The 54125-nt window shown below is 64.7% G+C and carries 60 protein-coding genes and 1 riboswitch (2 of these 61 running past the window's edge); of the genes, 44 read left to right on the top strand and 16 right to left on the bottom strand.

What is annotated here, in order from left to right; genetic code table 11:
- Positions 1–72, bottom strand: partial view of a DNA-J related domain-containing protein gene (locus tag QYS36_RS13070; RefSeq protein WP_308839887.1) — the start only. Its footprint begins 507 nt before the window's first position; the window shows 72 of its 579 coding nt (coding positions 1–72); it begins with the start codon at positions 70–72; its stop codon lies beyond the left edge, outside the window.
- A 121-nt stretch (positions 73–193) separates the two neighbouring features.
- Here QYS36_RS13070 and ttcA point away from each other — a divergent pair, with 121 nt between their 5' ends.
- The 15 genes from ttcA to QYS36_RS12995 all read left to right on the top strand — a co-directional run bounded on the left by ttcA (position 194) and on the right by QYS36_RS12995 (position 13163).
- Positions 194–1018: a tRNA 2-thiocytidine(32) synthetase TtcA gene (gene ttcA, locus QYS36_RS13065; RefSeq protein ID WP_192425498.1), complete on the top strand. Its 825-nt coding sequence runs from the start codon at positions 194–196 to the stop codon at positions 1016–1018.
- A 22-nt stretch (positions 1019–1040) separates the two neighbouring features.
- Entirely contained in the window at positions 1041–1760 is a 720-nt protein-coding gene (locus tag QYS36_RS13060; RefSeq protein WP_308839886.1) for a DNA-3-methyladenine glycosylase I, read from the top strand.
- A complete protein-coding gene (locus QYS36_RS13055) occupies positions 1760–2539 on the top strand; it encodes an NAD-dependent deacylase (protein WP_308839885.1) in 780 nt (259 codons plus the stop codon). The genes QYS36_RS13060 and QYS36_RS13055 overlap by 1 nt, the downstream gene beginning before the upstream one ends.
- 54 nt (positions 2540–2593) lie before the next feature.
- On the top strand, positions 2594–3229 hold the full coding sequence (locus QYS36_RS13050) for an NlpC/P60 family protein (RefSeq protein ID WP_308839884.1): 636 nt from the start codon (positions 2594–2596) through the stop codon (positions 3227–3229).
- Positions 3230–3364: 135 nt separating this feature from the next.
- Positions 3365–3892: a C40 family peptidase gene (locus tag QYS36_RS13045; RefSeq protein ID WP_308839883.1), complete on the top strand. Its 528-nt coding sequence runs from the start codon at positions 3365–3367 to the stop codon at positions 3890–3892.
- A gap of 53 nt (positions 3893–3945) precedes the next feature.
- Positions 3946–4171: riboswitch (cobalamin riboswitch) on the top strand.
- Between the two features lie 135 nt (positions 4172–4306).
- Positions 4307–4942 carry a cob(I)yrinic acid a,c-diamide adenosyltransferase gene (gene cobO, locus QYS36_RS13040; protein ID WP_308839882.1) on the top strand — a complete coding sequence of 212 codons (636 nt, stop codon included), beginning with the start codon at positions 4307–4309 and terminating at the stop codon, positions 4940–4942.
- A gap of 14 nt (positions 4943–4956) precedes the next feature.
- A complete protein-coding gene (locus QYS36_RS13035) occupies positions 4957–6264 on the top strand; it encodes a cobyrinate a,c-diamide synthase (protein ID WP_308839968.1) in 1308 nt (435 codons plus the stop codon).
- Positions 6261–6911 (top strand): 5,6-dimethylbenzimidazole synthase, encoded by a 651-nt coding sequence (gene bluB, locus QYS36_RS13030; protein ID WP_308839881.1) that lies wholly within the window; start codon positions 6261–6263, stop codon positions 6909–6911. The genes QYS36_RS13035 and bluB overlap by 4 nt, the downstream gene beginning before the upstream one ends.
- Before the next feature lie 12 nt (positions 6912–6923).
- Entirely contained in the window at positions 6924–7832 is a 909-nt protein-coding gene (gene cbiB, locus QYS36_RS13025) for an adenosylcobinamide-phosphate synthase CbiB (protein ID WP_308839880.1), read from the top strand.
- Entirely contained in the window at positions 7825–8817 is a 993-nt protein-coding gene (gene cobD, locus QYS36_RS13020) for a threonine-phosphate decarboxylase CobD (protein WP_308839879.1), read from the top strand. Before cbiB ends, cobD begins: the two co-directional genes overlap by 8 nt.
- Entirely contained in the window at positions 8814–10298 is a 1485-nt protein-coding gene (locus QYS36_RS13015) for a cobyric acid synthase (RefSeq protein WP_308839878.1), read from the top strand. The genes cobD and QYS36_RS13015 overlap by 4 nt, the downstream gene beginning before the upstream one ends.
- On the top strand, positions 10299–10820 hold the full coding sequence (cobU, locus tag QYS36_RS13010) for a bifunctional adenosylcobinamide kinase/adenosylcobinamide-phosphate guanylyltransferase (RefSeq protein WP_308839877.1): 522 nt from the start codon (positions 10299–10301) through the stop codon (positions 10818–10820).
- Complete coding sequence (gene cobT, locus QYS36_RS13005; protein WP_308839876.1) at positions 10817–11872, top strand: nicotinate-nucleotide--dimethylbenzimidazole phosphoribosyltransferase; 1056 nt, start codon at positions 10817–10819, stop codon at positions 11870–11872. The genes cobU and cobT overlap by 4 nt, the downstream gene beginning before the upstream one ends.
- Positions 11869–12435: an alpha-ribazole phosphatase family protein gene (locus QYS36_RS13000; protein ID WP_308839875.1), complete on the top strand. Its 567-nt coding sequence runs from the start codon at positions 11869–11871 to the stop codon at positions 12433–12435. The genes cobT and QYS36_RS13000 overlap by 4 nt, the downstream gene beginning before the upstream one ends.
- Positions 12432–13163 (top strand): adenosylcobinamide-GDP ribazoletransferase, encoded by a 732-nt coding sequence (locus QYS36_RS12995; protein ID WP_308839874.1) that lies wholly within the window; start codon positions 12432–12434, stop codon positions 13161–13163. Before QYS36_RS13000 ends, QYS36_RS12995 begins: the two co-directional genes overlap by 4 nt.
- A 1-nt stretch (position 13164) precedes the next feature.
- Here QYS36_RS12995 and QYS36_RS12990 read toward each other — a convergent pair whose 3' ends face one another.
- Positions 13165–13494, bottom strand: a complete 330-nt coding sequence (locus QYS36_RS12990) for a four-helix bundle copper-binding protein (RefSeq protein WP_308839873.1) — start codon at positions 13492–13494, stop codon at positions 13165–13167.
- A gap of 126 nt (positions 13495–13620) precedes the next feature.
- On the opposite strand from QYS36_RS12990, the gene QYS36_RS12985 reads away from it, so the two are divergent.
- Genes QYS36_RS12985 through QYS36_RS12970 form a run of 4 tightly spaced genes read left to right on the top strand, consistent with a single transcriptional unit; the run spans position 13621 to position 15994 of the window.
- A complete protein-coding gene (locus tag QYS36_RS12985; protein ID WP_308839872.1) occupies positions 13621–14031 on the top strand; it encodes a MarR family transcriptional regulator in 411 nt (136 codons plus the stop codon).
- Between the two features lie 55 nt (positions 14032–14086).
- The gene (locus QYS36_RS12980; protein WP_308839871.1) at positions 14087–15289 is read left to right on the top strand and encodes an MFS transporter; all 1203 of its coding nucleotides are present in this window, start codon (positions 14087–14089) and stop codon (positions 15287–15289) included.
- The gene (locus QYS36_RS12975) at positions 15286–15411 is read left to right on the top strand and encodes a hypothetical protein (RefSeq protein ID WP_308839870.1); all 126 of its coding nucleotides are present in this window, start codon (positions 15286–15288) and stop codon (positions 15409–15411) included. The genes QYS36_RS12980 and QYS36_RS12975 overlap by 4 nt, the downstream gene beginning before the upstream one ends.
- Positions 15412–15436: 25 nt before the next feature.
- Entirely contained in the window at positions 15437–15994 is a 558-nt protein-coding gene (locus QYS36_RS12970) for a glutathione peroxidase (protein ID WP_308839869.1), read from the top strand.
- A gap of 93 nt (positions 15995–16087) precedes the next feature.
- Here QYS36_RS12970 and QYS36_RS12965 read toward each other — a convergent pair whose 3' ends face one another.
- Complete coding sequence (locus QYS36_RS12965) at positions 16088–17389, bottom strand: outer membrane protein transport protein (RefSeq protein WP_308839868.1); 1302 nt, start codon at positions 17387–17389, stop codon at positions 16088–16090.
- 158 nt (positions 17390–17547) lie between these two features.
- On the bottom strand, positions 17548–18027 hold the full coding sequence (locus QYS36_RS12960) for a hypothetical protein (protein WP_308839867.1): 480 nt from the start codon (positions 18025–18027) through the stop codon (positions 17548–17550).
- A gap of 531 nt (positions 18028–18558) precedes the next feature.
- On the opposite strand from QYS36_RS12960, the gene dapA reads away from it, so the two are divergent.
- The 7 genes from dapA to QYS36_RS12925 all read left to right on the top strand — a co-directional run bounded on the left by dapA (position 18559) and on the right by QYS36_RS12925 (position 24541).
- Positions 18559–19413 (top strand): 4-hydroxy-tetrahydrodipicolinate synthase, encoded by an 855-nt coding sequence (gene dapA, locus QYS36_RS12955; protein WP_308839866.1) that lies wholly within the window; start codon positions 18559–18561, stop codon positions 19411–19413.
- A 56-nt stretch (positions 19414–19469) separates the two neighbouring features.
- Positions 19470–20603: a ribonuclease D gene (gene rnd, locus QYS36_RS12950; protein WP_308839865.1), complete on the top strand. Its 1134-nt coding sequence runs from the start codon at positions 19470–19472 to the stop codon at positions 20601–20603.
- Positions 20600–20893, top strand: coding sequence for a YcgL domain-containing protein (locus QYS36_RS12945; protein WP_308839864.1), 294 nt, complete (start codon positions 20600–20602; stop codon positions 20891–20893). Before rnd ends, QYS36_RS12945 begins: the two co-directional genes overlap by 4 nt.
- Before the next feature lie 15 nt (positions 20894–20908).
- The gene (locus QYS36_RS12940) at positions 20909–21838 is read left to right on the top strand and encodes a D-2-hydroxyacid dehydrogenase (RefSeq protein WP_308839863.1); all 930 of its coding nucleotides are present in this window, start codon (positions 20909–20911) and stop codon (positions 21836–21838) included.
- 83 nt (positions 21839–21921) lie between these two features.
- The gene (locus tag QYS36_RS12935) at positions 21922–22371 is read left to right on the top strand and encodes a YcgN family cysteine cluster protein (protein WP_308839862.1); all 450 of its coding nucleotides are present in this window, start codon (positions 21922–21924) and stop codon (positions 22369–22371) included.
- A 121-nt stretch (positions 22372–22492) separates the two neighbouring features.
- A complete protein-coding gene (locus tag QYS36_RS12930; RefSeq protein WP_308839861.1) occupies positions 22493–23719 on the top strand; it encodes a hypothetical protein in 1227 nt (408 codons plus the stop codon).
- A gap of 282 nt (positions 23720–24001) precedes the next feature.
- Positions 24002–24541, top strand: coding sequence for a heme utilization protein (locus tag QYS36_RS12925; protein ID WP_308839860.1), 540 nt, complete (start codon positions 24002–24004; stop codon positions 24539–24541).
- A 56-nt stretch (positions 24542–24597) separates the two neighbouring features.
- On the opposite strand, the gene QYS36_RS12920 is transcribed toward QYS36_RS12925, so the two are convergent.
- Together QYS36_RS12920 and QYS36_RS12915 are read right to left on the bottom strand one after the other, a co-directional pair.
- Positions 24598–25065, bottom strand: coding sequence for an RNA methyltransferase (locus tag QYS36_RS12920; RefSeq protein ID WP_027905051.1), 468 nt, complete (start codon positions 25063–25065; stop codon positions 24598–24600).
- A 57-nt stretch (positions 25066–25122) separates the two neighbouring features.
- On the bottom strand, positions 25123–25491 hold the full coding sequence (locus QYS36_RS12915; protein ID WP_308839859.1) for a YajD family HNH nuclease: 369 nt from the start codon (positions 25489–25491) through the stop codon (positions 25123–25125).
- A 120-nt stretch (positions 25492–25611) separates the two neighbouring features.
- Between QYS36_RS12915 and QYS36_RS12910 the strand changes: the two genes are divergently transcribed.
- On the top strand, positions 25612–25872 hold the full coding sequence (locus QYS36_RS12910) for a hypothetical protein (protein ID WP_308839858.1): 261 nt from the start codon (positions 25612–25614) through the stop codon (positions 25870–25872).
- A 29-nt stretch (positions 25873–25901) separates the two neighbouring features.
- Here QYS36_RS12910 and QYS36_RS12905 read toward each other — a convergent pair whose 3' ends face one another.
- A complete protein-coding gene (locus QYS36_RS12905; RefSeq protein ID WP_308839857.1) occupies positions 25902–27941 on the bottom strand; it encodes a S9 family peptidase in 2040 nt (679 codons plus the stop codon).
- Between the two features lie 188 nt (positions 27942–28129).
- On the opposite strand from QYS36_RS12905, the gene QYS36_RS12900 reads away from it, so the two are divergent.
- The 3 genes from QYS36_RS12900 to QYS36_RS12890 are packed head-to-tail and all read left to right on the top strand — an operon-like array spanning position 28130 to position 29975.
- On the top strand, positions 28130–28606 hold the full coding sequence (locus tag QYS36_RS12900) for an MFS transporter (RefSeq protein WP_308839856.1): 477 nt from the start codon (positions 28130–28132) through the stop codon (positions 28604–28606).
- Positions 28607–28630: 24 nt separating this feature from the next.
- Positions 28631–29407: a class II glutamine amidotransferase gene (locus QYS36_RS12895; protein WP_308839855.1), complete on the top strand. Its 777-nt coding sequence runs from the start codon at positions 28631–28633 to the stop codon at positions 29405–29407.
- A gap of 34 nt (positions 29408–29441) precedes the next feature.
- Positions 29442–29975 carry a DUF2937 family protein gene (locus tag QYS36_RS12890; RefSeq protein WP_308839854.1) on the top strand — a complete coding sequence of 178 codons (534 nt, stop codon included), beginning with the start codon at positions 29442–29444 and terminating at the stop codon, positions 29973–29975.
- 88 nt (positions 29976–30063) lie between these two features.
- Here the strand turns inward: QYS36_RS12890 and QYS36_RS12885 are convergent, their stop codons facing one another.
- From QYS36_RS12885 to QYS36_RS12875, 3 genes are all read right to left on the bottom strand, one after another.
- Positions 30064–31242 carry a VWA domain-containing protein gene (locus tag QYS36_RS12885; RefSeq protein WP_308839853.1) on the bottom strand — a complete coding sequence of 393 codons (1179 nt, stop codon included), beginning with the start codon at positions 31240–31242 and terminating at the stop codon, positions 30064–30066.
- A gap of 146 nt (positions 31243–31388) precedes the next feature.
- Positions 31389–32234 carry a MoxR family ATPase gene (locus QYS36_RS12880; RefSeq protein ID WP_308839852.1) on the bottom strand — a complete coding sequence of 282 codons (846 nt, stop codon included), beginning with the start codon at positions 32232–32234 and terminating at the stop codon, positions 31389–31391.
- A gap of 104 nt (positions 32235–32338) precedes the next feature.
- Positions 32339–33412 carry a DUF748 domain-containing protein gene (locus QYS36_RS12875; RefSeq protein ID WP_308839851.1) on the bottom strand — a complete coding sequence of 358 codons (1074 nt, stop codon included), beginning with the start codon at positions 33410–33412 and terminating at the stop codon, positions 32339–32341.
- 134 nt (positions 33413–33546) lie between these two features.
- Here QYS36_RS12875 and cysK point away from each other — a divergent pair, with 134 nt between their 5' ends.
- Positions 33547–34521, top strand: a complete 975-nt coding sequence (gene cysK / locus QYS36_RS12870) for a cysteine synthase A (protein ID WP_308839850.1) — start codon at positions 33547–33549, stop codon at positions 34519–34521.
- Between the two features lie 302 nt (positions 34522–34823).
- Here cysK and QYS36_RS12865 read toward each other — a convergent pair whose 3' ends face one another.
- Positions 34824–35711 (bottom strand): DMT family transporter, encoded by an 888-nt coding sequence (locus tag QYS36_RS12865; protein ID WP_308839849.1) that lies wholly within the window; start codon positions 35709–35711, stop codon positions 34824–34826.
- Between the two features lie 291 nt (positions 35712–36002).
- Here QYS36_RS12865 and QYS36_RS12860 point away from each other — a divergent pair, with 291 nt between their 5' ends.
- The 3 genes from QYS36_RS12860 to QYS36_RS12850 all read left to right on the top strand — a co-directional run bounded on the left by QYS36_RS12860 (position 36003) and on the right by QYS36_RS12850 (position 40599).
- Positions 36003–38129, top strand: a complete 2127-nt coding sequence (locus QYS36_RS12860) for a TonB-dependent receptor (RefSeq protein ID WP_308839848.1) — start codon at positions 36003–36005, stop codon at positions 38127–38129.
- A gap of 194 nt (positions 38130–38323) precedes the next feature.
- Complete coding sequence (locus tag QYS36_RS12855; protein WP_308839847.1) at positions 38324–38449, top strand: PA1414 family protein; 126 nt, start codon at positions 38324–38326, stop codon at positions 38447–38449.
- 584 nt (positions 38450–39033) lie between these two features.
- Positions 39034–40599, top strand: a complete 1566-nt coding sequence (locus QYS36_RS12850) for a PAS domain-containing methyl-accepting chemotaxis protein (protein ID WP_308839846.1) — start codon at positions 39034–39036, stop codon at positions 40597–40599.
- A gap of 159 nt (positions 40600–40758) precedes the next feature.
- On the opposite strand, the gene QYS36_RS12845 is transcribed toward QYS36_RS12850, so the two are convergent.
- Positions 40759–41298: a DUF1003 domain-containing protein gene (locus QYS36_RS12845; RefSeq protein WP_308839845.1), complete on the bottom strand. Its 540-nt coding sequence runs from the start codon at positions 41296–41298 to the stop codon at positions 40759–40761.
- A gap of 143 nt (positions 41299–41441) precedes the next feature.
- On the opposite strand from QYS36_RS12845, the gene QYS36_RS12840 reads away from it, so the two are divergent.
- The gene (locus QYS36_RS12840) at positions 41442–42041 is read left to right on the top strand and encodes a DTW domain-containing protein (protein ID WP_308839844.1); all 600 of its coding nucleotides are present in this window, start codon (positions 41442–41444) and stop codon (positions 42039–42041) included.
- Positions 42042–42055: 14 nt separating this feature from the next.
- Here the strand turns inward: QYS36_RS12840 and QYS36_RS12835 are convergent, their stop codons facing one another.
- The 3 genes from QYS36_RS12835 to QYS36_RS12825 all read right to left on the bottom strand — a co-directional run bounded on the left by QYS36_RS12835 (position 42056) and on the right by QYS36_RS12825 (position 45105).
- Positions 42056–42904 (bottom strand): pirin family protein, encoded by an 849-nt coding sequence (locus tag QYS36_RS12835; RefSeq protein ID WP_308839843.1) that lies wholly within the window; start codon positions 42902–42904, stop codon positions 42056–42058.
- 130 nt (positions 42905–43034) lie between these two features.
- A complete protein-coding gene (locus QYS36_RS12830; protein WP_308839842.1) occupies positions 43035–43814 on the bottom strand; it encodes a VacJ family lipoprotein in 780 nt (259 codons plus the stop codon).
- Positions 43807–45105 carry a serine/threonine protein kinase gene (locus QYS36_RS12825; RefSeq protein WP_308839841.1) on the bottom strand — a complete coding sequence of 433 codons (1299 nt, stop codon included), beginning with the start codon at positions 45103–45105 and terminating at the stop codon, positions 43807–43809. Before QYS36_RS12825 ends, QYS36_RS12830 begins: the two co-directional genes overlap by 8 nt.
- A 276-nt stretch (positions 45106–45381) precedes the next feature.
- Between QYS36_RS12825 and QYS36_RS12820 the strand changes: the two genes are divergently transcribed.
- Positions 45382–45756: a hypothetical protein gene (locus QYS36_RS12820; RefSeq protein WP_308839840.1), complete on the top strand. Its 375-nt coding sequence runs from the start codon at positions 45382–45384 to the stop codon at positions 45754–45756.
- A 43-nt stretch (positions 45757–45799) separates the two neighbouring features.
- Here QYS36_RS12820 and QYS36_RS12815 read toward each other — a convergent pair whose 3' ends face one another.
- Positions 45800–47356: a beta (1-6) glucans synthase gene (locus QYS36_RS12815; RefSeq protein ID WP_308839839.1), complete on the bottom strand. Its 1557-nt coding sequence runs from the start codon at positions 47354–47356 to the stop codon at positions 45800–45802.
- A gap of 182 nt (positions 47357–47538) precedes the next feature.
- Between QYS36_RS12815 and QYS36_RS12810 the strand changes: the two genes are divergently transcribed.
- The 8 genes from QYS36_RS12810 to QYS36_RS12775 form a co-directional block, all read left to right on the top strand.
- On the top strand, positions 47539–47865 hold the full coding sequence (locus tag QYS36_RS12810; RefSeq protein WP_308839838.1) for a helix-hairpin-helix domain-containing protein: 327 nt from the start codon (positions 47539–47541) through the stop codon (positions 47863–47865).
- A gap of 229 nt (positions 47866–48094) precedes the next feature.
- Positions 48095–48424, top strand: a complete 330-nt coding sequence (gene fliE / locus QYS36_RS12805; protein ID WP_308839837.1) for a flagellar hook-basal body complex protein FliE — start codon at positions 48095–48097, stop codon at positions 48422–48424.
- A 16-nt stretch (positions 48425–48440) separates the two neighbouring features.
- Entirely contained in the window at positions 48441–50243 is a 1803-nt protein-coding gene (gene fliF / locus QYS36_RS12800; protein ID WP_308839836.1) for a flagellar basal-body MS-ring/collar protein FliF, read from the top strand.
- Positions 50236–51252, top strand: a complete 1017-nt coding sequence (gene fliG, locus QYS36_RS12795) for a flagellar motor switch protein FliG (RefSeq protein ID WP_308839835.1) — start codon at positions 50236–50238, stop codon at positions 51250–51252. Before fliF ends, fliG begins: the two co-directional genes overlap by 8 nt.
- A gap of 3 nt (positions 51253–51255) precedes the next feature.
- Positions 51256–52041, top strand: coding sequence for a flagellar assembly protein FliH (fliH, locus tag QYS36_RS12790; protein ID WP_308839834.1), 786 nt, complete (start codon positions 51256–51258; stop codon positions 52039–52041).
- Entirely contained in the window at positions 52031–53389 is a 1359-nt protein-coding gene (fliI, locus tag QYS36_RS12785; RefSeq protein ID WP_308839967.1) for a flagellar protein export ATPase FliI, read from the top strand. Before fliH ends, fliI begins: the two co-directional genes overlap by 11 nt.
- Before the next feature lie 3 nt (positions 53390–53392).
- The gene (gene fliJ, locus QYS36_RS12780) at positions 53393–53845 is read left to right on the top strand and encodes a flagellar export protein FliJ (protein WP_308839833.1); all 453 of its coding nucleotides are present in this window, start codon (positions 53393–53395) and stop codon (positions 53843–53845) included.
- Positions 53846–54052: 207 nt separating this feature from the next.
- Positions 54053–54125, top strand: partial view of an STAS domain-containing protein gene (locus tag QYS36_RS12775; RefSeq protein WP_013791031.1) — the 5' end (the start) only. Its footprint extends 233 nt past the window's final position; the window shows 73 of its 306 coding nt (coding positions 1–73); it begins with the start codon at positions 54053–54055; its stop codon lies off the right edge, out of view.

The raw sequence follows: 54125 nt of genomic DNA, 5'->3' as shown, positions 1-54125 counted from the left end.
TTCGGAGAGCCCGTCGGGCGAGGCCTCCAGCAACTCGAGCAGCCTGCTGCTGGGTAAGGTGTCTTGATTCATCGGCTTTCCTTGGTCGATGAGCTGGCGCGTTGCCGACGGTTAGCCGTTTTGTGGCTGGGGTGCGCCTCGTTTTCTGGGTAAAATGCGCGGCTTCAGTACTTATAGCGGATTCTTGCGCGCCATGGGCACCCTCTCGGTCAATCAGAACAAGCTGCAAAAACGCCTGCGTCGCCAGGCCGGCGAAGCCATCGCCGACTTCAACATGATCGAGGAGGGCGACAAGGTCATGGTCTGCCTGTCCGGTGGCAAGGACAGCTACACCATGCTCGACATCCTGCTGTACCTGCAGAAGGTCGCGCCGATCAACTTCGAGATCGTCGCGGTGAACATGGATCAGAAGCAGCCGGGCTTTCCCGAGCACGTGCTGCCGGCCTACCTGGAGTCCATTGGTGTGGCGTACCACATCGTCGAAAAGGACACCTATTCGGTGGTCAAGGAGAAGATCCCGGAAGGCAAGACCACCTGCTCGCTGTGCTCGCGGCTGCGCCGCGGCACCCTGTACACCTTCGCTGACGAGATCGGCGCGACCAAGATGGCCCTCGGTCACCATCGCGACGATATTCTCGAGACCTTCTTCCTCAACATGTTCTACGGCGGCACCCTCAAGGCCATGCCGCCCAAGCTGCGCGCCGACGACGGGCGCAACGTGGTGATTCGCCCGCTGGCTTATTGCAACGAGGCCGATATCGAGGCCTACAGCAAGCTCAAGGAATTCCCGATCATTCCGTGCAACCTCTGCGGCTCCCAGGAAAACCTGCAGCGCCAGGTGGTCAAGGACATGTTGCAGGAGTGGGAGCGCAAATCGCCGGGCCGCACCGAGATCATGTTCCGCGCTCTGCAGAACGTGGTGCCCTCGCAACTGGCCGACCGTAACCTGTTCGACTTCACCAGCCTGAAGATCGACGAGCAGGCCACGCCGCGCTTTCTCAACGTGATGAATCTGTAATTTCGAGGGCTGACCACGAGCGATGCACGATTATCGATGGCTGCATGAGTACTGTGTGAACCGCTTCGGCTCGGTCGAGGCGCTCGAGGCGCGTCTGCCGCAGCCCGTCCCGGACAAGCAACTGCGCGCGCTGAGTAACGATCGCTACCTGTCGATCATGAGCCTGCGCATCTTCAGGGCCGGCCTCAAGCACAGCCTGGTGGACGCCAAGTGGCCGGCCTTCGAAGAGGTGTTCTTCGGTTTCGATCCGGAGAAAGTCGTGCTGATGGGCGGCGAACGCCTCGAGCGGCTGATGCAGGACGCCCGGCTGATTCGCCACCTCGGCAAGCTCAAGAGCGTGCCGCGCAACGCCCAGTTCATTCTCGATGTGGAGTGTGGTGCGCTGAGCGGGCCTGCCGCTGCGGCGAAGACCACCACGCCCAAACCCGGCTTCGCCTTTGGTGCGCTGATCGCCGACTGGCCGGTGACCGATATCGTCGGCCTCTGGCACTGGCTGGCCAAGCAGGGCACCCAGCTCGGTGGGCTTTCCGCACCGCGCTTTCTGCGCATGGTTGGCAAGGACACCTTCATTCCCTCCGATGACATGGTCGCCGCGCTCAAGGCGCAGAAGATCGTCGACAAGGTGCCCAGCAGTCAGCGTGACCGCGCGGCGGTTCAGGCGGCGTTCAATCAATGGCATGCGCAAAGTGGCCGGCCCATGTGCCAGCTTTCGGTGATGCTGGCCCACACGGTCAACCACTGATGCGGCCGCAACTGCAGCGCCTGGCGTCGGCGATCATCGAGGCGCAGCGGATCCTGATCATCACCGGGGCAGGCCTTTCTGCCGACTCCGGATTGCCGACCTACCGCGGCCTCAATGGGCTGTACAACGGCCATACCGATGATGGCGTGCCGATCGAGGTGGCGCTGTCGGGCGAGATGCTGCGCAGTGACCCGGCGCTGTGCTGGAAGTACCTGGCGCAGCTTGGCAGCGCCTGTCTGGGTGCCCAGCCGAATGCCGGCCACCAGGCGATAGCCGAACTGCAGGCGCTGAAGCCCGAATGTTGGGTGCTTACCCAGAACATCGATGGTTATCATCGCCTGGCCGGCAGCCCCGAGGATCGCCTGATCGAGATCCATGGTGAGTTGGCGCCACTTTATTGCCGGGCATGCGGGCTAACCGACGAGCGGTTGGGGGAGCGTCTCCTGCAGCCGTTGCCACCGTTGTGCGAGGCGTGCGGCTGTGTGCTTCGCCCGCCTGTCACCCTGTTTGGCGAGAGGCTGCCAACCGCCGCTGTCGAGCGCCTCTACGAGCAGTTGGGCAAGGGCTTCGACCTGGTGATCAGTGTCGGCACCAGCGCCAGCTTTCCTTATATAGCCGAGCCGTTGGTGCGGGCGCGCCGTTCGGGCGGGGTAACGGTCGAGGTCAATTTGTCGCAGACCGAGGTCAGCGAACTGGCTGACTTCAGGCTGGAAGAACGGGCCTTAGATGTTTTCCCGGAACTACTGAGTCACATTACCGCTCATAATATTTGCAAATGAGCCCGTTCGCGGGCATAGTCGCGGCTGTTCATTTTTCATGCCACGGTCGTGCCCATGCGCAAACGCTTCGCACCCCTCGTGCCTCTCGCACTTACGATGGTTCTCGCCGCCTGCGCGAACCAGGCTCCACTCTCCCAGATTGACGCGCCGTCGGCCCAGGCTTCGATGCCTGCCAGGCCGGTAGTGGCTGCGCCCTTGCTGGACCAAGCTGATGCCGGCGCAGACGATAGCGCCGCCGATTTTGCCGGGCACGCGCCCTACGCACTGCCGCAACTGGCTGACAGCGTGTTGGAAAAAGGCATTTCCCTGATCGGTACCCGCTACCGTTTCGGTGGCAGCTCGGTGAAGACCGGTTTCGATTGCAGTGGCTTCATCGGTTACCTGTTCCGTGAAGAGCTGGGCATGGAACTGCCCCGTTCGACCCGTGACATGATCAACATCGATGCCCCGCTGGTCGAGCGCAAGGCGCTGGAGCCCGGTGATCTGGTGTTCTTCAGCACTGCTGGGCGTGGCCGCGTCAGTCACGCGGGCATTTACCTGGGCGACGATCAGTTCATCCATTCCTCCAGCAGCCGCAGCGGTGGCGTGCGCATCGACAGCCTGGATGATCGCTACTGGAAGCGTACCTTCATCGAAGCCAAGCGCGTTCTGGCACTGGCGCCGACCGAGCATCTGGCCTCTCAGCACTGATGGGCCGCTGCCCGATCTCAATGTTCGGGCAACAATTTGAGTGTTTTCAATCGACTGCAGCGTAAAGCTAAAGCTTGCACTGCAGTTGTGAACACGGCAGAGTAGGGCGCATTCAGGCTCCAGGATCGTCCGTCCATGACTGCCACCGTCCGCATCGCCTTTCTCCTGCTCGCAGCACTGCTCAGTGCCTGTTCCAGCCGAGCACCCGTACCTGCCCCGCAACCCGTCGTGGTCGCGCCTGCACCCGGTGTTTACCAGGGTGGTGCGGACGATGTGCTGTTCCGCGCACTGGGCCTGGTGGGTACGCCCTATCGTTATGGTGGCAATACACCGGACAGCGGTTTCGACTGCAGCGGGCTGATCGGCTACGTATACCGTGACGCGGCCGGCATCAGGCTGCCTCGCTCGACTCGCGAACTGATCAGCATGCGCGCGCCAACCATCGGCCGGGATTCGCTGCGCAGTGGTGACCTGGTGTTCTTCGCCACCAACGGCGGGCGTCAGGTCAGCCATGCGGGTATCTACGTCGGCGAAGGGCGCTTCGTGCATGCGCCGTCCTCGGGCGGCACCGTGCGCCTGGACAGCCTTGGCAACAGTTACTGGCAGCGCACCTACATCGAAGCCAAGCGCGTGTTTCCGGTGGAGCTGGCCAGCCATCCCTGAGGCAGCGCGACATAACTGACTCTCCGATTGACGCTTATGCCGTCAGTCCTTACCCTTTGCGACCTGCTTCAGGTGCCCCGGGTCTCGGCCAGGGGTGAAACTGGGAAGTCGGTGCGCTGCTGCCAAGCGAGCAATGCCGACGCTGCCCCCGCAACGGTAGACGAGTTCAACCACGCTTCTGGCCACTGTATCGCTGATACGGGAAGGCGCGTTGGTCGCTGTGTCCCAAGGGATACGCGCTCGCAAGCCCGGAGACCGGCCTGTCGCTTTTTCCTAGGTTGCGCGGTGGGCGCGGCCGGTGCGCGGCCTCAGGGCCAGCCCCTGCCTGCTCCTGCGTGATCGTTTTTATCGTCAGGCATCAATGCATGCTTGAGCGTTTCAGCTGCGCAGGCGTGCTGGCACCGAGGAGATCCCATGAGCGAGTCGACCCCATCCCCCAGTCGCGAATCGGCCGAGCGCGATGCGCGCCACAACGCCCGCATGGCGCGCAAGAAGGCGCTGATGGACGACCGGATCGCCCAGGCCCAGGACGAATACGGTTTGTTGCTGGTGCACAGCGGCAACGGCAAGGGCAAGAGCAGCTCGGCCTTCGGCATGGTTGCCCGGGCCCTGGGCCACGGCCTGAAAGTGGGCGTGGTGCAATTCATCAAGGGTGGCATGGCCACCGGCGAGGAGCACTTCTTCCGCCGTTTCCCCGATGAAGTCAGCTACCACGTGATGGGCGAGGGCTACACCTGGGACACCCAGGATCGCCAGCGCGACATCGAGAAGGCCCGCCAGGCCTGGGATGTCGCCAGGCAACTGCTGGGCGACCCGCAGGTCGCCCTGGTGGTGCTCGATGAACTGAACATCGCCCTCAAGCACGGCTATCTGGATCTGGACGTGGTGCTGCGCGATATCGAGTCGCGCCCGGAGCTGCAGCACGTGGTGGTCACTGGCCGCGGCGCGCCGCCGGCCCTGCTCGAGGCGGCCGACACGGTGACCGAGATGACCCTGGTCAAGCACGCCTTCAAGGCGGGTGTGAAGGCGCAGAAGGGCGTGGAGTTTTGAACACGGCGCAAGCGCTGCCCGTCGAGGCTGGCCAGGCGCGGCTCTGCCCGGCCCTGGTGATTGCCGCACCGGCTTCGGGGCAGGGCAAGACCACCGTCACCGCCGCCCTGGCGCGCCTGCATACCCGCCAGGGCAAGCGGGTGCGGGTGTTCAAGTGCGGGCCGGACTTTCTCGATCCGATGATCCTCTCCCGGGCCAGCGGCAACCCGGTCTACCAGCTGGATCTGTGGATGGTCGGCGAGGCCGAGAGCCGCCGCCTGCTCTGGGAAGCCGCGGGCGAGGCCGACCTGATTCTGATCGAAGGGGTGATGGGGCTGTTCGACGGCTCGCCCTCGGCTGCCGACCTGGCGCGCCGCTTCGGTGTGCCGGTGCTCGGCGTGATCGACGGCTCGGCCATGGCCCAGACCTTCGGGGCGCTAGCCGTCGGTCTGGCCAGCTATCAGCCGGACCTGCCGTTCTCCGGCGTGCTCGGCAACCGCGTCAACCCGGGGCGCCACAATGACCTGATCCGCGACAGCCTGCCAAGCTCGATCCGCTGGTATGGCTCGTTGCCGCGCAGTGCCGCCATCGAGTTGCCAAGCCGGCACCTTGGTCTGGTGCAGGCCGGCGAGCTTGCCGACCTGGACGTGCGCCTGGATACTGCCGCCGACGCCCTCGAGCAGACCGCAACCGTGACCCTGCCGCCGCCCGTGAGCTTCGCCGCGCCGTCGCTAACGCCATTGGCGCCGCTGCTGGCGGGCGTGCGCATCGGTGTGGCGCACGACGCATCCTTCGCCTTCATCTACCAGGCCAATCTCGATCTGCTCGAGCGCATGGGCGCGACCCTGGTGTGCTTCAGCCCGCTGGCGGACGAAGCGCTACCCGAGGTGGACAGCCTCTACCTGCCCGGCGGCTACCCGGAGCTGCACCTGCAGGCACTGGCCGCCAACGGACCGATGATCGCGGCGATCAGGGCGCACCAGCAGGCCGGCAAGCCGATGCTCGCCGAGTGCGGGGGCATGCTGTACCTGCTCGAGTCGCTGAGTGATGTGGCCGGTGAGCGCGCCGAACTGGCCGGCCTGGTGCCTGGCCATGCGCAGATGCAGAAGCGCCTGGTCGCCCTGGCCTTGCAGAGCGTGGCATTGCCCGAGGGCGTGTTGCGCGGGCACAGCTACCACCATTCGCGGCTCGAGTCCGTGCTCGAACCACTGGTTCGTGGCGATTGCCCGAATGACAAACCGGTCTGCGAGGCGGTGTTTCGTATCGGCCGCCTGACCGCCTCTTACATCCATTTTTATCTGCCGTCGAACCCGCCGGCTGCCGCGGCGTTGTTGCTGCCATGAGCGAGCACGCCTTCAGCGCCGCAGAGCGCGCCGCCATCTACCGCGCCATCGCCGAGCGCCGCGACATGCGCCACTTCGCCGGCGGCGAGGTGGCGCCCGAGCTGCTTGCCCGGTTGCTCGAGGCCGCGCACCAGGCGCCCAGCGTCGGCCTGATGCAGCCGTGGCGCTTTATCCGTATCACCCGGCCGGCGCTGCGTGAAGCTATCTATCAGCTGGTCGAGCAGGAGCGCCAGCTGACCGCCGAGGCCCTGGGCGAGCGCTCGGATGAATTCATGCGCCTGAAGGTCGAGGGCGTTCGCGACTGCGCCGAGGTACTGGTGGCCGCGCTGATGGAGGGCCGTGAGGCCCATGTGTTCGGCCGCCGCACCTTGCCGGAAATGGACATGGCGTCGCTGTCCTGCGCGATCCAGAACCTCTGGTTGGCCGCTCGTGCCGAAGGGTTGGGCATGGGCTGGGTATCGCTGTTCGACCCCGTCGCCCTGGCCGAACTGCTGGGCATGCCGCCGGGCAGCAAGCCGGTCGCGGTGCTCTGCCTGGGGCCGGTGCAGGCCTTTTACCCGGCACCGATGCTGGTTCAGGAGGGCTGGGCGCAGGTGCGGCCGCTGCATGAGTTGCTGTTTCAGGACCGCTGGGAAAACCATGAATAACGAGAGCCGGCCATGAGCCTGATCCTCAGCGCCTTTGCCGGCGTGGTTCTGGACTCCGCCCTTGGCGAGCCGAAGCGTTGGCACCCGCTGGTGGGCTTCGGCAAGTTGGCCAGTCGCCTGGAGCAACGTTTCAACCCGTCCGGCGGCGGCTGGCGCAGCCACGGGGTGAGTGCCTGGTGCCTGGCGGTGCTGCCATTGACGCTGCTCACCGTGCTGCTGGTGCAACTGCCGTGGGTTGGCTGGCTGGTGCAGATCGTTGCCCTGTATGCCGCCCTGGGGCTGCGCAGCCTGGATCAGCATGCCCAGCCGGTGGCCCAGGCCCTGCGCCTGGGTGACCTGCCCATGGCCCGGCTGCGGGTCGGCTATATGGTCAGCCGCCGCACCGAGGATCTGGACGCCACCGGCGTGGCCCGGGCCGGCACCGAGTCGGTGCTGGAGAATGGCAGCGATGCGGTGTTCGCCGCGCTGTTCTGGTTTCTCGTCGCCGGCGCGCCGGGCGTGGTGCTGTACCGCCTGAGCAATACCCTGGACGCCATGTGGGGCTATCGCAACGCGCGCTTCGAGCGTTTCGGCTGGGCGGCGGCGAAGATCGATGACGGGCTCAATTACCTGCCGGCGCGCCTGGTGGCGCTGACCTACGCGCTGTTGGGGCGGACCGCTCTGGCACTGCGCTGCTGGCAGCGCCAGGCGCCGCAGTGGGACAGCCCCAATGCCGGGCCGGTGATGGCCGCTGGTGCCGGCGCGCTGGGTGTCAGTCTCGGCGGCGCGGCGGTCTATCATGGCGAGCTGCACCAGCGCCCCGGGCTCGGCGAGGGGCCACCACCACGGGCACGGGATATCGAGCGGGCGATGAACCTGGTGTGGGGCGGGGTGCTGCTCTGGTTGCTGCTGATGCTGATCGTGGAGGTGTGCCTTGCTTGAGCACGGCGGACGGCTGCGCAAGGCGGCGCTCCGGTATCACATTCCGTTGAACGACTGGCTGGACGTGTCGACCGGTGTGGCGCCGTACAGCCTGCCGCTGCCGGCAATACCGGGGCAGGCCTGGAATCGCCTGCCTGAGCAGGACGATGGTCTGGAAGCCGCCGCTTGCGCCTATTACGGCGCGGCCAGGCTGCTGCCGGTGGCCGGCTCCCAGGCGGCGATCCAGTGCCTGCCCCGGCTGCGCCGCGAAGCGCGGGTTGGCATCGTCTCGCCCGCCTACGCCGAGCATGCGGCGGCCTGGCAGCGCGAAGGGCACCGGGTGCTGGAGATCAGCGAGGCCGCGGTCAATCGCGCGCTGGAGCGCCTCGATGTACTGCTACTGGTCAATCCCAACAATCCCACCGGGCGGCGCTTTTCGCCCGAGCAACTGTATGCCTGGCATGCCCGTCTGGCCGAGCGGGGCGGCTGGCTGATCGTCGATGAGGCCTTTATCGACTGCACCCCGGAGCAGAGCCTGGCGGCCCACGCGCAGTCGCCCGGGCTGATCGTGCTGCGCTCGTTTGGCAAATTCTTCGGCCTGGCCGGTGCGCGTCTGGGCTTCGTGCTGGCCGAGCACCAGCTGCTCGAGAGGCTGGAAGAGTTGCTCGGCCCGTGGACGATCAGTGGCCCGACCCGTTGGCTGGCGACCCGCCTGCTTGCTGACAAACCTGCCCAGCAGACGCAACGCCAGCGCCTGGTCAGTGACGGCCAGCGCCTGGCCGGCCTGCTGCGCGAGCATGGCCTGGCGCCCACCGGCGGCTGCGCGCTGTTCCAGTGGGTTGCCACCGAGCAGGCGGCGCTGCTGCACGAGTTGCTGGCCTGCAACGGCATTCTGGCCCGCCTGTTCGAGCGCCCGGCCAGCATTCGTTTCGGCCTGCCGCCCGATGAAGCCGGCTGGCAGCGCCTGGCGCAGGCCTTGAGCCTGTATGCCGAGGAGGCACGATGAGCCAGTGCGAATCGGGCGCCACCCTGATGGTGCAGGGCACCACCTCCGATGCCGGCAAGAGCACCCTGGTCACCGCCCTGTGCCGCTGGCTGCGCCGCCAGGGCGTCAGCGTGGTGCCGTTCAAGCCGCAGAACATGGCGCTCAACAGTGCGGTAACCGCCGACGGTGGCGAGATCGGCCGCGCCCAGGCGGTACAGGCTCAGGCCTGCGGCCTGCCGCCGCATACCGACATGAATCCGGTATTGCTCAAGCCCAACAGCGACACCGGCGCTCAGGTGATCATCCACGGCCAGGCGGTCGGCAACATGAACGCCCTGGCCTATCACCACTACAAGCAGGTTGCCCGGGAAGCGGTGCTGGCGTCCCATCAGCGTTTGCGGGCGAGCCACCAGGTGGTGATGGTCGAGGGCGCCGGCTCGCCCGCCGAGATCAACCTGCGCGCCAACGACATCGCCAACATGGGCTTCGCCGAGGCGGTCGACTGCCCGGTGATCCTCATCGCCGATATCGACAAGGGCGGCGTGTTCGCCCATCTGGTCGGCACCCTGGAGTTGCTGTCGCCGAGCGAGCAGGCGCGCCTCAAGGGCTTCGTGATCAACCGGTTCCGCGGTGATATCGCCCTGCTCAAGCCGGGGCTGGACTGGCTCGAACAGCGCACTGGCAAGCCGGTGCTGGGCGTGCTGCCGTACCTGATGGATTTTCATCTGGAGGCCGAGGACGCCATCGACCGCCGCCAGGTGAGCAAGGCCGATCAGGTGCTCAAGGTGGTGGTGCCGGTGTTGCCGCGGATCAGCAACCACACCGATTTCGATCCGCTGCGTCTGCACCCTCAGGTCGAGCTGAGCTTCGTCGGCCCTGGCGAAGCGATCCCGCCGGCCGATCTGATCATCCTGCCCGGCTCCAAGAGCGTACGTGCGGACCTGGCCTTCCTGCGCCGCGGCGGCTGGGAAGCGGCCATCGACCGGCACCTGCGCTATGGCGGCAAGCTGCTGGGTATCTGCGGCGGCCTGCAGATGCTCGGGCGTCGGGTCGAGGATCCGGCTGGACTGGAAGGGCCTGCCGGCGGCAGCGATGGCTTCGGCCTGCTGCAGATCGACACCGTGCTGGAGCCGCACAAGCAGTTGCGCAATGTCAGCGGCCGGCTGTGCCTGGAAGATGCCGCCATCAGTGGTTATGAAATCCATGCCGGGGTCACCTCGGGTATCGGCCTCGAGCGCGCCGCCGTGCAGCTCGATGATGGCCGCAGCGACGGTGCGCTGAGCGATGATGGCCAGGTAATGGGCACCTATCTGCACGGGCTGTTCGAGTCCTCGGCCGCGTGCAGCGCGCTGCTGCGCTGGGCCGGGCTGGGTGATGTGCAGGCGGTGGACTATCACGCCCTGCGCGAACGCGATATCGAGCGCCTGGCCGACCTGGTCGAAAACCATCTGGACCAGGCGGCCCTGCGCGCGCTCTGCGGCCTGGCCGAGGAGGCGCGATAGATGCGTGAGTTGATTCTTGGCGGCGCCCGCTCGGGCAAGAGCCGCCTGGCCGAGCGCCTGGCCGCCGAGTCGGGGCTGCAGGTGATCTATGTCGCCACCAGCCAGCCGCTGGACGGCGAGATGAGCAGCCGCGTCCGTACGCACCGTGAACGCCGCCCGGCCGAGTGGGGGCTGGTCGAGGAGCCAGTGGCGCTGGCGCGAGTGCTCGAAGAGCAGGCCGCGGCTGATCGCTGCCTGCTGGTCGACTGCCTGACCCTGTGGCTGACCAACCTGCTGATGCTGGACGACGAGGCGCGCCTGAACTGCGAGTGCGAAGCGCTGCTGGCCTGCCTGCAAAAGCTCCCGGGCCGGGTGATTCTGGTCAGTAACGAAAGCGGCCTTGGCGTGGTGCCGATGGGCGAGCTGACCCGCCGTTACGTGGATGCCGCCGGTTTGCTGCACCAGGCCGTCGCCGAGCGCTGCGAGCGCGTGGTGTTCACCGTGGCTGGCCTGCCGATGATTCTCAAGGGAGACCCGTTATGACCCTCGACTGGTGGCTCAACCCCACCCAGCCCCTGGACTCGGTGGCGCGTGACAAGGCAGCGGCCCGCCAGGCCCAGCTGACCAAACCGGCGGGTTCGCTCGGCGAGCTGGAGCGCCTGGCGGTGCACCTGGCGGCGCTGCAGGGCCGCGAGCGGCCGCAGGTCGACAAGGTGTGGATCAGCATTTTCGCCGGCGACCATGGCGTGGTAGCCGAGGGCGTTTCCGCCTATCCGCAGGCGGTCACCGGGCAGATGCTGCGCAACTTCGTCACCGGTGGCGCGGCGATCAGCGTGCTGGCCAGCCAGCTGGGCGCCGCGCTGGAGGTGACCGACCTGGGCACCGCCGAGCCGCTCGAACCCTTGCCGGGGGTGCGTCATCTGCAGGTCGGCGCGGGCACCGCCAACCTGATGCGCGAGGCCGCCATGACCCCGGCCCAGGCGCTGATCGCCCTGCAGGCCGGCCGCGACAGCGTGCTACGTGCCGCCGAGCAGCGCCATGAGCTGTTTATCGGCGGTGAAATGGGCATCGGCAATACCACCGCCGCCACGGCACTGGCCTGCCTGTTGCTGGATTGCCCGGTGGGCGACCTGGTCGGGCCCGGCACCGGCCTGGCCGCGGCGGGTGTCGCCCACAAGGCGCAGGTGATCGAGAAGGCACTTCGGCTGCACCAGGGCGCCGCGGCGCAACCCATGGAGGCACTGCGTTGCCTCGGTGGTTTCGAGATCGCTGCGCTGACTGGCGCCTACCTGGCCTGCGCCCAGCAGGGCGTGGTGGCGCTGGTCGACGGCTTCATCTGCAGCGTCGCCGCCTTGCTGGCGGTACGTCTGAACCCGGCGTGCCGCGACTGGCTGCTGTTCTCCCACCAGAGCGCCGAGCCCGGCCACCAGCGCCTGCTCGCGGCGCTGCAGGCCACGCCGATCGTCAGCCTGGGGCTGCGCCTGGGCGAGGGCAGCGGGGCGGCGCTGGTGGTGCCGATGCTGCGCCTGGCTTGTGCGTTGCACAACGGCATGGCCACCTTCGCCGAAGCGGCGGTCGCGGATCGCCCGGCGTGATCCTGCACCTGCTGCGCCATGGCGAAACGGAGCAGGGCGGTGGCCTGCGCGGTAGCCTCGACGATGCCCTGACCGAGGCTGGCTGGGCGCAGTTGCGTGCCGCCGTGGAGGCCCACGAGCACTGGGATGCGTTGATCAGCTCGCCGCTGCAGCGCTGCGCGCGGTTTGCCGAGGAGCTGGCGGCTGCCCGCGGCCTGCCGCTGCAGTTCGAGGCCGGCTTGCAGGAACTGCATTTCGGCGATTGGGAAGGCCGCACGGCCGCCCAGTTGATGGAAACCGACGCCGATGACCTGGGCCGTTTCTGGGCCGACCCTTATGCCTTCACGCCGCCGCGTGGCGAGCCATTGCTCGCCTTCGAAGCGCGGGTGCTCGATGCCCTGCAGCGTTTGCAGGCCGAGCATGCCGGGCAGCAGGTGCTGGTGGTCACCCACGGCGGGGTGATGCGCCTGTTGCTGGCCAGGGCGCGGGGTTTGCCCCGCGAGCAGTTGCTGCAGGTCAGCGTGGCCCACGGCCAGCGGGTGCACCTGCAGGTCGACGAGCACGGCCTGCGGGAGCTGCCATGACGCCGTTGTGGATCGCCCTGCAGTTCCTCACCCGGTTGCCGGTACGCCTGGCGGGGATGCCCACACCTGAGCAAATGGGCCGCTCGCTGCTTTACTACCCGCTGGTAGGCGCCCTGATCGGCGGATTGTTGATGGGCGCCGCCCAGCTACTCGAAGCAGCGCCGCTCGCTTTGCAGGCAGCCCTGCTGCTAAGCCTGTGGGTCGCCTTGACCGGCGCACTGCACCTGGACGGCCTGGCCGACAGCGCCGATGCCTGGATGGGCGGCTTTGGTGACCGCGAACGTACCCTGGCGATCATGAAGGATCCGCGCAGCGGCCCGATCGCCGTGGTGGTGCTGGTCTTGCTGTTGCTGCTCAAGTTCGCTGCCTTGCTGGCCCTGCTCGAGCACGGCCGCCAGCTTGCCCTGCTGCTGGTTCCGGTGCTGGGACGCGCTGCCGTGCTGGCGCTGTTTCTGCACACGCCTTACGTGCGCGCCGGCGGCCTGGGCGAGGCGCTGGCCAAGCACCTGCCGCGTTCGACGGCGGGCGTCGTGCTGGCGCTGACCTTGCTGGCCTGTCTGCTGCTGGGCGGCGCCTGGATGCTGCTGGTGGCCGTGGTGATCTTCTTCTGGCTACGGCGGCTGATGCTGCAGCGGCTCGGCGGTACCACGGGCGATACCGCCGGGGCGCTGCTCGAAGTGCTGGAGTGCGGCGCGCTGTTGGCGCTGGCGCTGCAACTCGGTAGCTGACTCAGGCGGCCATCGCCAGGCATTCGTCCGCACAGCGCTGGCACGCCTGGGCACATTGCTGGCAGTGGTCATGGTGGTGCTTGGCGCATTCTTGCGCACAGGCCTGGCAGGCCTCGGCGCATAGCTTGCAGAACGCTTCTGCCAACGGGCTGTTGCGCAGCATCAACACCGCGGCCAGCCGGCACAGGTCCGCGCAATCGCGATCGAGCTGGATGCAGGCGCGCATCATCTGCATATCCTGTTCTTCGAGGCAGGCTGCCGCACAGGTTTCGCAGGCAATGGCACAGGCGCTGCAAGCTTGAATGCATGAGGCATATCGGGATGAAAGCATGTCGGTCTCCTCAAGGTTTCTAGGGGTTGCAAGCGGTTGACTGAGCGGCGCCGGCAATGTTCGAACGTTCTGACCAAGCCCGTTTCAGGTTGCCTTGCCGCCGAAGCGGGTATATACACTTATTCCATGTTGCCGACCGAATGCCTTTGCACACGCCTGCGTCGCGCCAGCCGTGGCGTCAGCAAGCGCTATGACGATGCCCTGAGCCGTGTCGGACTCAGCGCTGCCCAGTATTCGCTGCTGCGCCACCTGCAACGCCTCGATCAGCCCAGCATCTCTGACCTGGCCGCCGCCATGGGGCTGGAGCGCAGCACCCTGGGCCGCAACCTGCGGCTGCTCGAAGGGCGCGGCCTGGTCGTCCTGCAGGGCGGTGCCGATCAGCGCAACCGCCTGGCGAGCCTGACTGCCGAAGGTGAGAGGCTGCTCGCCGAGGGGCTGGAGGCCTGGCAAGCCGTGCAGCTGCTCCTGCAGCAACGCGTGCAGGCGCATCATCTGCAAGCGCTGGATGAGTTGCTCGCCAGCCTGGATCGACCATGAAGGCGGTAATCGCCCTTTCTCCCCGTGTTGGATTTGATAATAAAAAGGACATGCCATGAGTTCGCTACAGCGCACGGGTATCTGGTTGATGGTGGGGGCGTCGTTGATCCTTGCCCTGTCTCTCGGCACTCGCCACGGCTTCGGCCTGTTCCTGTCGCCCATGAGTGCCGATTTCGGCTGGGGCCGTGGCGTGTTCGCCTTTGCCATCGCCCTGCAGAACCTGATCTGGGGTATCGCCCAGCCGTTTACCGGCGCGCTGGCTGATCGCTTCGGCGCGCAGCGGGCGATCATCGTCGGTGGTGTGCTCTATGCCGCCGGGTTGGTGCTGATGGGCTTGGCGGATTCGCCGCTGTCGCTGTCGCTGAGTGCCGGGCTGCTGATCGGCATCGGCCTGTCGGGCACCTCGTTCTCGGTGATTCTCGGCGTGGTCGGCCGTGCGGTGCCGGTGGAGAAACGCAGCATGGCCATGGGCATCGCCGCGGCAGCCGGATCCTTCGGCCAGTTCGCCATGTTACCGGGCACCCTGGGGCTGATCGGCTGGCTGGGCTGGTCGGCTGCCTTGATCGCCCTGGGCATCATGGTGGCGCTGATCGTGCCGTTGGCGGCCATGGTCAAGGATCGCCCAACGGTGACCCAGGGCCCGCAGCAGACCCTGGGCGAGGCGCTGCGCGAAGCGTGCAGCCATTCGGGGTTCTGGCTGTTGGCGCTGGGCTTTTTCGTCTGCGGCTTCCAGGTGGTGTTCATCGGCGTGCACCTGCCGGCCTACCTGGTCGACCAGCACCTGCCGGCCATCGTTGGTACCACGGTGCTGGCCCTGGTGGGGCTGTTCAACGTGTTCGGCACCTACATCGCCGGCTGGCTGGGCGGGCGGCGTTCCAAACCGCGCTTGCTCAGCGCCTTGTACCTGGCCCGTGGCGTGGTCATCGCGCTGTTCATCACGGTGCCGCTGAGCGTGTGGACGGCCTACGCCTTCGGCATCGCCATGGGCCTGCTGTGGTTGTCCACGGTGCCATTGACCAATGGCACCGTGGCCACGCTGTTCGGTGTGCGCAACCTGTCGATGCTCGGCGGTATCGTGTTCCTGTTCCACCAGCTGGGCTCGTTCATGGGCGGCTGGCTCGGCGGTTACCTCTACGACCACACGGGCAGCTATGATCTGGTGTGGCAGATTTCCATTCTGCTCAGTGTGCTCGCCGCCGCGCTCAACTGGCCGGTGCGCGAGCAACCCGTGGCACGTTTGCAAGGAGCCCAGGCATGACGCTCAAACCCGTAGTCGTAGTGGCGGCCGGCGCTACCGGGTTGGCGCTGCTTGCGCTGCTGTTCTGGGCGTGGCGCACGGGTGGCCTGGCGATCATGCAACTGGGCATGAACCTGTGCTGAGCGTTTACCGATAAGGAACGATTCGATGCGACTGTCATTGTTTGCCGTGCCCCTGGCCTTGCTGGCGTTGAGCGTTCAGCTGCAGGCCGCCGAATGCCCGGCCTTGCTGGCCGACCAGGGCGAGTTGCCCAAGCTGCGCTCCAAGGACAGCATCGACCTGTGCGAGCAGTTCGCCGGCAAGCCGCTGATGGTGGTCAATACCGCCAGCTTCTGCGGCTTCACCTCGCAGTTCGAGGGGCTGGAGGCGCTCAACAAGCGTTATCGCGACCAGGGGCTGGAGATTCTCGGGGTGCCGTCCGACTCGTTCAGGCAGGAGTCCGACGACGCCGAGGAGACGGCCAAGGTCTGCTACGTGAACTACGGTGTGACCTTCACCATGAGCGAAACCCAGCCGGTCACCGGTGACGCTGCCATCCCCCTGTTCAAGGAGCTGGCCCGGCAGACGGCGGCACCACGCTGGAATTTCTTCAAGTACGTGGTCGATCGCCAGGGGCAGGTGATCGCACGGTTTTCCAGCATGACCAAGCCGGACGACCCCGAACTGATCGCCGCCATCGAGAAGGCGATCGCCTCGGCACCTTGAGGTCATTTCAGGCATAAAAAATCGCGGCCTTTGCCGCGATTTTTATGGGCGGGAAATGGCTCGCCCCTGTGCAGGGGGCGAGCGTGCCAGCCTTTAGAAGCGGTAGGTCAGGGACGCGCCCAGGCCATGAGCACTGTTCTTGTAGGTGGCGTTGTAGCTGCCGCGGGCCGCACTGGCGCGATTGATCTCGACTTCCTCTTCCTTGAGATACGAGTAGGCCAGGTCGACGGTCATGTCCTCGGTGGGGCTCCAGCCAGCGCCCAGGCTGAAGATCGTCCGGTCACCCGACGGGATGCGCGGCGAGCGATCGGTGTTGTTGGTCGGCGTCTGGTCGATGGCGATGCCGGTGCGCAGCACCCATTGCGGGTTCACCTTGTAGGACAGGCCAACAGCGTGAGCCCAAGTATCGTGCCACTCCTGCTCCTCGACGATGGTGCCGAGCTGCCCCGCAAATGCACCACCCACGCCTTCGTTCTCGATGCGCAGCTCCTTGAAGCGGCTCCAGCGCGTCCAGCTGCTGCCGGCGTAAAGCGTCCAGGCGTCGTTCAGTTCGTGGGTGAAGGACATGTCCACGGTTTCGGGGGTGGTCACGTCAAGGGAGGCGTCGTACTTGCCAGCCGAGGTGCCGATTGCCAGGCCTGGCCCGGATACCCGGGTATCGCCTTCCAGCTCGTACTTGACCCGGGAGCGGTAGGTCACGCCGACGCGGGTCTGCGGGGTGAATTCGTAGAGTACGCCAGCGGTGAAGCCAACCGCGGTGTCGTCGCCCTTGACCTTGACCTGGCCATCGTTGGCACCGGCTGGGCCAAAGGGGTTGGTCAGCGCGGAGCTCAGCTCGCCTTCGATATGGTTGAAGGTCGGCCCGAAGCCTACCGACAGCTTGTCGTTGAAGCGGTAGCTGAGGGTCGGCTGTACGGTAATCACCCGCACATAGCTCTTGTCGGCGAAGTAACGGCCCTGGAAGCCATTTTCATATTCGGTGGCCAGGCCAAAAGGTGCGTAGACGCCGATGCCGAACGCGACCTTCTCATCCAGCGGCTTGACGTAGTAACCCATGGGCACGCCCGTGGTGGGAACCATGTCGCCATCGTTGCTACCACCGTTGGCGCCACCGCCACCGGCCGCCAGCGCGGTGGTACTGCTGGTGTCGCTGATTCTGCTCTTGGCATGAATGGCGGCCACACCGAAGCTGACCTGTTCGCGTTGGATACGCGCCATGCCGGCCGGGTTACCGAACACCGTGCTGGCGTCTTCGGCCGAGGAGGATCGACCAGCGAACGACATGCCCATGCTGGCGATGCTTTGCTCGTTGAGCGCGAAGCCGCTGGCCAGGCCATAGGTGGAGGTGGATGCGATGGCGATTGCCAGACCGGTTCTTAGGATTGTTTTACTCACGGGGTGCTCCATGGCAGGTTCGGGAACTCTCGCTTGCTGACTGAATGGCAATTCGAAAAGTTCAGGGTAAACACGCTCCTTCGATGTTGATGCTGTCCCTGAAACGCAGGATATAGAGCCTTTCGCTACTTGGCACCTGTGACCCGACAGTCAGTTTTTCAAGCGGCGCTGGCCAGTTCCAGGATGCAGCGTTGCCAGGCGCGAACGAATTCACTCGGCTGGCGGTAGGGCGCGAAGACCTGCTGCCAGATCAGCGCCTGGGCGGCAAGGTCGTCGGCGGCCGGTAGCGCCTTGCAGCGATGTTCGATCAGCAGCCAGGCAATGGCGGTGGCATAGCGCAGGTTGACGGTCAGCTCGAAATGCGGCGCGCCGAGAAATGCATGCTGGCTGGCCAGGCCGCGAACCCGGCTGGCCAGATCGGGGCTGGCGGCCAGGTGGTCGTCCCACAGGTGCTGGTGATGAAACGCCGAGATCCGGTACAGGCCGTAGCCGTTGCAGTTGTCCAGTTCCGTGCCCAGGGACGACTGGCAGGCGGCGACGCCCAGCAGCAGGGCCTCGGCGGCAACGGACTGGCTACCCAGATACAGCAAGGTGGGGCGGATGACATGTTGGTTCAGGTCACTGGCGGCGATTCCCATACGAACCTCTATGAGCAAGGTGACCGGTGGGGGAGGGTGTTGGCAGCGGATGCGTGGCTGCACAAGGTAGATGCCATGACCGATAAATCCCGCCGGGAGCGGTGTTTAGGCGCTCAACTTCAAGCCTAGTGCGATATTTGCGCTGTAAAAGGCTGTTTTTAAATCGATTGAGGATTTAGCTCGGCCTGTATATATCGAATTGGAACTGTCAGCCTTCCTGAAACTTCGCTGTGGCGCGATTGACACCGCCGTATTGGGTTCGGCAGTATCGGGTTCCAGTCGCCTTGCCGAGCGTTCCATGTCCTTCCATTCCCTGCCCACGCTTGCTGTCCCTGGCCTCGTTGCCATGGATCGGTGCGTGCGCCTGGAAGCTGGCAAGTCGAAGAAACAGTCGCTCATTTGACCGGGGCGCGCTGTCCCGTCAGATGGGCTGACAGGACAGAGGCGCTCAGTCGAAGTATCCCTTCGCTACACCCCCTTCCCGCACTCCATCGACGGTGACCAGACGGTCTACACCGAGGAGTTGCATGCATGTCTAGGTTTTCCGGTATCTGGGTTGCGCTGGTAACGCCGTTTCGCGGCGGGCAGGTGGATCTGCCGGCGTTGCGATCCCTGGCAACCCATCTGATCGACAGCGGCGCGGCCGGGCTGGTGGTCTGCGGTACCAGCGGCGAGGCCGCGGCCCTGGATGAGCAGGAGCAGTTGGCGGTGCTGGATGCGGTGCTCGAGGTGGTGCCGGCCAGTCGCGTGGTGATGGGGCTGGCGGGTAATAACCAGGTGGCGGTACTGGCTCGCCTGCAAGCTATCCAGAGCCGGCCGCTGGCCGGCATCCTGGTGCCGGCACCCTACTATATAAGGCCATCGCAGGAGGGCCTGCAGCTGTTCTTCCAGGCTGTTGCCGACGCCTCACGGCTGCCGATCATCCTCTATGACATTCCCTATCGCAGTGCCGTGAACCTGGAGCTGGACACCCTCCGGCAACTGGCCCGGCACCCGCGTATCGTGGCGATCAAGGACTGTGGCGGTGATCTGCGCAAGACCCAGGCGCTGATCGCCGATGGCCAGCTCGACCTGCTCACCGGCGAGGACGAGCAGATCTTCGCCACCCTGTGCCTGGGCGGCAGCGGCGCCATTTGCGCGGCAGCACACGTGCGTACCGCCGACTTCGTGGAAGTGGTCAGGCTGTTGCGCGAGGGCGACCTGCTGGCCGGGCGTGCACTGTTTCGTCAATTGTTGCCGTGGATACGCCTGGCCTTCAGCGAGCCCAACCCGGCGCCGGTCAAGGCCATGCTGGCCATGCAGGGGCTGATAGCCGATGAGCTGCGCGCGCCGATGTCGCGCTGCTCGGATGCCGCGCGCGAGCGCTTGCGCAGCGAACTGCTATGAGCGCACAGCCGAGGCTCACGGGATATACTGCGCGGCAATCTTTACGGGAGAGCCGCGTGACCATCGAAATTGTCTGGATTCGAGACGACGCCAGCCTGGCAGCGCAATGCGCTGTCTGGCGCAAACAGCCCTTCGTGGCGCTGGACACCGAGTTCATGCGTGTCGACACCTTCTACCCGATCGCCGGCTTGCTGCAGGTCAGCGAAGGCGAGCATGCCTACCTGATCGACCCCTTGCTGATCGGCGACTGGTCGCCCTTCGCCGAGCTGCTCGAAGACCCCCAGGTGGTCAAGGTGCTGCATGCCTGCAGCGAGGATCTGGAGGTATTCCTGCGCTTGACTGGCAGCCTGCCTGCTGCGCTGTTCGACTCGCAACTGGCGGCCGGCTACCTCAATCTTGGTTTCTCGATGGGCTACTCGCGCCTGGTGCAGGCGGTGCTGGATATCGAGCTGCCCAAGGGCGAGACTCGTTCGGACTGGCTGCAGCGGCCGCTGTCCGAGACCCAGGTCAGCTACGCCGCCGAAGACGTCGTGCACCTCGCCGAGCTGTATCGCCGCCTGCAGGCCAGACTGTCGGCTGAAAAGAATGCCTGGATACTCGAGGACGGCGCCGAGCTGGTCGCCGGCCTGCGCCGCGAGATGCCCGCCGAGGAGGCCTACCGCGAAGCCAAGATGGCCTGGAAACTGTCCCGCGCGCAGCTGGCGGTACTGCGTGCGTTGTGCACCTGGCGTGAGCGTCAGGCCCGGGCGCGCAATCAGCCGCGTAACCGGATCCTGCGCGAGCATTCGCTGTGGCCGCTGGCACGCCAGCAGCCGAGCGATCTGGTCGCGCTGGCGCGCATCGAGGACATGCACCCGAAAACCGTGCGCCAGGATGGCGAGACCATCCTGCAACTGATCCGCGAGGCGGCCGCGTTGCCACCCGCCGAGTGGCCGCCGGCGATGCCCGAGCCGCTGCCGATCGAGGCCGCCGGGCTGCTCAAGAAATTGCGCGCCATCGGCCAGCGCGAGGGCGAGCGCCTGGAGATCGTGCCCGAGCTGATGCTGCGCAAGAAGACCCTCGAAGCGCTGCTCAAGAGCGGCTACCCGAATGGCCCCTACCGCCTGCCGGACAGCCTGCGCGGCTGGCGTCGCGAATTGATGGGCCAGGCATTGCTCGACTGCCTGGCTGGCGAAGGAGAAGCGGCTTGAAACGTATCTGCTCGATCTACAGAAGCACGCGCAAGAACGAGATGTATCTCTACGTGCTGCGCGCCGATGCGCTGGCGCGCGTGCCCGAGCCGCTGCTCAGCGCGTTCGGCACGCCCATCCATGCATTCGACATGGTGCTCAGCCCCGAGCGTGTGCTGGCCCGCGAGGACATCGGCAAGGTGTTGGACAACCTCGACAGCCAGGGCTACCACCTGCAGATGCCGCCTCCGGAAGACGATTACATCGAGCATCTTCCCGAAGAGCTGCTGCGCCGCAACGATCCGGTCTGAGGGGAGAAGCATGCCATGCGCGTACTGATCGCCGAGCAGGATCACGCCGAGTACCAGCGCCTGCTGCAGCGCGCTGCGCCGCAACTCGAGCTGGTCACCGGCGAGGACAGCGCACTCGCCGAGCAGGCCGCCAGCTGCCCGGTCTGGCTGGGTGAGCCCGACCGGTTCGCCAACCTGCTGCGTGCCGGCCATAAACCGGCCTGGCTACAGTCGACCTGGGCGGGCATCACCCCGCTGCTGGCAGAGGATTTGCCCAGGGACTACCAGCTGACCCGCGCGGTCGGCGTGTTCGGGCAGATCATGGCCGAGTACGTGCTGTGCCACATGCTTGCCCACGAGCGCGAACTGGTCGCCCGCCAGCAGGCCCAGCGCGAGCAGCGCTGGGATGGCGGCCTGCCGGGTAGCCTGGCAGGCCGCCGGGTGCTGATCGTCGGCTGCGGTGAGATTGGCGCGGCGGTCGCCCGCTTCCTGCAGCCGTTCAACGTCGAACTCAGTGGCGTGGCCAGCAGCCCGCGAAGCCTGGCGCCATTTCACGAAGTGGCGGCGCTCGACGAGCTGCCGCGGCTGGTGGCCCAGGCCGATTACGTGGTCAACCTGCTGCCCAATACGCCCGCCACCCGGGATATCTACGATGCCGCCTTGCTGGCCCGCTTCCAGCCATCGGCGGTGTTGATCAACGCCGGGCGTGGCACCGCGGTGGTCGACGAGGATCTGGTCGCTGCGCTGGCCAGCGGAGGGCTGGCCGCGGCGGTGATCGATGTTTGCCGTGAAGAGCCGCTGCCGGCCGGGCATCCGTTCTGGACCGCGAGCAACCTGACGCTGACCGGCCACAGTGCCGCGCCGACCCTGCCGCACCTGCTGGTCGAGTTGTTCCTGGCCAACCTGCAGCGTTATCGGGCGGGCGCCGCGTTGCAGGGCCTGGTGGATTTCGCCCGCGGCTACTGAACCCACCGTCGCCGCCGGCTTGTACTGTGTGGCCTGCAGACCTAGACTGCCGGCCTTTTCGCCCGCTACCTGCAAGTTCGATCATGGCCGCACCCACGCTTCCTTTCTGGCAACACAAGACCCTCGAGCAGCTCGACCTCCAGGAATGGGAGTCGCTGTGCGATGGCTGTGGCTTGTGCTGCCTGCAAAAGCTCGAAGACGAGGACGATGGTACGGTGTACTACACGCGTATCGCCTGCAAGCTGCTCGATCTGCAGACCTGCCGCTGCAGCGACTACCCGAACCGCAAGCGCTTCGTGCCCGATTGCATCCAGCTCACGCCGGCCCAGGCCGACCAGTTCCAGTGGCTGCCGCCGACCTGCGGCTACCGGCTGGTCAGCGAGGGCAAGGATCTGCCGCCCTGGCACCATCTGGTATGCGGCGACCCCGATGCCGTACACCGCGAGCGCATCTCCCAGGCTGGGCGCATGCTCAGCGAAAACAGCGTGGCCGAAGACGACTGGGAAGAGCACCTGATCTTTCGCGCCGGCTGAGTGTCTGTTGAGCCGTTAAGGCTCGTTTAAGCGCGATGCTGTTTGCTTGTGCTAGTTGCGTCATATTCTTGCTGTGCGTTGATCCCCCGTGACGTTCTGACTGGTCTCTGGAGTTGCCTGTATGTCGATTCGCTGCCTGCTGCTGTCCGCTGTTCTGTTGAGTACCGGCACACCCCTGTGGGCCGCCGAAAAGGTCGATCTGGACTACAAGGTCAAATTCCTGCCGCAAAGCGATCAGGCGGAAGTCAGCATCACCCTGGAGGAGGGCGAGCGCGTGCGTGGCCTCAACTTCAACCTCGGTGACGAGGGCTACTACAGCGACTTCAAGGCCGATGGCGAGTGGAAGCCCGAAGGCGATAACCGCGGCCTGTGGGTGCCCGGCAAGGGCAAGAGCAGCCTGAGCTACAAGGTGCGTATCGATCACCCACGCGGCGAGGGGCGCTTCGATGCGCGCATGACCGAGGACTGGGCACTGCTGCGCGGTGATGACCTGATTCCCAGTGCCGTGCTCAATCAGGCCGACGGCATTGAGCTGGTCGCCCGCCTGGAGTTCGACCTGCCCAAGGGCTGGCGCAGCGTCGAGACCGGCTGGCCGCGGGTGGGCAAGAACAAGTTCCGTATCGACAACCCGCAACGCAAGTTCGACCGGCCCACGGGCTGGATCCTCGCCGGCAAGATCGGCACCCGCCGCGCCAAGCTCGGCGAAACCCAGGTGACCATCGCCGCGCCGGTGGGCGAAGGCATGCGCCGGATGGACGCGCTGACCCTGCTGACCTTCGTCTGGCCGGAAATGCAGGCGGTGTTCCCCCGTGACCCCGCCAAGCTGCTGGTGGTCGGCGCCGGGGATCCGATGTGGCGCGGCGGCCTGTCGGCACCCAATTCCTATTTCATGCACGCCGACCGCCCGCTGGTCAGCGAGAACGGTACCAGCTCCCTGGTGCACGAGCTGGTGCACGTGTTCAGCCGTATCAGCGATACCGACAAGAGCGACTGGATCAGCGAGGGGATCGCCGAGTACTACGCCATCGAGATAATGCGTCGTGCCGGTGGGCTCAGCGAAGACCGCTACCAGAAGATCCGCGAGCACCTGATCACGTGGAGCAAACCGGTGAAAACCTTGCGCACCGAAACCTCCACCGGGCCGGTCACCGCCCGCGCGGTATTGCTGCTGCAGGAACTCGATCGCGAGATTCGCCAGGCCACCAAGGACGGCCAGCAGCGCTCCCTGGATGACGTGGCCCGTGGCCTGATGCGCATGGACAAGGCCAGCACCAAGGACTTCATCGAGATCACCGAGAACGTCATGGGCCGCAGTTCCAAGGTGCTGGATACCCGCCTGCTGCGCTAAGCCCCGCGGGCCGCCGCGCGCATCCTGCGCGGTGGCCGTCACCCTGCTGAGCGAGTGCAGCGGCTGATCTATCGACTTTACTGATATTTTTGTCGCCAAGCGAAATGCCCGATCCGGTACTGCTGCCGGATCGGGCATTTCGCGTTACAGGCCTGCCATTGCTGGCGTTGAGGGAGCTATCAATGGAGTCGATCTTTACTATTCCTGGGAACGAGTTTTTGATCAAATTTTCTTGAGTAACATGAGCTCCATACCCACTTACTTCCTCCCAAGGAGCTCATCATGAAAACTGAATTTATCGCCAGCCTGTTTATCGCCACCCTTGCCAGCGCAGCATTCGCACTGCCGCAGGGCCCGGTCGACGCCACCACTTCGCACTCGATCAGCACCCAGAAAGTGGCTGAGGACGGTTACAAGCGTACCGGCGGCAAGATTGCCGAGAGTGGCTTCGAGCGCGTCGGCGGCAAACTGGTTGCCGAAGACGGCTACAAGCGCACTGGCGGCAAGATTGCCGAGAGCGGTTACCAGCACGTAGGCGGCAAGCTGGTTGCTGAAGACGGTTACAAGCGCACTGGCGGCAAGATTGCCGAGAGCGGTTACCAGCATGTAGGCGGCAAGCTGGTCGCTGAAGACGGCTACAAGCGCACTGGCGGCAAGATTGCCGAGAGCGGTTACCAGCACGTAGGCGGCAAGCTGGTCGCTGAGGACGGTTACAAGCGCACTGGCGGCAAGATTGCCGAGAGCGGCTACCAGCACGTAGGCGGCAAGCTGGTTGCCGAAGATGGCTACAGCCGCACCGGCGGCAAGGCCGAGATGTCCTGATCGGTCAGCCTCGACACGAAGCCCGGCATCGTCCGGGCTTTATTTTGTCTGCGATTTCAGTACTTGGCGCCAGTGCGCGTGTTGTTGCCTTTGGCCAGGCGGTCGTAGAGCACCACGTTGACGGTGGCCGCCAGGTTCATGCAGCCCTCGGTGGGGATATAGACCACTTCTTCGCACCAGTCGCGAATGCTTTTGTCGAGCGAGCCGTCTTCGGGGCCGAAGATGTAGAAGGCACGATCCGGATGGGTATAGGTGGGCAGGGGGCGTGCGCCATCCACCAGCTCCACGGCGACCGGCGTGCAGCCCAGCGGGATGACCTTCTGCAGGTCATCGATGCCGATCAGCGGAATATCCAAATGCACGCGCTTGGTGTCGGTGACGAAGTCACGGGCGCGCTCGTAGCGCTTGCCGGTATAGAACACCGAGGCCACGCCATAGCAGCCGGCGGCGCGCATCACCGCGCCGACGTTCTCCGGCGACTTGGGGTTGTAAAGACCGATGCAGCTGTATCGTTTGTTGCCCACGGGCCAGGCCTCGAGAAAGGGGCCGGCATTATACGGCCTGTGGGCAGCGCGCGCTGCTCAGGACTTTTTCTGCAGCAGCTCGGCCAGGTTGGCGAAGGCCTTGTGGGTGGTTTTCGATGCGGCCTGGCTGGCCGTCGAACCTTCACTGAAATACTGCTGGTCGGTGTAGCGGGCGTGTTCGTTGTCGTGACAGAACAGGCACAGCAGTTCCCAGTTGGAGCCGTCCTGGGGATTGTTGTCGTGGTTGTGGTCACGGTGGTGCACGGTCAGCTCGCTCAGGCGCTTGCCGGAAAATTCACGGGCGCAGCGGCCGCAGACGTGCGGGTACATGCGCAGGGCCTTGTCCCGGTAGCCTTCTTCACGGCTGCGCTGGGCGTCGGCGAGGATGCGGTCGAGTTTGGAAGTAGGCGTGGACGGGCTGCTCATGGTCGCTCCTTGCTGGCGTATGCGAGCAGTATATAGGCAGGGCCGGGGAATCAGTCTGCACTTTCCGTCGGCGGGCACTGCCCAATGCAGCGTGTCCCACTGCCTTATGGAGTACCGACCATGCGCACACCTCTACTCGTGCTGATCAGCCTGCTGTCGATCGGCGGCATCGCCCAGGCCCAGCAGCAGTCAGCCCCGCCCGAGCCGGCCGGGGCGATACAGACGCCCCAGGTGCCTGACCCGTCCAAGGTCGACCCCGACACCCCGCCAGTGATTCGCGATGGGCGTGACAACGATGAGTCCACCAAGGCCGCCGAGGATGCCGCCGAGCGCCAGCAGGAGCAGGCGCCCGAGCTACCGGAGGAGCAGATTCCTGACTGACGCCACCGGCTGCCGGCTCCGGCAGCCTTCTAGCGGCCTGCCGCGTGCAGGCCGAGTACCTTGAACACGAAGGCATATTCCAGGGCCACGTCGCGGATGGCCTGGTAGCGGCCGCTCATGCCGCCGTGGCCGGCTTCCAGGTCGGTCTTGAGCAGCAGCAGGTTGTCGTCGGTTTTCAGCTCGCGCAGCCGCGCCACCCACTTGGCAGCCTCCCAGTACTGCACGCGGCTGTCGTTGTAGCCGGCCACCGCGAGGATTGCCGGGTAGCGCTGTGCCTGGACATTTTCGTAAGGGGCATAGCCCTTGATGCGTGCATGCACCTCGGGCTCGTTGGGATCGCCCCATTCGTCGTACTCGGTGACGGTCAGCGGCAACTCCGGGTTGAGCATGGTGTTGAGCACGTCGACGAAGGGCACTTCGGCGATGGCCGCGGCAAACAGCTCCGGGCGCTGGTTGAGTGTCGCGCCGATCAACAGGCCGCCGGCGCTGCCGCCGCTGATCACCAGTTGCGAGGCGCTGGTGAAATTCTTGGCGATCAGGTGCTCGGCGCAGGCGATGAAGTCGCTGAAGCTGTTCTGCTTGTGGGCGAGTTTGCCCGCGCGGTACCAGGCTTCACCCAGCTCACCGCCGCCGCGCACATGGGCGATGGCGAACACCACGCCGCGGTCGAGCAGGCTCAGGCGCGCGTGGGAAAACCACGGGTCGAGGCTTTCACCGTAGGCGCCGTAGCCATAGAGATAAAGGGGCGCCGCCTGGCCCAGGGCATCGCGCCGCGCCACCAGGCTGATCGGCACCTGGGTGCCATCCGGCGCGGTCGCCCAGAGCCGCTGGCTCAGGTAGGCATCGGCATCGAAGTTGCCGAGAACCGGCGTCTCCTTGAGGATCTGCTGGGTGCCATCGGCCAGGTTCAGCTCGCGAATCTGCGCCGGGCGGTTGAGCGCTTCGTAGCGCAGGCGGATCACCGGGCTGGTGAATTCCAGGCTGTCCTGCACGTACAGGCTGTAGGCCGCATCCGGCAGGCTGACCCGATAGCCGGCCATGCCCTGCGGGCGCACGTCGATGACCGGCAGGCCGCCCTCGCGCAGGCTGAGCACCAGCGCCGATTCTGCCAGGCTGACGCCTTCGAGCATGACCTGCTCGTCGTGCGCCACTCGCTCCTGCCAGTGGGGCCGCGTTGGTCGTTCGGGCGCGGCGCTGTACAGGGCGAAGTTGATGCCGCTCTGGTTGCTGCGAATCAGCCAGGCCCACTGGCCGTCCAGTTTGCCGTGATCGGCGTAGTACTCGTGGCCTTCTTCACGCGCGGCCAGGCACTGGAAGGGCTGCTCGGGCGTGTCGGCGTCCAGTACCCAGGACTCCGTGGTGGTCTTGCTGCCCAGCAGCAGCACCAGCTGGCGCTCGGAGCTGCTGCGGTAGCAACTGAGAAAGAAGCGCTCGTCGGCTTCGTGGAAAACCTGGGTGCCGTGTGCATCGCCCAGGCGAAAGCGCTGCAGGGTGGCTGGGCGGTGGGTGCCGTCCAACTCGCCGTAGAACAGGGTCTGGCTGTCATTGGCCCAGGTCATGCTGCCATCGCAGTTGTCGAACGGCAGTTCGCTGACGGCACCGCTGGCCAGCTCCTTGACGAACAGCCGGTAGATTTCCTCGCCGCTGGTGTCCAGGCTGTAGGCCAGGCGCTGCTGGTCCGGGCTGATGCTGAACGCACCCAGGGACAGAAAACCACCGGCGGCAATCTCGTTGGGGTCGAGCAGCAGTTGCTCGGCGTTCTCATCGAGCGTCAGGCTGCCATCGGCCGGGCGAGGGCAGCGATAGTGGCGTGGATACTCGTCGCCAGCGGTGGTGCGCTGGTAGTAGAGGTAGTCGCCCCAGGGCGTTGGCAGCGACAGATCGGTTTCGCGGATGCGTGCCTTGATTTCCTGGAACAGCTGCTCGCGCAGCGGCAGATCGTCCAGCCGGCTTTCCAGGTAGGCGTTCTCGGCGCGCAGGTGCGCCAGTACCTCGTCGCTGTCGCGGGCCTCGAGCCAGTGGTAAGGGTCGGCGCCGGGGGCCTTGCGGGCGATGGGAGCGGTGGTCATCAATATCTCCAGAGCGCGGGGCGACATCCGGGTGCAGTTCCAGACGCTGTCGCATCTGCGTTCCAAGAAATGCCCCAAAGACGCCGAACCGGGTAAAAGCCGTTATCATAAGCGCCTTTGTCGTGCGGCAAGCGCGCAAATGCGCATTCGCCCGCTCGAGCCCAGTCAAGCAAGGGACCATCGCCCTCATGATCGAAAACGACTATCTCCTCGCCTGGGGCGCCTATGCGATTGCCGCACTGGGTTGCCTGCTGGTGTGGTTCCGGATTACCAGCTGGATGTGGCGCTACCTGCGCGAGCCGCTGCGGGTGCTGGTGGCGATCCTGCTGTTCTGCCCGACCATCGTCGACCCGGCCAAAGAACTATTTGCCCCGGCGGTGGCGATCGTCGCCCTCGACCTGATCTTCAAGGTCGGCAGCAATGCCTGGCGCGCCGTGGCGGATCTGGCCATGTACGGGATGATCGCCTTTGCCGTGTACCTGGTGTTCGTGGCCATTCGCTGGCCGTTCCTGAGCCGGGCCAGGGCGCGCAAGGCGGCGCGTGAAGAGCAGCAGGGCGACAGCGACCTGACCCTGCGCGAGCGTCTGCAGCAGGACCAGGAGCAAGAACCGACATACTCCCCGCCACGCAGCAGTCGCGGCACTCGCGTCGAGCCGCGCTTGTAGGCACTGTCAATCGAGAGCCCGATCATGTGTGAATTACTGGGCATGAGCGCCAACGTCCCCACCGACATCGTCTTCAGCTTTACCGGGCTGATGCAGCGGGGCGGGCGAACCGGGCCGCATCGTGATGGCTGGGGCATCGGCTTCTACGAAGGCCGCGGCCTGCGTCTGTTCCAGGACCCACGGGCGAGCAGCGAGTCGGAGGTGGCGCAGCTGGTGCAGCGCTACCCGATCAAGAGCGAGGTGGTGATCGGCCATATTCGCCAGGCCAATGTCGGGCGCGTGTGCCTGGCCAACACCCATCCCTTCGTGCGTGAGCTGTGGGGGCGCAACTGGTGCTTCGCCCACAACGGCCAGCTGGCCGACTTCCGCCCGGCACTGAGCTTCTACCGTGCCATTGGCGATACCGACAGCGAGACGGCCTTTTGCGATCTGCTCAACCGCATTCGCACGGCCTTCCCGGAAGCCGTGCCAGTCGAGGTGCTGTTGCCTGAACTTGTCGCTGCCTGCGCGGCCTATCGACAGCATGGCGTGTTCAACTGCCTGCTCAGCGACGGCGATTGGCTGTTCAGCTTCTGCTCCACCAAGCTGGCGCACATCACCCGGCGCGCACCCTTCGGGCCTGCGCACCTGCGTGATGCCGACATGAGCGTGGATTTCCATGCCGAGACCACCCCCAATGACGTGGTCTCGGTGCTGGCCACCGAGCCGTTGACCGACAACGAGCAGTGGTCGTTGTACCAGCCGGGTGAATGGCGCCTGTGGCGCGCCGGCGAATGCGTCGCCCAGGGCCAGAGCAACTGACGAGCGTCCCGCACGGCGGGGCGGCGGGGGAAGGATGATAAGAAGTTATCTGCGTCTGGCATTGTTCGCCCTTGGTTTGCTGCTGGGCGTTCAGGTGCCGGGGTTCATCGACGATTACACCAAGCGCGTCGAGGCCCACCGCCTGGAATCCGAACAGAGCCTGAGCGGCTTTCGTGACACCGCCCGGCGCTTCTTCGATGGCGACCTGCAGCGCCTGGTTGGCCATTACCGCAACAGCAGCGATCCGGTGATGCAGAGCGATGCGCGCAGCGTCGGCCTGCTGGTGGAGCGCTCCGCGCTACTGGAGCAGGAGTCGTTGGCCATGCAGGGCCCCTGGTATCGCCAGGTCTGGCACCTGGCAACGGCCGCCGATAGCCAGTTGCTGGCAGAAACCCGTGCCGCCTATCGCTATCAGGTGCTGCTGGCGCCGGAGGCAATCGCCTGGGGCATCGCCTGCGCGCTGTTCCTGGCCTGGGTGGTGGAAAGCATCCTGCTGTTGCTTGCTATGCCGTTCCGGCGTAGCAAGCGGCGCGTGGTTGCCGAGCGACAGACGCCGCGCATGCGCTGAAAGCAGTTACGTAGCCTGGGTTGAGCGCAGCGATACCCAGGGCCGTTCCCGGGTGTCGCTGTGCTCGACCCGGGCTGCAGGTGGCCAGCTACTTGGCCAGAAAGCGCATGCCGTCTTCCAGGCCCTGCAGGGTCAGCGGGAACATCTGGTCGTTGATCAACTCGCGGATGATGCCGGTGGAGCTGGTGTAGTCCCAGGCCTCACGCGGGTAGGGGTTGATCCAGATAAGCTTCTTGTAGGTTTCCATGAACCGCTGCAGCCACAGGTAACCCGCTTCTTCGTTCCAGTGTTCGACGCTGCCGCCCGGCTGGGTGATCTCGTAGGGCGCCATGGCCGCATCGCCGATGAATACCACCTTGTAGTCGGCGCCGTACTTGTGCAGCAGATCGTGGGTGGACATGCGCTCGGCAGTGCGCCGCAGGTTGTTCTTCCACACCGATTCGTACACGCAGTTATGGAAGTAGAAATACTCCATGTGCTTGAACTCGGTACGGCAGGCCGAAAACAGCTCCTCGCAGACCTTCACGTGGGCGTCCATGGAGCCGCCGATGTCGAACAGCAGGAGCAGCTTGACCGTGTTGCGCCGCTCCGGGCGCATCTGGATGTTCAGCAGGCCGCCGTCGCGGGCGGTATGGTCGATGGTGCCATCGAGGTCCAGTTCGTCCTGGGCACCCTGGCGAGCGAACTTGCGCAGGCGGCGCAGGGCGACCTTGATATTGCGCGTGCCGATCTCCACCGAGTCGTCGAGGTTCTTGTAGTCGCGCTGATCCCACACCTTGAGCGCCTTGCCCTGGCGCTTGCCGGCATCGCCAACGCGAATGCCCTCGGGGTTGTAGCCGCCCGAGCCGAACGGGCTGGTGCCGCCGGTACCGATCCACTTGTTGCCGCCGGCGTGGCGTTCCTTCTGTTCCTCCAGGCGCTTCTTGAATTCCTCGATCAGCTTGTCGAGGCCGCCAAGCGACTGGATCTGCGCGCGCTCCTCGTCGCTCAGCGAGCGCTCGAATTCCTTGCGCAGCCACTCTTCGGGAATCAGTGCTTCGAGGTGCTGATCGAGGTTCTGCAAACCCTCGAAGTAGGCCGAAAAGGCCCGGTCGAACTTGTCGAAATGGCGCTCGTCCTTGACCAGGATGGCGCGGGCCAGGTAGTAGAACTCGTCCATGTCGGCGAACACCACCTTGTGCTCCAGCGCACTGATCAGGTCGAGCAACTCGCGCAGGGACACCGGCACCTTGGCGGCGCGCATTTCGTTGAACAGGTTGAGCAGCATTGTCTATGCCCTCGGGATTATCCGTAGGGTGGGTTAGCCGCGCAGCGGCGTAACCCACCATTGATGCCGCAGGCATCATGCTTGCCAGCCTGGCGGCTGGGCGGTGGGTTACGCTTCGCTAACCCACCCTACAAGGACGTTCGATATCAGCGATTACCGCGGCGCGTCATAAACGCCAGACGCTCGAGCAACTGCACGTCCTGCTCGTTCTTGACCAGGGCGCCGGCCAGCGGCGGAATGGCCTTGGTCGGGTCGCGCTCGCGCAGCACCGCTTCGCCGATGTTGTCGGCCATCAGCAGCTTGAGCCAGTCGACCAGTTCGCTGGTCGAGGGCTTCTTCTTCAGGCCCGGTACCTTGCGCACGTCGAAGAACACGTCCAGCGCTTCGGCCACCAGGCTGTTGCTGATACCGGGGTAGTGCACGTCGACGATCTTCTGCAGGGTCTGGCGATCCGGGAAGGCGATGTAGTGGAAGAAGCAGCGGCGCAGAAAGGCATCCGGCAGCTCCTTTTCGTTGTTCGAGGTGATGATGATGATCGGCCGGTGCTTGGCCTTGATGGTTTCGTCGGTCTCGTAAACGTAGAACTCCATCTTGTCGAGTTCCTGCAACAGGTCGTTGGGAAACTCGATGTCGGCCTTGTCGATCTCGTCGATCAGCAGCACCACGCGCTCGTCGGCCTCGAAGGCCTCCCAAAGCTTGCCCTTCTTGATGTAGTTGCGAACCTCGTGAACCTTCTCGGAGCTGAGCTGCGAATCACGCAGGCGGCTGACCGCGTCGTACTCGTACAGGCCCTGGTGCGCCTTGGTGGTGGACTTGATGTGCCAGGTGATCAGGCGTGTGCCGAAGGATTCGGCCAGTTGCTCGGCGAGCAGGGTCTTGCCGGTGCCGGGCTCGCCCTTGACCAGCAGCGGGCGCTGCAGGGTGATGGCAGCGTTGACCGCAAGCTTGAGGTCATCGGTGGCGACATAGTGCTCGGTGCCTTCGAACTTCATCGGGAATCCTCACGCGGTGCAAGCGAATACGAAAACGCCGACTATAGCGTGCCCGGCTCACGGCTGTGAACGTTACCGGGGTATTCAGTCATTGAATGGACAGCTCAGGGCTGTTCAGCAGCGTCGCGCTCGAAACCACTGTTGAAGGCCTGGATGAAACCGTTGCGCAGGATGCCGATAAAGGCCTGGAAGGCGCTGATGTCCTGCTGCTTGGTGCTGCCGCGCAGCTCCACGCGGGTGGCGATCTGGTCACGCGGGCGGTTCTTGAGCACCTTTTCGCTGCCGGCGACCACCGCTTCCCAGATCGAGCGGAAGAAACCCTTGTTCTGGTTCTCGACATCCTGCTGCCAGTCGAACACCTCGACGTCGCGCAGCAGTGGCTTGATATAGCCGCTGAGCTGGGAGTCTTCGGCGAAGGCCTCGACCACGACGTCGCCGGTGCCCGATTTGAAATCGAACTTGCCGTAGGCGTTGGCCAGGTTATTGAGCCGTGTCAGTTCGATATCGGTGGCCCGCACGCGGAATTCGAAATCCTGGAAGTTGTGAAAGGGGTCGAACACCGCGCTGGCCTCCAGCGGCGCCTGATCCATCAGCTTGGCCTTGCCTTCGAAGCGCGCCACGCGGTCGCCCTGTTCGTCGGCCACGTTGGTCAAGTTGTAGAAGCTGGCCTGGATGTCATTGGCCTTGAGTTTCACGCGCGGCGACGTATTGAAGTTGTAGAAACCCAGGGTGCCGTCGTTGATCCGTGCTTCGTTGAGGGTGATGGGCAGCAGCTTGTTCAATTGCTCGCGCCAGTCGGTGCCTTCACCGGTCTGCGAGTCTTCGCTGCTCTTGCCGTCGACGAAGTTCACCTCGGGGCGCTCGAACACCACCCGGGCGACCACCGCATGATTCTCCAGCAGTTCGTTCCAGCTCACCGCGATGTCGATCTGTGGCGCGTCGATGAAAGGCACCGGCAGGTTCTGGGTCACCTTGACGATGCGCAGGCCATTGATCCGATAACCACCGCGCCATAGCGCCACGTCGACGTCTTCTACATGGCCACGGTAGTCGCCCATCTCGGCCAGTTTGTCGTTGAGGTAATTGCGCACCATGTAGGGCAGGGCGATATGCACCACCAGCAGCAGGGCGAGCAGGCCGAGGCAGATCCACAGGGGCAGGCTGTAGCGACGTTTCATCGTGGGTGTCCGGTTACGCGGTGTGTGGAGTGGACTGCCACCGATCCGCCGGAGTTCGAACTTCCAGACGCTGGACGCGCCAGGGCTTGAGGCATAGGCTGACGGGCTCAGTCATGACAAGGAACCGATACACCATGAGCCGCATATATGCAGACAACGCACAGGCTATCGGCAACACGCCCCTGGTGATGATCAATCGCCTCGGGCCCAAGGGCGTGACCATCCTGGCCAAGATCGAGGGCCGCAACCCGGCTTATTCGGTGAAGTGCCGGATCGGCGCCAACATGGTCTGGGATGCCGAGTCCCGTGGCGTGCTCAAACCGGGCATGACCCTGGTCGAGCCGACCTCCGGCAATACCGGTATCGGCCTGGCGTTCGTCGCCGCCGCACGGGGCTACAAGCTGATGCTGACCATGCCGGCCTCGATGAGCCTGGAGCGTCGCAAGGTCCTCAAGGCGCTCGGCGCCGAGCTGGTACTCACCGAGCCGGCCAAGGGCATGAAAGGCGCGATCGAGAAGGCTGCCGAGATCGCCGCGTCCAATCCCGAGCTGTATTACATGCCGCAGCAGTTCGAGAACCCGGCCAACCCGGCGATCCACGAGAAGACCACTGGCCCGGAAATCTGGAACGACACCGAGGGCGCCATCGACGTGCTGGTATCCGGCGTCGGTACCGGCGGCACCATCACCGGTATCTCCCGTTACATCAAGCAGACCCAGGGCAAGGCGATCCTCTCCGTGGCGGTCGAGCCGGTTTCCTCGCCAGTGATCACCCAGACGATAGCCGGTGATGAGGTCAAGCCCAGCCCGCACAAGATCCAGGGCATCGGCGCCGGCTTCGTGCCGAAGAACCTCGACCTGTCGCTGGTCGATCGCGTTGAGCTGGTCAGCGATGAAGACGCCAAGGCCATGGCCCTGCGCCTGATGCGCGAGGAAGGCATTCTCTGCGGGATTTCCTGCGGCGCGGCGATGGCCGCAGCGGTACGCCTGGCCGAACAGCCGGACATGCAGGGCAAGACCCTGGTGGTGATCCTGCCGGACTCCGGCGAGCGCTACCTGAGCAGCATGTTGTTCAGCGATATGTTTACCGAGCAGGAACTGCAGCAGTAGGAAGTCAGCTGCCTTGACGATCCGCTCGTTTCCAGCGTCCGTTAGGGGCGAGCCGATCCAGCTGAACGAGTGATGAGCTAGGGCGTAGATATCGTCCGGTCACGAGCTATCGGAAAGTCGCGCCGGTTATGTCCAATGTGGGAGGGCGCCAGGCGCCCGATTCGCGGGCATGGACTCGGCGTCCCCGCCCGCTCCCACAAAATATGCAGTCGGCCTCACGCTGTGGGTTTCAGCTCACCAACTCCATTGTTCGAGGCAATGGAAGTACCAGCTAGCACCTGACCGCGGTGGTGCGGCTTTACCTAAGCCGCCAGGCTTTTGCTAGGCCGAACCACCAGCCACAGCGCGATGGCGATCAGAATGCCGCCGTACAGGTGCGCCCAGGACAGCGGCTCGTCGAGCAGCAGCGCGCCCCACAGCACACCGAAGATCGGGATCAGAAAGGTGGTGGTCGAGGCCTTGATCGGCCCGATGTCGTTGAGCAGGCGGAAATACAGCACATAGGCAAACGCCGTGCAGCCCAGGCCCAATCCCAGCAGTGACGACCACTCCAGCCAGCCGCCCCAACTCGCTGGCGCCTGTATCGCGAGCGAGCCACCGAACAGCGGTAACAGGAACAGGCTGGCGCCCAACAGGCTGCCAAACGCGGTGAGTCGATTGTCCAGGCGTCCTGCTATCCAGCGTCGGGTGAGGAAACCGGCCACGCCATAGCATGCAGTCGCCAGCAGGCAGGCGAGGGCGCCCAGCAGCAGGCCGCTATCCAGCTGTGCCGGGCCGCTACGGGTCAGCACGGCGACACCGAACAGGCCCAGGGCCACGCCCGCCGCTCGGCTCTTGGTCATCGCTTCGGCGAAGAACAGCGCGCCGATCAACACGCCCATCATCGGTGTGGTGGCATTGATGATCGCCGAGTAGCCCGCTGGCAGAACCAGCGCGGCCATGCTGTACATGGCCGACGGAATGCCCGCATTGATCACCCCGAGTATCAGGCACAGGCCGAGCTTGCCGTGGAAATTCCACTTCACCCGCATCAGCAGCAGGATCGCCAGCAGGCCCAGCATGGCGATCGAGGCACGAAAGAACGCCGTCGGCATGCTGCCAATCACCGGCGCGACGATGCGCATGAACAGAAAACTGGCGCCCCAGATCGCGGCGAGCAGCAAGAGGCGCAGCATGTCGGCAGGGCGCAAGGTGAGCTCCAGTGAATGGGCGAAAGGTCAGCAGTTTTGCCGCATGGCCGTTGCAAGGCAAGCCCACAATCGACTTTCAAAATGTAGCGGGCGTGCGCCCGGGCTCAAGGGAGGCGCTGGAGGGATTACAGTGGCCACTATTGTTTGAACGGGGGGTGCGCCTGCGGGTCGCACCTCAGGTCCGCTCGCGTGACGATGGCAGTGTTGAGTCGCCCGTCGGTTTCACGGCCACTGCAACCCGGGTGGCTGCGCCACGGGGCGCCAAGCCGAACTATGAAAGGATCCTTTTCCATGAGCTGCAGACCCCCTTCGCGCGCCTTCGAGCTTTCCCGCCTGAGCAGGGCCCTCCTGCTATGCGGCTGCGCAGCGGCGGGCACTTCACAGGCCCAGCAAGCCGGCAGCCTGGTGCTCGAACCCAGCGTGGTCAGCGGCTCGCGCAGTGCGGCGCAGAGCTTTGATCTGCCATTTTCGGTGGACAGCATCGATCGACATCAGATCAGTGACGGCCAGTTGGGCATCAATGCTTCCGAGGTGCTGACCCGGGTGCCCGGCCTGGTGGTGCAGAACCGCCAGAACTATGCGCAGGACCTGCAGATATCCTCCCGCGGTTTTGGCGCACGCTCGGCCTTTGGCGTGCGCGGTTTGAAGTTGATCAGCGACGGTATTCCCGCCAGCACCCCGGATGGCCAGGGCCAGGCCGCGACCTTCAACCTGGACACCGCCGAGCGCATCGAAGTGCTGCGTGGCCCTGCCTCGACGCTGTATGGCAGCAACGCCGGCGGGGTGATCCAGGTGTTCTCCCGTGACGGCGTCGGCCGGCCGCGTATCGGCGCCGAGACGCTGATCGGCAGTGATGGCCTGACCCGTAGTCACCTCAGCGCCGAAGGTGAGGCAGACGGGGTGGGTTTCGTGCTCGACGCCTCACGGATGGACACCGACGGTTACCGTGACCACAGCTCGGCGCGCCGTGACCAGACCTTCGCCAAGCTGAACGTCGAACCCGATGAAGACAGCAAGGTGGCGCTGATCTACAGCAGCCTGGAGCAGAACGGCACGCAAGATCCATTGGGACAGGCGTGGGCGGCTTACAAGGCCGATCCGCGTTCGGTCGCCGCCAATGCGCTGAACTTCGATACCCGCAAGAGCATTGATCACCAGCAGGTAGGCGTGAATTACGAGCGCTATTTTGGCGAGGCGACGCTGCAAACCACGGCTTATGCCGGCAAGCGCAGCGTCATCCAGTATCTGGCTATTCCTCAGGCGCCTCAGCGTAACAATCCCGCTCACAGTGGCGGCGTCGTCGACTTCGACCGAGAGTTTCATGGCGGTAGCATTCGCTGGCTGCAACCGGTGGACGGAGTAAGTGGGGATCTGCGCCTGGTGTTCGGCCTGGATTACGATCAGAGCCGCGACGATCGACGCGGTTACGAGAACTTTTCGGGGGCTCGCAACGGCATCAAAGGCAACCTGCGCCGCGATGAAGTCGATACCGTTACCAGCCTGGATCCCTACGCCCAGGCCACCTGGAACATCGGTAACTGGACCCTGCAGGGCGGCTTGCGCTACAGCACCGTAGAAGTGGATGTCGATGACACGTACAGCGTCGGCGTCAATGGCGATGACAGCGGCACCAGGCGCTACGAAAAGGCCACGCCATCGGTCAGCGTGGGCTACGCCTTCACCCCGGATCTGAACGGTTACGTCAGCGTCGGCAAGGGTTTCGAAACGCCAAGCCAGGCCGAGTTGGCCTATTCCCAGGGCAACGCGGGCTTCAATTACGGCCTTGAACCCTCGGCAAGCACCCAGTACGAAATCGGCCTGAAAGCCCGCCTCGCCGAAGAAACCCGGATCAACGCCGCGATCTTCCAGATCAACACCGATGACGAAATCGTCGTGCTGGAAAATCGCGACGGCCGTACCAGCTACCAGAACGCCGGCAAGACCCTGCGTCGCGGTTTCGAACTGGGCGTCGACAGCCAGCTCGATGAGCACTGGTCGGCGGCGTTGGCCTACACCTACCTCGCCGCAACCTACGATTCGCGCTTCGCCGCTGGCGACGCCATCATCGACAAGGGCAACGACCTGCCTGGCGTGCCGCGCACCACATTATTTGCAGAGCTGGCCTGGAAGCCGGTCGATGGCATCAGCACGGCCCTCGAAGGCCTTTATCGCAGCAAGGTGTACGTCGAAGACAGCAACACCGAGAAAGCCGCGCCAGGCTACGCGGTGTTCAACTGGCGTACCCGTTTCGAGCAGCACGTCGGCCCCTGGCAAACCCACCAGACCCTGCGCCTGGATAACCTGCTGGACCGGCAGTACGTCGGTTCGGTGATCGTGGGTGATGGCAATGGTCGTTTCTACGAAGCGGCGCCAGGACGTTCTTGGTACGCGGGTGCTGGTGTCGAGTATCAGTTTTGAGGAGCCCGTGCAGAGCTGTGAAAACAGTCGAATGGCTGACGTGATGGCGGGCACCGCCGCCTGAGGGAAACTAAGCGACGTTCGGTAGCGACTTGCAATGCTTTAAGACAGCTTTGCTCTCCACTACCGGGTGTGTTTCGGCTACTCTGAAATCAAGCGGTCACCATAGCCGCGCGTAGTTCGAGGATACTCTTATGAAAGCCTGGTTCGAAAAAATCACTGCCCAGCTCAATGCCCTGTTTGCCCCGCGCATGCAGCCTATTCCCATTCGTAGCGAAGAGCAGCGTCGTCTGGCCGAAGAGCGCCGCCTTCGTCGCTGAGTCGCCCAACGCAAGTTGACCAAAGCGCCGCGCCTTGCGGCGCTTGTAGAACGTTCTGACGCCTCGTGACACAGGTGCGGCGTTTTGTTTTTGGTTGATGCTTGCCTCGTTGGCCCTTCGCGGCCAATGCCTACCGATGCATGAGCTGCATCGTCGTGTCGCTCATTCGCTGTAATCCCCTCAGCTTTATCCAGCTGGCGCCCCCTGGTAGCCGGTTCTTCGTGGTGGCCAGCGCTTTGCCTGGCGCCATCTGCTGCGACTTTTTCCCTCCCATAGCTTGGTAGCCAGCCTGCTTTCCCCTGGGTTTAGGACTCGCTTGCCAGGCCCTGGCGAGGGGCGGTCACGATCTCCCTCAAGGCGCTCTCAAGTCGTCGACGGGTTTGCCGACAACAGAGATGCCCATTCGGGTAAGCAGAGAAAAAGCCCTGGCAGGGAGCCGGGTAGCACGGACCTTGACCGGCTTTTTCTCGTGCGTTTGCGCATTTACACACCAACCGCCTACCCGTGCTGGCGCGGCAGCTTTGCTGTGCTAGACCTAGTTGAGTGGAAAGGACGTACCCTTCACGTATTAAAGGATCTCAACCATGCGTCAGAATCTTCCGGTAACTCAGCGGGAACGGACTTTCCCCGGTCACGAGCGGTTGATTTCCACCACTGATCTAAACAGCAAGATCACCTACTGCAACGATGCTTTCGTGGCCATCAGCGGGTTCACCCGCGAAGAGCTGATCGGCCAGCCGCACAATCTGGTGCGCCATCCTGATATGCCGCCTGCCGTGTTTGGCCATATGTGGGACACCATCAAGCAGGGCAAACCCTGGATGGGCATCGTCAAGAATCGCGCCAAGAATGGTGACTACTACTGGGTCAGCGCCTATGTCACGCCGGTTTACGAGCATGGCAAGGTGGCGGGGTACGAGTCGGTTCGTTCGTTGCCCAGCGAAGAGCAGAAGCGCCGTGCAGAGAAGTTGTACGCGCGTTTGCGCAATGGCAAGTCGCCGGTGCCGGCGATTGAAACCCTGACCTATGACCTGATTCGCTCCTGGCCACTGATCATCGCGACGTTGATCATCCTGGCGGCCCAGACTGCACTCTCCGGGGTATGGCTGGGGCTGCTGGTGGTCGCGGTGATGGCGGCACTGGCGTGCTATCAGCTGTACAGCAAGCGCGCGCTGATTCGGCACACCCTTGGCGAGCATCCCAAGGCGTTTACCAGCAGCCTGGTGGCGCTCACCTACAGTGACAACCGAGGCGCCCAGGCGTTGCTCGACATGGCCATGATCAGCGAAGAAGCGCGGTTGCAGACCGCCCTGACGCGCCTCGAAGATGCCGGCGTCAACGTCAAGAAGCAGGCGGCCCAGGCCGCCGGCTTCTCCCGCGCGGGCGCCGAAATGCTCGACCAGCAGCGTAGCGAGACCGACCAATCGGCGACTGCCATCAACCAGATGGCGGCCACCATTCAGGAAGTCACCCAGAACGTGCAGAGCACCAGCCATGCCGCCGAGGAGGCGGACCGGCTGGCCAGAGAAGGGCGGCAACTGGCCGGCGGCAGCCTGGAGTCGATGCAGCACATGGCCAAGGCCGTGGCGGATATCGGCCAGGCGGTGAACGATCTGGCCAACTCGACGCAGTCGATTGGCAGCGTGGCCGACGTGATCACCTCGATTGCCGAGCAGACCAACCTGCTGGCCCTCAACGCCGCCATCGAGGCCGCGCGCGCGGGCGAGCAGGGGCGTGGCTTCGCCGTGGTCGCCGACGAGGTGCGCTCACTCGCCTCGCGCACCCGCGAGTCGACCCAGCAGATTCACCAGATCATCGCCTCGCTGCGCGCCGGTGCCGAACGCGCCGTTGTCACGGCCGGGCGCGGTGAGGAGATCTCCCGGGAAAGTGTGCAGAGCGTGGAGGCGGTGCGCATCGCACTGGATGGCATCAGCGAATCGGTCAGTCGCATCAGTGGCATGAGCCAGCAGATCGCGGCTGCCTCCGAGGAGCAGGGCCAGGTGGCTGACGACATCAGCCGGCAGATCACCCGCATCGCCCACCTGTCCGAGCAAGGCGCCGAGCAGGCCCACCAGGGCGCGGCGATTGGCAAGGAACTGGAAACCATGGCCGACTACCTGCACAGCCTGGCCGAGCGCTTCAACCGCTAGGGTCTGTTGCCGTTTCACGCACGGCCCTGCGGGTTGCGCGGGAAGTCTCGCCATGTGTCGTTGGAGGACTTGGAAAGGGAATGCCATTCCCTGCGTCCTCCGCCTAACCTGGCGAGATTTCTCGCGGCAACGCGGCTCGCGTTGAAACGGCAACAGACCCTAGGCCAATGGGCGGCTGTCTTTGCTGATCAGTCGCTCATGCAGCTCTACCGTCAGGCCTTCGATTCGCTCGCTCAGTTGTTTGGTGATGGACGTCAGCTCGGTATTCTGACGAATCAGCTCCAGCAACTGGGTGCTTTGTTGTGCCGCACTCTCCAGGCGTTTCTCGTTGGCGACTGCCAGTTCTTCACGGTGTTTCGCATCGGCCTCCGAGTGTGCTTTGTCGCGGGCTGCCTGGCGAGTCTGCGCCAGCAGGATCAGGGGCGCGGCGTAGGCAGCCTGTAGGCTGAACGCCAGGTTGAGCAAAATGAACGGATAGGCATCGAAACTGCTCAGGCCGCTTGTGTTCGCGACGATCCAGGCCACCACTATCAGCGTTTGTACGCCGAGAAACATCGGCGTGCCGAAGAATCTTGCGAAGGCTTCAGCCTTGAGGGCGAAGGTGTCGTTTCCGAAAGGGCTCGCCAGGTGGGCATGGTTGCGGTGGAAGCGCAGAGGGTCGAGGTGGGAGGTCGAGGGTTGCTCGGCAGGCGTGTTCATTGTCGGCTCCATGGGGCAGGGCGCGCAGTGGTGAGTGGAAAGGCACGGCGCTTGGCTGGAGCACCACTAAAGTTGTCTGGTTGCCACTGCAGCTTACGCGGCAGTTGGCTTGTGGCACACTGCCTGGCTGAGGAGAGCCAACGATGTCACGCCCCCGCTGTTGCCGCTGCAGACGACCAGAAAGCCATTGTCTGTGCGCGCTGATCCCCGATTTGCCCAGCCGTACCGAAATTCTCGTGCTGCAGCACCCTGATGAAGTCGACCACGCGCTCAACACAGCCAATCTCGCCGTGCTGGGCTTGCGTAATGCCACCTTGTGGGTGGGCGAAGCATTCGATGATTTGCCGGGCTGGCTGGCGCAGACGGGTTATCGCACCTGCCTGCTGTTTCCGGGAGAGCAGGCGCTCTCGGTGGTCGAGCTCGGCAGTGAGGGAGACGGGCGCCCGCTGCGCCTGGTGGTGCCCGATGGCACTTGGCGCAAGGCGCGCAAACTGCTCTATCTCAATCCTGCCTTGGCGGCCCTGCCTCGAGTGGCCCTGGCCGATGCGCCGCCGTCGCGCTATCGCCTGCGCAAGGCGCCGATGGCAGGCTCGCTGTCGACGCTGGAGGCGATAGTCGCGGTGCTCAACCAGCTCGAGGCACCAGCCGATTACCGTGAACTGCTCAAACCCTTCGATGCACTGATCGAGGGGCAGATCGCGGCGATGGGGGAGGAGACCTTCAGGCGTAACCACCTGCGTTGAGGGGCAGTACCCGCTCAGGCAAAGCTGCCGTCACGAAAATCACGCAGCGCCTGCTCGATTTCCTCCCGGCTGTTCATCACGAACGGCCCGTACTGCACGATCGGCTCGTGCAGTGGCTTGCCGGCAATCAGCAGCACGCAAGCACCGCCGGCACTGCTCAACAGCAACGCGCCCTCATCATCGAGCCTTACCAGTCGACCTGCCTTGGCCTCATGACTCTGCTGTACCTGGATTTCGCCCTGGTACACATACAGCAAGGCGCGATGACCTGCCGGCAGTTCAGGGCGTACGACGCTACCGGCGGGCAGGCGCATATCGAATAGATGCGGCTCGGTGTGAGGGCGCTGTACAGCGCCGGTCTGGCGACTGTCGCCTTCGACGAAAGTGCCGGCAACGACCACCACCTCGACGTTCTGTTCGGTGCGCAGGCGCGGAATCTGCGTACTGGGGATGTCGCGGTAGTCCGGGTCGGCCATCTTGTCGCGGCCCGGCAGGTTCAGCCACAGCTGGAAACCGCGCATGGCGCCCTGTTCCTGTTCGGGCATCTCGCTGTGGATGATGCCCCGGGCGGCGGTCATCCACTGTACGTCGCCGCCTTGCAGCAGGCCGACGTTGCCGAGGTGATCCTCGTGGCGCATGCGCCCTTCGAGCATGTAGGTGATGGTCTCGAAGCCGCGGTGCGGATGCGGCGGGAAGCCGGCGATGTAGTCGTCGGCGTTGTCGGTGCTGAATTCATCGAGCATCAGGAACGGATCGAAACGCTCGATACCGGCGCCGCCGATGACCCGGTTCAGGCGCACACCGGCGCCGTCGGAGGCCGGCTGGCCCGGTTGGATGGCGAGGACAGGGCGTAGTGGGTTCATCTGGCTGGCTCTGGTGAACAACGATGAGGCCATGGTAGGCCAGCCGGGCCGCCAGATGGATGGGAAAAGATCAACTCACCTATCGAGAAAGTCGATGTGCTGACGGCGCCCTGGGGCGCCGTCAGGGTTTTCACTCGGCGATCTGCAGCTTGCGCGACTCGGTATAGAAGAAGCGCAGCTTCTCGTACTCGAACGGCGAGTTCAGCTGGCCATAGCGGAAGCTGGTGGTCGCGCGCTGATCGATGCCCCTGAGCACGATGATCTCGGGGTGATCACTGCTTGTTTCGGAGACGTTGAGGTAGTTGATCTGCTGGTTGATGCCGTAGTCCACTACCAGCCCCGTGGTATCACGCAGGTTGGACGGGCCGAGGATCGGCAGCATCAGGTACGGGCCGGCAGGGGAGCCGTAGAAACCCAGGGTCTGGCCGAAATCTTCGCGCTGCTTGGGCAGGCCCATGAGCGTGGCCGGATCCCACAGGCCGGCCACACCCAGGGTGGTGTTGAACAGCAGGCGCGCCGTGGTGTTCATGGCGCGTTCACCCTTGAGCTGCAAGGCGCTGTTGACCAGGTTGGGGACGTCGCCCAGGTTGCTGAAGAAGTTGGTCACGCCCTTTTGCACGAAGCCTGGGGTGACGTAGCGGTAGCCGTCGACCACCGGCAGGAACACCCATTGATCGAACCGGTAGTTGAAGTGATAGACGCGGCGGTTCCACGACTCCAGCGGATCATGAACCTCCAGCGCCGAGAGCGTGGAACGCTCGAACTCGCGCTGGTTCAGGCCCGGGTTGAACTTGAGCTCGCGCAGCGGTTGCTTGAAGCCATCGTCATCGACGGTGGTGCTCTGGGCGGAGGCGGCGCCGCAGCTCAACAGGGCCGTGAACAGTACGAGAGCAGGATAGGACTTAGCCACGGAAGAACTCCAACATGTCGTTGCTGTTGACGCGGTAATTGAGGTTGCCGCAGTGGCCGCCGTATGGGTACACGGTCAGGCGATCGCCCATGGTCCGGCGCAGGAAGCCCAGGTCGCCGGGGCCGAGGATCACGTCATCGGCGTTGTGCATCACCGCGATCTTCGGGCTGTTCTTCAGGTAATCCTCGATGCCGTACAGGCTGACCTCATTGATCAACTGAGTGATGCTGCCGCCGCCATCACGGGCGCGCCACATGGGGATCAGCTGTTCGGTCATGTAGCAGTCGAAGTCGCACTGCAGCGCGCGGCGGAAGAACGGTGTCAGGCTGGTGCCTTCGCCAATCGGGTAGTCGACCGGGGTGATCAGGCCACGGCGGTTGATCAGGTCCGAGGTGAAGGCGATATCGGCGGCCGAGAAGCGGAACGAGGTGCCGATTAGCATGGCCAGCTGTTCGTTGCTCAGGTGCTGCTTGGACTGCTGGAAGTCGTAGAGCAGGGCGTCGTTGATGTCCACGTAGCCCTTCTGCTGGAAGTAGCGGGTCAGCTTGGCCAGCACCAGCTCGTAGAAGGTGGTGCGGTTGCTGATGCCCTTCACCTGGGTCTGTACCAGGCGATCCAGGTTGGTGATCGAGGTGTACAGGTTGACCGGCGGGTTGAGCATCAGCACGCGCTTGAAGTTGAAGCTGCGGCGCGTCTCGTCCAGCTGGCTGACGAACGCCGCATGCAGGGCGCCGAGGCTGTAACCGGTCAGGTAATAGTCGGTGACCTGCAGGCGCGGGTGCTGGGCGCGCACGGCCTGCATGGCGCGGTACATGTCCTCGGCATCCTCGCGGCTGATGCCGGGCGTGGCGAAGCGCGAGGCGGAGGTCATGAAGTCGTAGCTGGTCGGCGACGACAGCTGCACCACATGGTAGCCGGCGCCGTAGAAGAGCTTCTTCAGGTACTCGGGCGTGCCGCTCGAATAATGCGCACCGGTGCCGGCGATGATGAAGATCAGCGGTGCCGGGCCATTCTGCTCGGCCAGCCGGTAGCTCATCTTGGTGACGGCCCAGAAGTTGTCCGGCAGCTGGAATTCGCGTTCCGGACGCAGGCGCACGCGGTAGTCAGCCTGCTTGATGTCCGCGTCTTCCGGCAGCTTGGGGCGCAGCTCCGGCGGCGTGGTGGCAATGGTGGCTTCGAACGGGTTGGTCAGCGGATAGCCGTAGGTCTGCGCATCGACATCGACGGCCCACACGGAGGCGCTGAGCAGCAGGGTGCCAAGCAGCGCTGCAAGACGGGGGATGAAAGACATACAAGATCCCTTTGGAAGAGAACATTCTTTTCAGAGGTGGGCCGGCAAGCCGGTGCTTTCGGCATCAGCCGCGATCACTAGGACAACCGCTGTTGTATCAAAGTGCCATGGGAAATTCTGCCATGCTGCACAGCGGGTATACCAGAAGGCGACTGGGCCGCCAACGGCCTTTGCCACGGGCCTATGCGTCAGCTTCGGTGGCGCCCGATTTGCCGCTTGCATCCGCCTGCCGGGAGATTATGCTGAGCGCCGTTTTCAAGCCCTCTGGAGTGCAGCATGCCTCGTCGTATATCCATCGTCGCCCTGGTGATCGCGGCGCTCGTCTGCGTGATTGCCAGTTACGCGTTGCGCTACCTGCTCATGGAAGGGGATCAGTGGGTAGGTCGCTGCGTCGAGGACCCGGGCCTTCTGGCCTGCCAGGTACGCGCCACCCTGGGCTGGATGATTCACTTGCGGGTCATTGCCTGGGCGGCGCTGGGTTGCGCGCTGCTGGCGTTCGCGCTGCCTGGCGTGTGGGGCTGGCGCCTGGCCGTGCCGGGGCTGCTGCTCGGTTTGCCGGCGCTGGCCTTGTATACCGCGAGCCTGGCAGTGTTCGCAGTCGTCATTTCCTTGCTTCGTCTGGTACGCGCGCCAGCTGTGGTGACCCGCTAACGCTGCCCGGGCGCTGCGCGGCGAGCGCAGCGCCCGGGCAGCGTTAGCGGGTTTTCGAGTGGCGCAGGCTGCGCCACAGCGCTGCGGCCAACAGCGCGCTGGTAATGGCCCAGCCGATGGCCTGCAGGTTGTCCAGGGTTTCCTCATAGAGCTGCGGCACGATGCCGGCGGCGATCAGCACCGCCAGCACGGCGATTTCCCGGCGCGGCCCTGCCACCGGGCGCAGCAGGTAAACCAGTGCCGGCAACAGCAGCGCGGCGCTGGGGAAGCTGCGATAACGCGCATCGGTCACCATCGCCAGCATCATCACCGCGCCGGCGAAACCGGCTGCCGCCAGCCACCAGCCGGCACGTCGCTCCAGCCAGCCGAAGGCCCGGGCCCGCCAGCCCTGCGCCGTGGACAGCGCCAGCGCGGCATGGGCCAGTACCAGCAGGTTGAGGGCGACCAGGGCACCCGCCCACAGCCATTCGCCGAGGTAGCGGCTGGTCACCCAGGCCAGCTCCGCCCACAGGCCGATGCAGCCAGCGCCCAAGGCGGCCAGCAATGGCAGCAGCACGGCGTTGCGCGGCGAGCTCGGGCGACCACCGACCAGCAGCCCGAAGCCCAGAACGCCGGCGCTGATGGCCAGCCACAGCGGCCAATGGGGCAGGTTGGAGACCGGCCCGGCGAGGATCGACTTGTCCTGGCGATCGGCGTCGTACAGCCCCCAGAAACCGCCCACCGCGCCCTCGCTGACCCGTTTCCAGGGTTGGTCGAAGGCTTCGATCAGGTTGTAGCGCCAGCCATGCTGCTCGGCCAGGGCGACGAAACCGCGAATGAAGGTGGCCTGGTTGACGCGGCTGGGCACCGCGGTTTCACGCTGGCGGCCTTCGCTGGGCCAGCCGGTCTCGCCGATCATGATGTCCTTGGGGGCGAACTGCTTGCCGAACAGCTCGCGCACTTCGGTCACTTCATGCAGGGCCGCGTCGATGCCGGCCGGGTTGTCTTCCCAGTACGGCAGCAGGTGGATGGTGATGAAGTCGACCGCTGGCGCGACTTCCGGGTGCTTGAGCCAGAACTCCCAGACGTCGGCATAGGTGACCGGCTGGCTGATCTCGGCCTTGACCTGGTTGATCAGCTCGACCAGCTGCCCGCCGGTGACTTCCTTGCGCAGCAACGCTTCGTTGCCGACGATGACCGCCTCGACCACATCCGGATTTTCCTTGGCCAGCTTGATCAGGCCCTGGATTTCGATGGCCGTGTCATGCGGGTTACGGCTCACCCAGGCACCGGTGATCAGCTTCAGGCCATGCTTGCGGGCCAGTTCCGGCAGCTTCTCCAGGCCGGTGACCGAATAGGTGCGGATGCATTGAAAGCGCTCGGCCAGCAGCGCCAGGTCGGTGTCCATCTGCTCCGGGCGGATCTGCAGGGGCAGATCGAAGGGCGACTGGTCCTTGCCGAACGGCGTGTAGGACGCGCACTGCAGCTTGTGGGTCGGCGTGGCCGCGTCGGCCAGGGTTACCGGCTTGCCGATGGTTTGCCAAAGGCTGCCAAGTGCGAGAAAACCGACGATGCAGGCGCAGAGATAGGGGAGCAGAGGAAAGCGAGCGGTGGCAGGCATGGTCGAACACGCATGGTAATGGAGACGCGCATCTTAGCGGCGAGCAAGGGCTTTAGATAGACGCGGAAAACGTAGTTACAAAGGCTCCTTTGACGTGGCGTTCAGACTGGCTATTTTCATCCTGCGGCGTGAGGAACACCCGCGTCGCTCAACCCGAGTGGAACTTACAGAGGATGTTGATCATGCTGAAAACTACCCTGCAAGCCCTGCTGTTTTCCGTGGTTGCCAGTGCGTCAGTGCTGGCCAGCGCCAACGAGGCGGCGAAGGCACCGGCTACCGAGCCCGTGGCCCAGCAAGTGGCCGAACTCAATCCCATCAACCTCAATACTGCCGACGCCGAGACCCTGCAACGCGAGCTCAGTGGCGTTGGCGCGGTAAAGGCACAGGCCATCGTCGCTTATCGCGATACCCATGGTGACTTTGCCTCGGTGGACGAACTGCTCGAAGTCAAAGGCATCGGCGCCGCATTGCTCGAACGCAACCGCGACAAGCTGACCATCAGCCAGTAGCTGCTGGCCCCCCAGGCCGCGCCTGCTTCGCCAGGCGCGGCTTTTTCATGGGCAACAGCTTTTCATCACTGCATCTCTATCCTCTATCGCGAGCCTGGCTGGCGCGCTTTCTGCTTGCTCGCCTGGTGATCGCAGATTTCATGGCGCCCAGGTAGTTGGCACCCTTGTTGCAATCACCCTTGCAAAGCACACGCGGCGTCAAAAAACCGCGGTCAGTGGAGGAAAGGTCATGAGTCAGGGTGTCGCGTTCAATCGTCTAATGCTGGAAATGCGCTCCATGCAGGCCGAGGCCATGGCGCGCAAGCCAGCCGTGGCCGAGGCCCAGGAAGTCGGCGCGCCGAGCTTCTCGGACATGCTCGGGCAGGCGGTGAACAAGGTCAGCGAAACCCAGCAGGCAGCCGGCCAACTGGCCAACGCCTTCGAAATGGGCCAGAGCGGCGTCGACCTGACCGACGTGATGATCGCCTCGCAAAAATCCAGTGTCTCGTTCCAGGCCATGACCCAAGTGCGCAACAAGCTGGTTCAGGCCTATCAAGACATCATGCAGATGCCGGTTTAAGGGGTAGATTTCGATCATGGCCGACACTCTCGCCGCAAACGTACCTGCCACCGCCGCCGACAACGCACCGAAGAAGCCGCTGCTCGGGCTGACCTTCCTGGAAAACCTCTCGGACATGCCGCTGCTGCGCCAGGCCGGCCTGCTGGTTGGCCTGGCCGCCAGCGTGGCGATCGGCTTTGCCGTGGTGTTGTGGTCCCAGCAGCCCGATTACAAGCCGCTGTATGGCAGCCTCGAGGGCATGGATGCGCGTAGCGTGATGGAAACCCTGGCCGCCGCCAATATCGACTACACCATCGAGCCGAACTCCGGCGCCCTGCTGGTCAAGTCCTCGGACCTGGCCCAGGCGCGTATTCGCCTGGCCTCCGCCGGCGTGGCGCCGACCGATACCAGCATCGGTTTCGAGATCCTCGACAGGGAGCAGGGCCTGGGCACCAGCCAGTTCATGGAGGCGACCCGCTACCGTCGCGGCCTGGAAGGCGAACTGGCACGCACCGTGTCGAGCCTCAACAACGTCAAGGCCGCTCGCGTTCACCTGGCGATCCCGAAGAGTTCGGTGTTCGTGCGTGACGAGCGCAAGCCCAGCGCCTCGGTACTCGTAGAGCTGTACTCGGGCCGCAGCCTGGAGCCAAGCCAGGTGATGGCCATCGTCAACCTGGTGGCCAGCAGCGTCCCGGAAATGGACAAGGGTCAGGTTACCGTCGTCGATCAGAAGGGCAATCTGCTGTCCGATCAGCAGAACATGTCCGAGCTGAGCATGGCCGGCAAGCAGTTCGATTACAGCCGCCGCATGGAAAGCCTGTTCACCCAGCGCGTGCACAACATCCTGCAGCCGGTACTGGGTGTGGGTCGCTACAAGGCCGAAGTTTCCGCGGACGTGGACTTCAGCGCCGTCGAGTCGACCTCGGAAACCTTCAACCCGGACCAGCCGGCGCTGCGCAGCGAGCAACAGGTCAATGAACAACGCAGCAGCGGCAGCGGCCCGCAAGGCGTACCGGGGGCGCTGAGCAATCAGCCGCCTGGTCCGGCTGCCGCGCCCCAACAGGCTGGTGGCGCCGCGGCACCTGGTGGGCCGATCGCCCCCGGCCAGCCACTGGTCGATGCCAATGGCCAGCAGATCATGGACCCGGCCACCGGCCAGCCGATGCTGGCGCCGTACCCGGCCGACAAGCGTGATCAATCCACCCGTAACTTCGAACTCGATCGCTCGGTCAGCTACACCAAGCAGCAACAGGGTCGCCTGCGCCGGCTTTCTGTCGCGGTGGTGGTCGATGACCAGATGCGTGTCGACCCGGCCACCGGTGAAGCCACTCGCGTACCCTGGACCAGCGATGACCTGGCGCGCTTCACCCGCCTGGTGCAGGACTCGGTCGGTTTCGACGCCAGCCGTGGTGACAGCGTCAGTGTGATCAATACGCCGTTCAGCACTGAAGCCGCGGAAGTGATCGAAGTGCCGTGGTACCAGAGCGAGCTGTTCCTGATGGCCATGGGCGGCCTCAAGTCGCTGTTCCCGGCGCTGCTGATCTTCCTGCTGGTGTGGTTCGTGCTGCGCCCGGTGCTCAACAACATCACTGGCGGCGGCAAAGGCAAGGAGCTGGCCCTGGCCGGTGGCGGCCGCGATGGCGACGTCGACCTCGGCGAAATGGGCGGCATGGACGGCCTGGCCTCTGATCGGGTAAGCCTCGGCGGGCCGCAAAGCATTATGTTGCCGAGCCCGAGCGAGGGGTATGATGCACAACTGAACGCGATCAAGAGTCTGGTCGCCGAAGATCCGGGCCGGGTCGCCCAGGTAGTCAAAGACTGGATCAATGCCGATGAATGAGAACCGCACCACCGCCAAGATGAGCAAGGTCGAGAAGGCCGCGATCCTGCTGCTCTCGCTCGGTGAAACCGATGCCGCTCAGGTGCTGCGCCACCTGGGCCCCAAGGAGGTTCAGCGCGTGGGTGTGGCCATGGCCGCCATGCGCAACATCCATCGCGAGCAGGTCGAGCAGGTGATGGGCGAGTTCGTCGAAACCGTGGGCGACCAGACCAGCCTCGGCGTGGGCGCCGACGGTTACATCCGCAAGATGCTCACCCAGGCGCTTGGCGAGGACAAGGCCGGCAACCTGATCGACCGCATCCTGCTCGGCGGCAGCACCAGCGGCCTGGACAGCCTGAAGTGGATGGAGCCGCGCGCGGTCGCCGACGTGATTCGCTACGAGCACCCGCAAATCCAGGCCATCGTGGTCGCCTACCTGGACCCCGACCAGGCCGGCGAAGTGCTGGGCCACTTCGACCACAAGGTGCGCCTGGATATCGTCCTGCGCGTCTCGTCGCTGAATACCGTGCAGCCAGCGGCACTCAAGGAACTCAACCTGATTCTGGAGAAGCAGTTCTCCGGCAGTTCCAATACCACCCGCGCCACCATGGGCGGCGTGAAACGCGCCGCGGACATCATGAACTACCTCGACAGCTCGGTCGAAGGGCCGTTGATGGATTCGATCCGCGAGATCGACGAGGACCTGTCGTCGCAGATCGAGGACCTGATGTTCGTCTTCGACAACCTGGCCGACGTCGACGATCGCGGTATCCAGGCGCTGTTGCGCGAGGTGTCGTCCGACGTGCTGGTGCTGGCGCTCAAGGGCGCCGACGAGGCGATCAAGGAAAAGGTCTTCAAGAACATGTCCAAGCGTGCGGCCGAGCTGCTGCGTGATGACCTGGAGGCCAAGGGGCCGGTGCGGGTCAGCGACGTGGAAACGGCGCAGAAGGAAATTCTCACCATTGCCCGGCGCATGGCCGATGCTGGCGAGATCGTGCTCGGCGGCAAGGGCGGCGAGGAAATGGTGTAACCCATGTCTGGCAAAGAACCGGTCAGCGAACTGATTCGCGCCAAGGATCTGGGCAGTGTCGACCGTTGGTCGCTGCCCAGTTTCGACGAGCATGACGAGTCGCAACCCGAGGCCCCTGCAGCAGAGCCGGTGACTGCCGAGCCGCCGCCGATCGCCCAGGAAAGCGAGGAGGTGGCCTTCGAGGATGTCAAACCCTTGACGCTCGATGAGCTCGAAGCGATCCGCCAGGACGCCTACAACGAGGGCTTTGCTACCGGTGAAAAGGACGGCTTCCGTGCCGGCCAGCTCAAGGCCAAGCAGGAGGCGGACGCCGCCCTGGCCGGGCGGGTCCAGGCGCTCGAGCAGGTCATGCACCATCTGTTCGAACCGATCGCCGAGCAGGATCAGCAGCTCGAAGTGGCGCTGGTCATGCTGGTTGGCCAGATCACCCGGGAAGTCATCCAGCGCGAACTGAGCCGCGACTCCAGCCAGATTCGTCAGGTGCTACGCGAGGCCCTCAAGTTGCTGCCCATGGGCGCGGAAAACATCCGCATCCACCTCAACCCGCAGGACTTCGAGCTGGTCAAGGCATTGCGCGAGCGCCACGAGGAAAGCTGGCGAATTCTCGAAGACGATTCGTTGCTGCCGGGCGGCTGCCGGGTGGAGAGCGAACACAGCCGCATCGACGCCAGCGTCGAAACCCGGCTGAGCCAGGCGCTCAAGCAACTGTTCGAGCAGCAGCGCGAGCATGCCACCACGCCGCGTGCTGCCGACATGGTCATCGATCTGGACGCCAGCGATGCGCCTTGAGCGCCTCAGCTTCGCCCGCCGCATGGAGGGCTACGGCGAGGCCGTCAAACTTCCCACCCAGCCCATCGTCGAAGGCCGCCTGCTGCGCATGGTCGGCCTGACCCTGGAGGCCGAGGGCCTGCGTGCCGCGCTGGGCAGTCGCTGCCTGGTGATCAACGACGACAGCTACCACCCGGTGCAGGTCGAGGCCGAGGTGATGGGCTTTTCCTCCGGCAAGATCTACCTGATGCCGGTCGGCAGCCTGGCCGGCATCGCGCCGGGCGCCCGGGTGGTGCCACTGCCCGATACCGGGCGCCTGCCCATGGGCATGTCGATGCTCGGCCGGGTGCTCGATGGCGCCGGCCGTGCCCTGGACGGCAAGGGCGGCATGAAGGCCGAGGACTGGGTACCGATGGACGGGCCGACCATCAACCCGCTCAAGCGCCACCCGATCAGCGAACCGCTGGATGTCGGCATCCGCAGCATCAACGGCCTGCTCACCGTCGGCCGCGGCCAACGCCTCGGTCTGTTCGCCGGCACCGGTGTCGGTAAGTCGGTGCTGCTGGGCATGATGACGCGCTTCACCGAGGCGGAGATCATCGTGGTCGGGTTGATCGGTGAGCGGGGTCGCGAGGTGAAGGAATTCATCGACGAGATTCTTGGCGAGGAGGGCATCAAGCGCTCGGTGGTGGTTGCCTCACCGGCCGATGATGCGCCGCTGATGCGCCTGCGCGCCGCCATGTACTGCACGCGGATCGCCGAATACTTCCGTGACAAGGGCAAGAACGTCCTGTTGCTGATGGATTCGCTGACCCGTTTCGCCCAGGCCCAGCGGGAAATCGCCCTGGCCATCGGTGAGCCGCCGGCGACCAAGGGCTATCCACCGTCGGTGTTCGCCAAGCTGCCGCGCCTGGTCGAACGGGCTGGTAATGCCGAGGAGGGCGGCGGTTCGATCACCGCCTTCTACACCGTGCTGTCCGAGGGCGATGACCAGCAGGATCCCATCGCCGACGCCGCCCGTGGCGTGCTCGACGGTCACTTCGTGCTGTCCCGGCGCCTGGCCGAAGAGGGGCACTACCCGGCCATCGATATCGAAGCCTCGATCAGCCGGGTGATGCCCCAGGTGGTCAGCCCCGAGCACATGCGCAACGCCCAGCGCTTCAAGCAGCTGTGGTCGCGTTATCAGCAGAGCCGCGACCTGATCAGCGTCGGCGCCTACGTGCCGGGTGGCGACGCCGACACCGACCTGGCCATCGCCCGCCAGCCGGTCATGGTCCGCTACCTGCGCCAGGCCCTCGGCGAAAGCGAGAGCCTGGAGAGCAGCCGCGAGCTGCTCGCCGCGGTGCTCAACCCCACGGCGGCATCCTAACCCGTGGCTGCCAGCCGAGCGGCGCGCCTGGCGCCGGTGGTCGACATGGCCGAGAAGGCCGAGCGCGAAGCCGCCTTGCAGCTTGGGCGTGCCCAGGGCCTGTTGGGACAGGCGCAGAACAAGCTCGCCGATCTGGAGAACTACCTGCAGGGCTATCAGCAGCAATGGATGAACGAGGGCCAGCATGGGGTGTCCGGCCAGTGGCTGATGAACTACCAGCGCTTCCTGTCCCAGCTCGATGTGGCGATTGCCCAGCAGCAGCAGGCGGTCAACTGGCATCGCAACAACCTGGACAAGGTGCGCGAGGTCTGGCAACAGCGCTATGCGCGCCTGGAGGGGCTGCGCAAGCTGGTGCAGCGCTACCTGGACGAAGCGCGCCTGGCCGAGGACAAGCGCGAGCAGAAACTGCTCGACGAGCTGTCCCAGCGCATTGTGCGACGCGATTCCCTGGAATGAGGTTGCCGCTTGCCCAGGCTAGTGCTAAATCTTCTTAAGTCGGAATTCAGTACGCCTGCGCGCGGGCTGGGCATGGCCAGGAAAAACAGGTGAGACACCGCGTCACCACACGGGTCAACAGCTTATCGGCTGCTCCACGGAGCAGGCTCGGCCACGTTGACCCGCCTTAGCGGGCTGCGGGTTATCCCGGATATCAAGGAGTGTTTCATGCCCATCACCTCGCTGCCCTCGGAAGACGGGCAAGAGTTGACCATTACCATTCAGGGTCGCTTCGATTTCG

This window comes from Pseudomonas sp. G34, assembly GCF_031119625.1.
Taxonomy (GTDB): Bacteria; Pseudomonadota; Gammaproteobacteria; order Pseudomonadales; family Pseudomonadaceae; genus Aquipseudomonas.
This window is presented reverse-complemented; position numbering and strand designations above follow the sequence as displayed.

Bases quoted from the DNA above. Each gene is read 5' to 3' on its own strand.
- QYS36_RS12850 (WP_308839846.1), top strand. From the start codon at position 39,034: ATGCGTCAGAATCTTCCGGTAACTCAGCGGGAACGGACTTTCCCCGGT.
- QYS36_RS12970 (WP_308839869.1), top strand. From the start codon at position 15,437: ATGCGACTGTCATTGTTTGCCGTGCCCCTGGCCTTGCTGGCGTTGAGC.
- QYS36_RS12885 (WP_308839853.1), bottom strand. From the start codon at position 31,242: ATGCTGCTCAACCTGTTCAACGAAATGCGCGCCGCCAAGGTGCCGGTG.
- QYS36_RS12940 (WP_308839863.1), top strand. From the start codon at position 20,909: ATGCGCGTACTGATCGCCGAGCAGGATCACGCCGAGTACCAGCGCCTG.
- QYS36_RS12960 (WP_308839867.1), bottom strand. From the start codon at position 18,027: ATGGGAATCGCCGCCAGTGACCTGAACCAACATGTCATCCGCCCCACC.
- QYS36_RS12975 (WP_308839870.1), top strand. From the start codon at position 15,286: ATGACGCTCAAACCCGTAGTCGTAGTGGCGGCCGGCGCTACCGGGTTG.
- QYS36_RS13055 (WP_308839885.1), top strand. From the start codon at position 1,760: ATGCGGCCGCAACTGCAGCGCCTGGCGTCGGCGATCATCGAGGCGCAG.
- QYS36_RS12875 (WP_308839851.1), bottom strand. From the start codon at position 33,412: ATGAAACGTCGCTACAGCCTGCCCCTGTGGATCTGCCTCGGCCTGCTC.
- QYS36_RS12995 (WP_308839874.1), top strand. From the start codon at position 12,432: ATGACGCCGTTGTGGATCGCCCTGCAGTTCCTCACCCGGTTGCCGGTA.
- QYS36_RS12985 (WP_308839872.1), top strand. From the start codon at position 13,621: ATGTTGCCGACCGAATGCCTTTGCACACGCCTGCGTCGCGCCAGCCGT.
- QYS36_RS12845 (WP_308839845.1), bottom strand. From the start codon at position 41,298: ATGAACACGCCTGCCGAGCAACCCTCGACCTCCCACCTCGACCCTCTG.
- cobT (WP_308839876.1), top strand. From the start codon at position 10,817: ATGACCCTCGACTGGTGGCTCAACCCCACCCAGCCCCTGGACTCGGTG.
- QYS36_RS13050 (WP_308839884.1), top strand. From the start codon at position 2,594: ATGCGCAAACGCTTCGCACCCCTCGTGCCTCTCGCACTTACGATGGTT.
- QYS36_RS13060 (WP_308839886.1), top strand. From the start codon at position 1,041: ATGCACGATTATCGATGGCTGCATGAGTACTGTGTGAACCGCTTCGGC.
- QYS36_RS13015 (WP_308839878.1), top strand. From the start codon at position 8,814: ATGAGCCAGTGCGAATCGGGCGCCACCCTGATGGTGCAGGGCACCACC.
- bluB (WP_308839881.1), top strand. From the start codon at position 6,261: ATGAGCGAGCACGCCTTCAGCGCCGCAGAGCGCGCCGCCATCTACCGC.
- ttcA (WP_192425498.1), top strand. From the start codon at position 194: ATGGGCACCCTCTCGGTCAATCAGAACAAGCTGCAAAAACGCCTGCGT.
- fliF (WP_308839836.1), top strand. From the start codon at position 48,441: ATGGCCGACACTCTCGCCGCAAACGTACCTGCCACCGCCGCCGACAAC.
- QYS36_RS12905 (WP_308839857.1), bottom strand. From the start codon at position 27,941: ATGACCACCGCTCCCATCGCCCGCAAGGCCCCCGGCGCCGACCCTTAC.
- dapA (WP_308839866.1), top strand. From the start codon at position 18,559: ATGTCTAGGTTTTCCGGTATCTGGGTTGCGCTGGTAACGCCGTTTCGC.
- fliG (WP_308839835.1), top strand. From the start codon at position 50,236: ATGAATGAGAACCGCACCACCGCCAAGATGAGCAAGGTCGAGAAGGCC.
- cysK (WP_308839850.1), top strand. From the start codon at position 33,547: ATGAGCCGCATATATGCAGACAACGCACAGGCTATCGGCAACACGCCC.
- QYS36_RS12895 (WP_308839855.1), top strand. From the start codon at position 28,631: ATGTGTGAATTACTGGGCATGAGCGCCAACGTCCCCACCGACATCGTC.
- QYS36_RS12925 (WP_308839860.1), top strand. From the start codon at position 24,002: ATGAAAACTGAATTTATCGCCAGCCTGTTTATCGCCACCCTTGCCAGC.
- QYS36_RS12910 (WP_308839858.1), top strand. From the start codon at position 25,612: ATGCGCACACCTCTACTCGTGCTGATCAGCCTGCTGTCGATCGGCGGC.
- QYS36_RS13045 (WP_308839883.1), top strand. From the start codon at position 3,365: ATGACTGCCACCGTCCGCATCGCCTTTCTCCTGCTCGCAGCACTGCTC.
- QYS36_RS12980 (WP_308839871.1), top strand. From the start codon at position 14,087: ATGAGTTCGCTACAGCGCACGGGTATCTGGTTGATGGTGGGGGCGTCG.
- cbiB (WP_308839880.1), top strand. From the start codon at position 6,924: ATGAGCCTGATCCTCAGCGCCTTTGCCGGCGTGGTTCTGGACTCCGCC.
- fliI (WP_308839967.1), top strand. From the start codon at position 52,031: ATGCGCCTTGAGCGCCTCAGCTTCGCCCGCCGCATGGAGGGCTACGGC.
- cobU (WP_308839877.1), top strand. From the start codon at position 10,299: ATGCGTGAGTTGATTCTTGGCGGCGCCCGCTCGGGCAAGAGCCGCCTG.
- fliE (WP_308839837.1), top strand. From the start codon at position 48,095: ATGAGTCAGGGTGTCGCGTTCAATCGTCTAATGCTGGAAATGCGCTCC.
- QYS36_RS12930 (WP_308839861.1), top strand. From the start codon at position 22,493: ATGTCGATTCGCTGCCTGCTGCTGTCCGCTGTTCTGTTGAGTACCGGC.
- QYS36_RS12855 (WP_308839847.1), top strand. From the start codon at position 38,324: ATGAAAGCCTGGTTCGAAAAAATCACTGCCCAGCTCAATGCCCTGTTT.
- QYS36_RS12835 (WP_308839843.1), bottom strand. From the start codon at position 42,904: ATGAACCCACTACGCCCTGTCCTCGCCATCCAACCGGGCCAGCCGGCC.
- QYS36_RS12825 (WP_308839841.1), bottom strand. From the start codon at position 45,105: ATGTCTTTCATCCCCCGTCTTGCAGCGCTGCTTGGCACCCTGCTGCTC.
- QYS36_RS12935 (WP_308839862.1), top strand. From the start codon at position 21,922: ATGGCCGCACCCACGCTTCCTTTCTGGCAACACAAGACCCTCGAGCAG.
- fliH (WP_308839834.1), top strand. From the start codon at position 51,256: ATGTCTGGCAAAGAACCGGTCAGCGAACTGATTCGCGCCAAGGATCTG.
- QYS36_RS12890 (WP_308839854.1), top strand. From the start codon at position 29,442: ATGATAAGAAGTTATCTGCGTCTGGCATTGTTCGCCCTTGGTTTGCTG.
- QYS36_RS12810 (WP_308839838.1), top strand. From the start codon at position 47,539: ATGCTGAAAACTACCCTGCAAGCCCTGCTGTTTTCCGTGGTTGCCAGT.
- QYS36_RS12815 (WP_308839839.1), bottom strand. From the start codon at position 47,356: ATGCCTGCCACCGCTCGCTTTCCTCTGCTCCCCTATCTCTGCGCCTGC.
- QYS36_RS12900 (WP_308839856.1), top strand. From the start codon at position 28,130: ATGATCGAAAACGACTATCTCCTCGCCTGGGGCGCCTATGCGATTGCC.
- QYS36_RS12990 (WP_308839873.1), bottom strand. From the start codon at position 13,494: ATGCTTTCATCCCGATATGCCTCATGCATTCAAGCTTGCAGCGCCTGT.
- QYS36_RS12860 (WP_308839848.1), top strand. From the start codon at position 36,003: ATGAGCTGCAGACCCCCTTCGCGCGCCTTCGAGCTTTCCCGCCTGAGC.
- QYS36_RS12840 (WP_308839844.1), top strand. From the start codon at position 41,442: ATGTCACGCCCCCGCTGTTGCCGCTGCAGACGACCAGAAAGCCATTGT.
- cobO (WP_308839882.1), top strand. From the start codon at position 4,307: ATGAGCGAGTCGACCCCATCCCCCAGTCGCGAATCGGCCGAGCGCGAT.
- QYS36_RS12915 (WP_308839859.1), bottom strand. From the start codon at position 25,491: ATGAGCAGCCCGTCCACGCCTACTTCCAAACTCGACCGCATCCTCGCC.
- QYS36_RS12880 (WP_308839852.1), bottom strand. From the start codon at position 32,234: ATGAAGTTCGAAGGCACCGAGCACTATGTCGCCACCGATGACCTCAAG.
- QYS36_RS12820 (WP_308839840.1), top strand. From the start codon at position 45,382: ATGCCTCGTCGTATATCCATCGTCGCCCTGGTGATCGCGGCGCTCGTC.